The sequence below is a fragment of the Paraburkholderia unamae genome (assembly GCF_003096875.1).
GTDB lineage: Bacteria > Pseudomonadota > Gammaproteobacteria > Burkholderiales > Burkholderiaceae > Paraburkholderia > Paraburkholderia unamae.
On sequence record NZ_QEOB01000009.1, the window covers coordinates 283,366 to 341,036 of the forward strand.

Genomic DNA, 57,671 nt, shown 5'->3' on the forward strand with positions numbered 1-57,671 from the left:
GTGGCGGCGATACCAGAATAATCGCTTAACTTGTACTGGTACAAAACGGCCTCTATTGTAGCGGCTGACGCGGCGACGGGCCGCCGCGCCAGACCGCCCGGAGATGCCAGAACCCGCGACGCGCAGCGACTGACGCTTCGCGCCCCACATAAAACGCCGCAACGCAAGCCATCACAGGAACATGCGATGAAACATCACGATCAGGTCGCCGACGCATTCGGCTCGACCGCCGCCGCCTACCTCACGAGCCAGGTCCACGCGAGCGGCGCGGATCTGGAGAACCTCGCCGCGACATTCGCGGCCACCTGCGGCAATGCGACGGTGCTGGACATGGGCTGCGGCGCGGGCCACGCGAGCTTCGCCGTGGCGCCACACGTGCGCGAAGTCGTGGCCTATGACATCGCCCCGCAGATGCTCGCCACGGTGGATGCCGCCGCGAAGGAGCGCGGCTTGACCACCGTGCGCACGCAGCAGGGCGCGGCCGAAACGCTGCCGTTCGCCGACGCCAGCTTCAACTGGGTCGTGAGCCGCATGAGCGCGCACCACTGGCGCGACGTGCCGCGCGCGCTGGCCGAAGTCCACCGCGTGCTCAAGCCGGGCGGGCGCCTGAAGTTCATCGACATCGCGGGTATCGACGATCCGCTTTACGACACGCATATCCAGGCCGTCGAATTGCTGCGCGACGCCTCGCACATTCGCGACTACCGCGCCGACGAGTGGATCGCCATGCTCGACGCGGCCGGGTTCGATGCGAAGGTGAGCGAGCGTTGGCGCATTTCGCTCGACTTCGACTCGTGGGTGGCGCGCATGCGCACGCCGCCCGAGCGCGTGACGGCGATTCGCTCGATGTGGGAGCGCGCGCCCGACGAAGTGCGGCAGTATTTCGATGTGCAGAGTGATTTCTCGTTCAAGCTCGACGCGCTGATGATCGAGGCGACGCGGCGCGATTGAGGCGCGATCGAGGCGCGCGTCGATGCGTCGGTTCATCGACGCTCAATGAAAAACGGCGTCGTGCCCGCGAAGGCACGACGCCGTTTCTACGTTTGCGCAGGGGTTGCATTCATTTCTGCCGCCTCGGCTGAGGAATCAGACCGAGATAGTACGCACATTGAAGTTCTACGTATTCTGATGTGTCGCAACTCTCTCCGTTCCGCCCCGTGCTACTTATATCGCCTCTCGTTAAGAGCAAGCTGCTTGCTTCGCCATGCCAATACAGTGCATATTTCGCCTCAACAACCAGCCCATGTCCGTTCTGCATTGTGAGGGTGTCGGCGACTTTGTTGCCTTCTCCGGGCGCGACGGCGTCAAGAATAATCCTGCATCTGTTGCAATCGCCGATGCCGGGCCGTTACCGCCGGGCCGTTACTACATCGTGGATCGCGGGTCAGGTGGACTGTTCACGCATATCCGTGATTTTTTCATGGACCTGGTCAACGACACCGACCGGGAGAAATGGTTTGCGCTTTACCGGGATGATGGCCAGATTGACGACTGGACCTTTATCAACGGCGTTGGCCGAGGACATTTCCGACTGCATCCACATGGTCGGGCCAACATCAGCGAAGGTTGCATCACCCTTGTCGATCCACCTGCCTTCTATCGCCTTCGAGACCGCTTGCTGCATGCAACGCCGATCGGTCTACCCGGCGCAAAAGGGTTTGCGTATGGGACGGTCGACGTCCAATGAAGGCCCTCCTTGCCAATGTCGTCGGCGTGATTGGTCTGTTTCTAGTCCTTGTTTTCCCGGTCGGCTACATCTTGTTCACGGAACCCGTGGCCGGCGTCGTTTCGCAAATGGCATGGTCGATCGGGATAGACCGCAATGCTGAGCCCGGCGATTCGCTTGTGGACTGCGCCTTGCTTTTTTCTTTCGTATTGGCAGTGGTCGGGGTTTTTCTTGTGAACATGCTCAACAGACAACGCAGACGGAGACCTGAGAATGTCGAATGATGTCTTCCTGAAAATCGATGGCATTACTGGCGAATCACAGGACGCTGCGCATTTGGGAGAAATCCAGGTGGCAAACTGGACGTGGAAGATGTCGCAGCGATCCTCCATGATGTCCGGGGCGGGTGGTGGTGCCGCGAAGGCTACTGTCGAAGACCTTGTCTTCTTTCACGAAGTGGACCGTGCAAGTCCCAACTTGATGTCTTATTGCCTGACCGGGAAACACGTTTCCAAAGCGGTCCTCACTATGCGCAAGGCTGGCGGCGTTCCGCTGGATTTCCTTCGTATCACGATGTTCGATGTGATCGTGACCGGTGTGGAAATGTCCGCGAGCTACGAGCAGGTTCGGCTGTCATTTGCGAGCGTAAGGCAGGAGTACGTTGTTCAAGATGCGCTTGGCGGGAGTAGAGGCGTTGTTACTGGAACATTCGATATCAAGGCTAACGCGACTGCTTAAAGCCCGGCTGCGCAATAGCCTGTGTCCAATGCGACGCTCAATGAATAACGGCGTCGTGCCCGCGAAGGCACGACGCCGTTTCTACCTGAGCGCGAACGCCCGATCCGACATCAACCCGCTCAACCCGTGTTGCGCAGCCCCGCCGCAATCCCGTTGATCGTCAGGTGAATACCGCGCCGCACGCGCGGGCTCGGGTCGCCTGCGCGATAACGCTTGATCAGCTCCACCTGCAAGTGATTGAGCGGATCGAGGTACGGGAAGCGGTTCTTGATCGAACGCGCGAGTAGCGGGTTGTCCGCCAGGCGCTCGCCCGCGCCCGTGATCTCGGCGAGCACCTTCGTCGTGCGCTCCCACTCGGCCACGATGCGCTCGAACACCAGCTTGCGCAGCTTCTTGTCGCTCACGAGCTGCGCATAGCGCGACGCCACCGCGAGGTCGGTCTTGGCGAGCGTCATGTCCATGTTCGACAGCAGGTTCGCGAAGAACGGCCAGGTCTTGTACATCTTCTTGAACATCGCCACCCGGCGCGCGCGCTCGGCGTCGCTGCCCGCTGCGTCCAGATGCGCCGTGACAGCGCTGCCAAAGCCGTACCAGCCCGTGAGCAGCAAGCGGCACTGGCCCCACGAAAAGCCCCACGGAATCGCGCGCAGGTCGTCGATCTTGCGGTTCTTCGGGTCTTGCAGCTTGCGCGAGGCCGGGCGGCTGCCGATGTTCAGCTCCGCGATTTCCGTGATCGGCGTCGAGGCGAAGAAGTAGTCGGTGAAGCCCGGCGTCTCGTACACGAGCGAGCGGTATGCCGCCATCGCCGCGTCGGAGAGTTGTTGCATCGTCTCTTCGTACGCGGGCAGTTGATCCGGCGAATTGCCGTGCGGCAGCAGCGTGGCTTCCAGCGTGGCCGCGATCACCGTTTCCAGATTGCGGCGGCCGATTTCCGGGTTGCCGAACTTGCTCGCGATGACTTCGCCCTGTTCGGTCAGGCGGATCTGGCCTTCCACCGTGCCCGGCGGCTGCGAGAGGATCGCGTTGTAGGTCGGGCCGCCGCCGCGGCCCACCGTGCCGCCGCGCCCGTGGAACAGACGCAGCGTGATGCCGCGTTCCTTGTGGAGCGCGACGAGCGCGAGTTCCGCGCGGTACAGCTCCCAGTTCGAGGTGAGGAAGCCGCCGTCCTTGTTGCTGTCCGAGTAGCCGAGCATGATTTCCTGCTCGTTGCCCTGGTGCTCGACAATGCCGTCGATGCCCGGCAGCGCGAGCAGGTCGCGCATGATGCCCGAGGCGTGGCGCAAGTCGGGAATCGTCTCGAACAGCGGAATCACCATGAGCGCGGCCTTCGCGGGATCTTCCGCGTGGCCGAGGCGGCCGCTCATGAGACCGGTTTCCTTTTGCAGCAGCATCACTTCGAGCAGGTCGGAAACCGTTTCGGTGTGCGAGATGATGTAGTTGCGCACCGCGCGCGCGCCGAACTTCTCGCGCGTCACGCGCGCCATTTCCAGCACGCCCAGCTCGCTCTTCACGAGGTCCGAGTAGTCGAGATACGGCGAGCGCAGCGTGCGCGGCTCGGCGAGTTGCGCGAGCAGCACGATCTGCTTGTCTTCTTCGGAGAGCGCAGCATAGTCGGCTTCGACGCCGGCGCGCGCGAGCAGTTCGCTGATCACGGCCTCGTGGATGTCCGAGCTTTGGCGCAGGTCGATCGAGGCGAGGTGGAAGCCGAACACTTCCACGGCGCGCAAGAGCGGGGCGAGGCGCGGCGTGGCAAGCGAGGCGCCGTGATGCTCGGCGAGCGAATCCATCAGGATGCGCAGGTCGCGCGAGAACTCGCCTGCGTCGGCGTAGGGCTGCGCACGCACGGGCGCGGCGTTGCGTCCGGCGCTGCGCACCGCGACCACGCCTTCGCCCAGACGCACGCGCGCGCTGGCGGCAAGGCGCGTGTACACACCGATCAGTGCACGGCGATACGGCTCGTCCACGCGGTGCGGCGACTGGTCGGGCGAGGCCTCGGCCAGCGCCTTCAGTTCATCGCTTGCGCCCGCGAGCAGGTTCGACACCGACAGTTCGGCGCCCAGGCGGTGCACTTCGTCGAGGTAATGCTGGAGGATCACCTGCGCCTGGCGCTCGCTCGCTTCCTCGAGCGTCGCGGAGGTGACGTTCGGATTGCCGTCGCGGTCGCCGCCGATCCAGCTGCCCATCTGGAAGAACGCGGGCAGGCGCGCCGAGAGACCGTGCTCCTTCAGCTGCGTTTCGATTTCGCCGTAGAGCGCCGGGATCTCGGTGAGGAAGGTCGTGTGGTAGTACGACAGCGCGTTCTCGATCTCGTCGCCCACGGTCAGGCGCGAGTCGCGCAGCATGCGCGTTTGCCAGAGCGACGTCACGCGCGCGCGCAAGAGCGACTCGTTGTGCTCCAGTTCGCGATGCGTGAGCGGCTGGTCGCGCTCGGCGAGCAGGCGCGCGATGTCGTGCTGCGAATCGAGCGTGCTTTTGCGCTGCACTTCGGTGGGGTGTGCGGTGAGCACGGGCACGATCAGCGCGTCGTTGAAGAACTGCTGGAGCACGGGCGTTGCCGCTGCGCCGGCTTCGGCGAGGCGCTCGAGCGAATGCGCGATGGTGCCCGCCTGAGCGGCCGACCCCGCGAGGTCGTGAATGCGGCGGCGGCGGTTGCGATGGCGATCTTCAGCGATGTTCGCGAGGTGCGAGAAGTAGCTGAAGGCGCGCACGACCGTCACGGTCTCCTCGGGCGAGAGCGCGCGCAACTGCTTTTCCAGCGCGAGCGCGTCGGCGCTGTCGTCCTCGCGGCGAAAGCGCACGGCGGTCTGACGAATGGTCTCCACCACGTCGAACACGGCGTCGCCTTCCTGCTCGCGCAGCACTTCGCCCAGCAGACGGCCGAGATAGCGGATATCTTCGAAGAGCGGCTGGTCCTTGTCGTCGCGCGCGCGGCCGTTGCGCGCGGCGCCGGCCGGCTTCGCCGCGACGAGGGGCGCTTTCGTGGCTTTCGTGGTCTTGGCGGCCTGCGGCGCTTTCGCGGCCTTCAAGGGCGTAGCGGTTTTCACGGCCTGGGCGGCCTGGGTCGCCGGTTTGGTCTTCGTGGCGGTCGTGGTCTTCGTGGTCTTCGTTGTTTTCGCCGGTTTCGCGGACGGCGCGGATGCGGCCTTCGAAGTAGCGTTCTGCGATGCGTTGTTGCGGCGCTCTGCGCGCGCCGAGCCTGAAGACTTCACGATGTTTTCCTTGAGGCTTGCCAGGGTATGGGCAGGTTGATCGGGGGACTGCCAACTGCATGGCCGCGACGCATGCCGGGCCGTGTACTGCGGGTGCAACCTGGAGAGGGTGGGAGGTGCCACCCGGCGCGAGCCGTGCGGATGTCGCAGAAACGGCGCGGGCCGCATAAGGCGGTGCGCCGGGTGCAGGCCTTGCTGGAGAGAGCGGCCGCCGGGGCGGGCGGTGCGCATGGCGTGTCGCCATTGGCTACGCTAGCGGCGCGTTACCTACCATATTGGGTACAGTAAGCACCAATGCCTTGCCGGGTCTCTTCCTTGCCGCCGCTCGCGCCTCGCGGCCGGACCCATTAGGGGAATCCCATGGGGCGGGCCGTAAAAAGGGCGCGTGCTAACATTGCCTGTTATCCGATCCTGCTTTTCATCCCGTCATTCGATGTACTTGCCATGAACTCCGAGACGTTATCCGCGCCCATGCCCCGCACACTTGTGATCGCTTCGCGGGAGAGCCGCCTCGCGATGTGGCAGGCAGAGCATGTGCAAGCTGCGCTGCACAAATTATATCCATCCTGTGACGTGAAAATTGTCGGAATGACGACACGCGGCGATCAAATTCTCGATCGCACGCTCTCGAAAGTGGGCGGCAAGGGCCTTTTCGTGAAGGAACTGGAGCAGGCGCTGGCCGAAGGGCGCGCCGACCTGGCCGTGCACTCGCTCAAGGACGTGCCCATGGAGTTGCCCGAGGGCTTCGCGCTCACGGCCATCATGGAGCGCGAGGACCCGCGCGACGCGTTCGTCTCGAACGACTACGACTCGCTGGCGGCCCTGCCGCCGGGCAGCGTGGTGGGCACTTCCAGCCTGCGGCGCGAGTCGATGATCCGTGCGCGCTTTCCGCATCTCGACGTGAAGCCGCTGCGCGGCAATCTCGACACGCGGCTTACCAAGCTCGACCGCGGCGACTACGCGGCCATTATTCTCGCGGCGGCAGGCCTGAAGCGCCTGGGTCTCGGCGCGCGTATCCGCGCGCTCATCGAGCCCGACGACAGCCTGCCGGCGGCGGGCCAGGGGGCGCTCGGCATCGAGATCCGCGCCGATCGCGCCGATGTGGCGGCATGGCTCGCGCCGCTGCACGACGACGCCACGGCCAAGGCCGTCGAGGCCGAGCGCATGGTGTCGCGCGCGCTGGGCGGCAGTTGTTCGGTGCCGCTCGCGGCTTACGCGCAGTGGCGCGACGGCAAGCTCGCGCTGCGCGGCACGATCTCCACGCCCGATGCGAGCCGCGTGCTCGCCGCGCAGGAAGCCACGGCGGCGGCCACGGTCGAGGAAGCGGTGGCGCTCGGCCGCCGCGTGGCCGACGACCTGATTGCCCAGGGCGCGCTCGACATCGTGCGCGCACTGGCCGATGCGGCTCACGCAGCCGATGGTCCGAACACCGCGCCGGACCACCCAACCCGCACGGGCGCAGGCCCGGCGTCCGAATGATGGCGGCCCCGAGGCAACCGGACGAGTGGGGCGGCCCCGGCGACGCCTCCACGGGCGCAAGCCGAACCGAACCGGGCAGCGCCGGCACGCCGTTCACGGCCGTCATTACCCGCCCGGCCGGTCAGTCGAATGGGCTCGCCGCGCAACTGGCGCAGCACGGTATCCGTACCTTCGACTTTCCGCTCATTGCCATCGCGCCCGTGACCGACGAAGCGCCGTTGCGCGCCGCGCTCGGCGCGCTCGAACGCTATGCGCTCGTCGTGTTCGTTTCGCCCAACGCCGTCGACCGCGCGTTCGCCTGCTACGCCTCGGTGTCCTCGATCTGGCCGCCTGCGTTACCGGTGGCCGTGGTGGGCCCGGCCAGCGTGGCCGCGCTCGAGCGTCATGGCGTGGCCGCCCCCGATCATCGCGTGCTGAGCCCGTCGAACGCGGGGGAAGAAGACCCCGCGCGCTTCGATTCGGAGTCGCTCTACGCGGCGCTCGAAAAGACCTTCGGCGCAGAGGCCTTCACGGGCAAGCGTGTGCTGATCGTGCGCGGCGACGGCGGCCGCGAGTGGCTCGCCGAGCGCCTGCGCGAAGCGGGCGCGGAAGTCGAGACGGTCGCGGCTTACCGCCGCATCGTGCCCGAGCCGCCCATCGCCGCGTGGACGCAGGTTCACGCACTGCTGGAAGGCGCGCCGCACGCATGGCTCGTCACGAGCTCCGAGGGCGTGCGCAACCTCGACGAACTCGCGCGCGAGCACCTCACGGCGGGCGAGATCGTCGAGCTGCGCCATGCGCCGCTCGTCGCGCCGCACCCTCGGATCGCCGAGACGGCGCGCTCAATGGGTTTTGATAGGATTACGGTGTCCGGCGCGGGCGACGAACGCATCGTCGAGACGCTGCTTGGCCTCGCTTCTTCCGTTGTTCAACCGGCTCAGAACACTCCGGCCCAGGCGCCGGCCAACTCACGCATGACAGATTCGAACAACACCAGCAACACAGCCAACCCGGGCGCCGTCACCACGGGCGCGTCGGGTTCCGGCGGCGCGTCCGCGCGGCCGTCGCATGCGTCGTCGGGTGCGGGGTCTTCCGCACCGCTGACCCAGCCGCCGGGTACGGGCAACGGACGTCGCGGCGCCGGTTCGGCGCTGCTGTGGCTCGTCGTGGTGCTGGTCGCGGCGGGCTCGGGCGCGGGCGGCTATTACCTCAATCGCAAGCTCGACGGCCTCGGCATGCAGGCGATCCAGCGCCAGCAGGCGGGCGAGCAGCAGATCGCCGCGCTGCGCGCGCGCACCGACCAGGCCGTGACCGGCGCGCAGCAGATCGACAAGCAGATCGCCCAGCTCGAAGGCAAGATCGCCGACGCGCAAACCTCGCAGCAGGCGCTCGCGCAGCAATACTCCGATCTTTCGAAGAGCCGCGACGACTGGACGCTCGCCGAAGTCGGCCAGATGCTCTCGAGCGCGAGCGAACAGCTCCAGCTCACGGGCAACACGCAACTCGCGCTCTTTGCGCTGCAAAGCGCCGATACGCGTCTCGCCGCGTCCGACAACGCGCAGGCCATCGCGGTGCGCAAGGCGATCGCGGAGGACATCGACAAGCTCAAGGCCGCGCCGTCCACGGACCTCACGGGTCTTGCCATCAAGCTCGACACCGCGCTCGGCCAGATCGATTCGCTGCCGCTCTCGGGCGAAGCGCTCGTCGCGCACACGAAGCCCGAGGCCGCCGCGCCCGCCGATGTCGCGAAGGTCGCCGCCGCGACCAACGAGCCGCGCTGGAAGGTGTGGGTCGACACCTTCGTCAACGGCGTGGGCAAGCAGATCGCGAGCCTCGTGCAGGTGCGCCGCATCGACAACGCGGACGCCATGCTCGTTTCGCCCGATCAGGGCTACTTCATGCGCGAAAACCTGAAGCTGCGCCTGCTCTCGGCGCGCCTCTCGCTGCTCTCGCGCAACGAGGCGACGCTCAAGTCCGACCTCGCGGACGCCGACGCCACGCTCGCGCGCTACTTCGACGGCGCGTCGAAACAAACGCAGACGGTGCGCGAACTGCTCAAGGAAGTGGGCGCCGGTTCGGCCGCCGTCGCGCTGCCTACGCTCGACAAGAGCTTGCAGGCGATCCAGCAATACCGGAGCCGGGGGTAAGACATGGCGATCCGTGGACTCCTCTGGCTCGCGCTCCTCTTCGCGATTGCCGTTGCACTGGCGACCGTCGGGCGCTTCGACGCCGGGCAGGTGCTGCTCGTCTACCCGCCGTATCGCGTGGACGTCTCGCTCAACCTGTTCGTGGTCGGCATCGTGGTGGCCTTCCTGCTGCTCTACGTGATCCTGCGCTTCGCGCGCAACGTCGTGACGATGCCGCGCCGCGTGGCCGCCTATCGCGCGCGCATGCGCACGGAAAAGGCGAACTCGGCGCTGCGCGACGCGGTGGGCAATCTCTACGCGGGCCGCTTCTCGCGCGCCGAGAAGGCCGCGCGCGATTCGCTCGCCGACGATAAGAACACCAGCGCCGCGGGCCTCATCGCCGCGACGGCCGCGCATCGTCTGCACGAGTACGCGCGCCGCGACGAATGGCTCACCCAGGTCGACGACCCCGACCTTCAGGAAGCGCGCCTGATGGCTACGGCCGACATGCGCGCCGATGGCCGCGACGCCGATGGCGCGCTCGCCGCGCTCACCGAAATGCGCTCGCAGGGCGGCCGCCGCATTCACGCGCAGCAGATCGCGCTGCGCGCGCAGCAGCAGCTCAAGAACTGGAGCGAAGTGCTCAAGCTCGTGAAGACGCTGGAAAAGCGCGAGGCGCTGCATCCGGCCGTGGCCGTGCGCCTGCGTCAGCTCGCGGCGGAAAACCTGCTGCGCGACCGCCGCCACAACGCCGACGCGCTGCTCGAACTGTGGCACGCGCTCTCGCCGGTCGAGCGCCACTCGCCGCGTCTGGCCGACTGCGCGGCCGAACTGCTGATCGCGCTCGACCGCCAGGCCGACGCACGCAAGATCGTCGAGGAAGCGCTCGCGCAGAACTGGGACGCGCGCCTGTTGCGCCGCTATCCGGACACGGCGGGCAGCGACGCGTTGCCGCTCATCCAGAAGGCCGAAGCGTGGCGCAAGGAGCGCCCCGAGGACGGCGACCTGCTGTTCGCGCTGGGCCGCCTGTGCCTGAAGCAGCAGTTGTGGGGCAAGGCGCAGTCGTTCCTGGAAGCGGCGATCAAGTCCGCCGACGCGAGCCAGAACGAGCCGCTCAAGATCCGTTCGCACCGCGCGCTCGCGCGTCTGCACGAGCAACTCGGCGACGGCGAGAAAGCGGCCACGCATTACCGCGAAAGCGCGTTGTCGATGAACGTGGTTTGACGCGGGCGCTGCGTCGCACCTGAAGCCGCAACGAAAACGGCCGCCTGCAAACACAGGCGGCCGTTTCCTTTTGGGAGATCGCTACAGGCTACAAGCTCAGCGATTCACGAGCTTCGCCGGGGCCGAAAGCGCGAGCAGGCCGCCCAGGATCATGAATGCCGCGAGCATGTACATGCCCGAGTCGTTGGCGGCGGTGGCCTGCTTGAGCCAGCCCACCGCATACGGGCTCAGGAAGCCCGCCAGATTGCCGATCGAGTTGATGAGCGCAATGCCGGCCGCCGCGCCCGTGCCCGCGAGCCACGCGGTGGGCAGGCTCCAGAACAGCGGCAGCGTGGTGAGAATGCCCATGGTCGCGATGGTGAGCGCCGTCATGGCGAGCGTGGTGTCGTGCGCCCACGTGACCGACAGCACGAGGCCGATCGCGCCGATGGCGGCAGGAACGGCAATGTGCCAGCGGCGCTCGCGCGTGCGGTCGGCGCTTTTCGCCACGAGCACCATGCCGACCACGGCCGCCGCGAACGGAATGGCCGAAAGCAGGCCGATCGTGAGCGCGTCCTTCACGCCTGTCGCCTTGATGATGGTGGGCAGCCAGAAGCTCACGCCGTAGAGACCCATCACGAACGAGAAGTAGGTGAGGCTCATGAGCAGCACGCGCGGGCTCGTGAGCACGGTCATGATCGGCGGATCTTCCTTGGTGGCGTCCTCGGCGGCGATGTTGCGTTCGAGCAGCGCGCGTTCTTCTTCCGTGAGCCATTTGGCTTTGCCGATGCGGTCGTCGAGCACGAAGAACACCAGCACGCCGACGATCACCGAAGGCAGCCCTTCGAGCAGGAACAGCCACTGCCAGCCCTGCCAGCCGTTCGCACCGTCGAAGGCCTTGAGAATCCAGCCCGACACCGGCCCGCCGATCACGCCCGACAGCGCGATGGCCGTCATGAACCACGTGGTCATGCGCCCGCGCCGCTGCGCCGGATACCAGTAGGTGAGGTAGAGAATGATGCCGGGGAAGAAGCCCGCCTCGCACAGGCCGAGCAGGAAGCGCATCACGTAGAACATGGTGGGCGTGGTGACGAACATCGTCAGGATGGAGACGAGGCCCCACGTGACCATGATGCGCGCGATCCACACGCGCGCACCCACGCGATGCAGGATGATATTGCTTGGCACTTCGAACAGAAAGTACCCGACGAAGAAGATGCCTGCGCCAAAGCCGTAGACCGCATCGGAGAGATTGAGCGCGCTGCTCATCTGGAGCTTGGCGAAGCCCACGTTCACGCGATCCAGATACGCGACCACGTAGCAGAGCATGAGAAGCGGAATGAGCCGCCACGCGACCTTGCGATACGTGGCTTCTTCGAAGGCGGAGGGCGGAGCGCCCGCGCCCGCATGCGGCAGATGATTCGCTGGACTGGCCATGGTGTCTCCAATATCGTCGTGCTTGTTGTATTGCCGCCCCGTGATGGCGGATATTCGACGCGAAAGCACGACCATTCTATACGCGCCGCCGCAACGCGGCAGCGCGTGGAAGTCGGGGAAAACACCGATCAGTCAAGCACTTAGGGCGCGATTATGCGCCCGAATGCGAGGCGGGTTACTACGCTACACGCAGCGCCCGCCATCCACTTCGATGCAGGTGCCGGTGATGAACGCCGCGTCGTCGGAGGCGAGATAGAGACAGGCGTTGGCCACGTCCTGCGGCGTGGAAAAGCGCCCGAGCGGAATGGTCGAGATGAAGCGCTGGCGGTTCTCGGGCGTATCGGGCACGCCCATGAACTCCGCCGTGAGGCCCGTATCGCCGATCACGGGATTCACGCAGTTCACGCGGATCTGGTCGGGGCCCAGCTCGGCGGCGAGCGCCTTGCTGGCCACGATCATCGCGCCCTTGCTGCCGTTGTACCAGACGAGCCCGGGCCTGGGCCGGATGCCCGCGGTCGACGCGATGTTGACGAACGCGCCGCCGCCGCGCTCGCGAAAATGCGGCACGAACGCACGCACGCTCCAGTAGAGCCCCTTCACGTTGACGGCGTAGACGCGGTCGAACTCCGCTTCGCTCACTTCGAGCACGGGCTTGTTGCGATGGGTGGTGCCCGCGTTGTTGACGACGATCTGCACGCTGCCGAAGTCCTCGATGGCGGCTTCGCGCAGTGCATGCCAGTCGGCTTCGCGCGTGATGTCGCCTTGCACCGCGATGGCCTTGCCGCCCGCGAGCGCGATCTCGCTCGCCACGCGCTCGGCCGCTTCGCCGTTCAGGTCGTTGATGACGACGTTCGCGCCTTCGCGCGCATAGGTCTTCGCAATGCCTTCGCCGAAGCCCGAGCCGGCGCCCGTCACGACGGCCGTCTTGCCTTTGAGTCGCATGGTGTCTCCGTTTGTGTTGCTTGTTTGAGTGTCGACGTGTTCAGCCGTGGCGGATCGCGATGGTCTTCAGCACCGTGAAACCATAGAGCGCCTCGAAGCCTTTCTCGCGCCCGTGCCCCGAATGCCGCGTGCCGCCGAACGGCAATTCGACGCCGCCGCCCGCGCCATAGTTGTTGATGAACACCTGGCCCGCGCGCACGCGCCGCGCGAGGCGCATTTGCCGCGCACCGTCGCGCGTCCATATGCCTGCCACGAGGCCATAGGGCGTGCCGTTGGCGAGCGCGAGCGCGTCGTCCTCGCTGTCGAAGGCCATGGCCGCGAGCACCGGCCCGAACACCTCTTCCTGCGCGAGACGGCTTTGCGGCGGCACGTCGCGCAGCAGCGTCGGGACTTCGTAGAAGCCGCCCGCGGGTGCATCGGCTTCGAGCCTGCCGCTCGCCGCCGTGGCGATGTGGTTCGCGGCCGCCTCATCGAGAAAGCCGCGCACGCGCTGGCGCTGCTTCTCGTTGATGAGCGGGCCGCAGTCGAGATCGGCGCCGGCCGGGCCCACGCGCAGCTTGCCGAACGACGCGGCCAGCCGGTCGATGAGCGGCTCGTAGGCGCTGCGCTCGATCAGCACGCGGCTGCCCGCCGAGCAGGTCTGCCCCGCGTTCTGCACGATCGCGGCGACGAGCACGGGCAGCGCGGCGTCGAAATCGGCATCGGCGAAAACGATTTGCGGCGACTTGCCGCCCAGTTCGAGCGTGACGGGCACGTGATGTTCGGCGGCCATCTGCGCGACGAGCTTGCCCGTTTGCGGCGAGCCCGTGAACGAGATGTGGTCGATGCCGGGATGCGCCGAGAGCGCCTCGCCCGCCTCATGCCCGAGCCCCGTCACGATGTTGAGCGCGCCGGCGGGCAGCCCCGCTTCCCGCGCCAGTTCCGCCACGCGCAGCAGCGACACGCAGGCGTCCTCGGCGGGTTTCACCACGCACGCGTTGCCGGTGGCGAGCGCCGCGCCCACGCTGCGCCCGAAGATCTGCATCGGGTAGTTCCAGGGCACGATATGGCCCGTCACGCCGTGCGGTTCGCGCACCGTGAGCACCGTATAGCCGGCCTGGTAGGGCAGGGTTTCGCCGTGCAGCTTGTCGGCCGCGCCCGCGTAGAACTCGAAGTAGCGGGCGAGCGCGAGTGCATCGGCGCGCGCCTGCTTGAGCGGCTTGCCGGTGTCGCGCGCTTCGAGCTGCGCGAGGGCTTCCTTGTGCTGGCCAACGAGGCCCGAGAGCGCGTACAGCAAACGCCCGCGCTCGGCGGCGCTCAATGCGCCCCAGGCACCTTCGAAGGCTTGACGCGCGGCTTTGACGGCGGCGTCGATGTCGGCGGCATTGCCGCGTGCGAGCTGCACGAAGGGCTGGCCGGTGGAGGGATCGATCGCGGCGAGGGTTTCGCCGCTGGCGGGCGCTTGCCACTCGCCGCCGATGAAGTGCTTCGCTTCTTCCATGCATGCGCCTCGTAATTGGGGTGTGAAACGAGGGAGGGGAAACGCAAAACGGGAAACGCCGCCGCCGCGTGCCCGGGGTCCGGCGATGCGGCGATGCGGCGAGGGAGGGCCGCGACGGCCAGTTCATTATCGCGCCGATTGCCGTCGTGGCGCGCGGGAATTCAGCAGACACTTCAAGGGCTTGCGGGAAAGCCCTGGGCCGAACCGCCGGCGGCCCTGGCCGATTGGCTATAATGGCGTCCATCCTCCAACTTCCGCGACGTCCGGCTGTGCGCCGGTATATCGCGCGGGCCGTCGGTTTTTCCCTTCTCAACAGAGAGCGCTCATGAGCTTTGCAAATGTCCCCGCCGGCAAGGATCTGCCGCAAGACTTCAATGTGATCATCGAGATTCCCGCGCAAAGCGATCCGGTGAAATACGAAGCTGACAAGGACCTGGGCCTGCTCGTCGTCGACCGTTTCGTCGGCACGGGCATGCGCTATCCCGTGAACTACGGCTTCATCCCGCAAACGCTCTCCGGCGACGGCGACCCGGTCGACGTGCTCGTGATCACGCCGTTCCCGCTGCTGGCAGGCTCGGTCGTGCGCTCGCGCGCGCTCGGCATGCTCCAGATGACCGACGAGTCGGGCGTCGACGCGAAGCTGATCGCGGTCCCGCACGACAAGGTCTGCCCGATGACGGCCAACCTCAAGTCGCTGGACGACGTGCCCGAGTACCTGAAGGACCAGATCAAGCACTTCTTCGAGAACTACAAGTCGCTCGAAAAGGGCAAGTGGGTCAAGGTCGAAGGCTGGGTCGGCATCGAAGCCGCCCACAAGGAAATCACGGACGGCGTCGCGAACTTCAAGAAGTAGAGCTGCGTAGTCAGAAAACGAAAGTTTCCTGAGGAGGCGCCCCTAAGGGGGCGCTTTTTTTATGTCATTGAATTTTCGAGTTTTTTCAAATTCACCGGTTGAGTATGAATTGACAATTTTTCATGCTTGGGCAAGCCGGCGAAGCTGGCGCGTCAGACGTTCGAGTGTGTGCAACTCCGGTACCGCCCTTGGGGCGGCTGTCCACACCCTCGTGGTGTGGGCAGCGGAGTTGTGCACACGGGGAACCGACGATACGTTTGCAGAGAAAAAGGGGGAAGTAGGTGCGGCTAAAGTTAGGGACGTGGGGTCCCGGAAGGGGAGTTTCCTAATTTCTGTATTGGAGAGGTGATTTTGCGTTGCTTGAACTCTTTGATATTATGTTTGAAGCCTCGTAGACAGAATTTCTGCCATGAATCATGGCACTTGGCAACAAAGTTGGGACCTATGCTGCATCGATATCAACCGGACTGGCGCCATATAAGTAGATAGCCAATACGCGTTGGAGTGTCTACGGGGCTTTTATCGAAATGTTTCCGAAAAGTACGTTGGAATGGTTTCAATTCGCCAAATCGCGAGCAACGCTTGCGATGCTTCTTGACATTAAGCATCAAGACCTGACTTATCTGCTCTACGTCAGGAAAGACGCAGAGAAATATAATGTATTTTCGGTTCCTAAGAGAGGCGGCGGGAGTAGGGACATTTGCGTGCCTATTCCGGAATTAAAATCACTACAGAGGAAGCTTGCAGCCGCGTTGGAGAAATGTATCGCAGATATCGAGACGATAACTAAGAAAACAAATAAAGCGTCTCACGGCTTTCGTTTAGGAAGGAGCATTCTCACGAACGCTTCTGAGCATCGCAGCAGGCGATACGTTTTCAATGTTGACCTTAAGGATTTCTTTCCGAGCATCACCGGACAGAGAATTCGGGGTTTCCTCATGAACGACAGGAACTTTGCGTTCGATGGGAGTGTTGCCACAACCATTGCCCATATTGCTTGCAGAGATGGACGGCTTCCCCAAGGTAGCCCGTGTTCACCCGTCATTTCAAACATCATTGCCGGAATTTTGGACGTTCACCTGTCCAAGTTGGCGAAGATGCACGGATGCACGTATACGAGATACGCCGACGACCTTACATTTTCTACGAACAAGCAAGATTTTCCTGCTGCGATTGCTTATCGCGACGGCGACAACGAACACTGCTGGAAGGTTGGGGCGGAACTCAATCGATTGATTCTCCGAAGTGGCTTCGCGGTGAATGAGAAGAAGACCCGGATGCAGTATCGAGATTCGAGGCAGCAAGTCACCGGGCTCGTGGTGAACAAGAAGGTTAACGTTGGAACTGAGTATCGTTATCTGGTGCGAGCTTACGTCGCGGCTCTAGTGAAGAGCGGTAAATATACGGTGAAGCGCCAGGTCGTTGATGTGAATGGCAAGCTACAGACGGTCAGTGAAGAGGGGACGCCGGCCCAGCTTCATGGAATGCTGGGATTTATTCATTCTGTCGACAGTGTCTTCCGTACGAATGTAAAGAAGCATCCTCACAACTATCCAGGGCAGCAAGGTAACGACAAGAAGCCCACTGGCAATTTAGCCATTTATCGGCGCTTTCTGATTTACACCCGCTTCTATGCCAACGCGGTTCCGCTGATAGTCTGCGAAGGGAAAACGGATGGCGTATATATCAGCAATGCGGTACACCAGAGCAAAGGTCTCTTTCCTAGCTTGGTCAAGAAAGATGGCGAAGGAAACGACGTATTGTCGTTCCAGCTTCTAAAGTACGCACGCAGGCACAAAAAAAAGAAAACGGTCCACTTACCCAACTATTCGACCATTACCATTCTGGGCGGCGGTAGCGGTGGAGGGCCAAATTTGGGAAACCTAATTCGTGCGTACCACGGCGAGTTGGCCAAGTTCAAGGCTCCCCGAGGTAAGCAACCGGTCATTTTTATTGTCGACAATGATAGTGGCGGGAAGACGGTCTTTAAGGTGGTGAGAGATGCATTGAAGGTGAACATTACGGGAGAGGAGCCCTTCGTATACCTGTTTGCGAACCTGTATATCGTTCCAGTGCCGCTTGGCGGCGCCAAAGAGCGGAGTATTGAGGGTCTCTTCTCGGGTGCGGATATAGCGAAGGGTCTAGAGGGGAAGCCCTTCGACTTTTCGGCGGAGTCCAGCTCGGCAACGTCGGCTGGCAAAGCCGATTTCGCATATGAATTCGTCGCGAAGCAGGCTAAAGATATAGATTGGGCGGGGTTCCACCCTCTGCTCGCGAACGTAGTGGGCGCAATGGACGACTACGCCGCGCGCCTTGCAGCGGGCGTGCCTTGAGTTCTCCTCCAGCCACTAGGCTTGGCAGCATGCGATGTGGGCGCGACGTTGGGTCGCCCCGACAAGCGCAATGTGGCACGAGAAGCAGGTGAGCTTGTGCCATTGCCCCCCCTGAACAGGCTTGTCGACTTACTCCGGCAAATCAAACCATGCGGGCGGTACCAAATAATTTTTCCCGCGCCACTCTTCTGCAAGCTCAACGCCGTCGAGATTGTCCCAAACGTCGGGGCCAGCGTGGTCCAGCACGATGATTTGGATTTTGCCTTTGAAGTGAGTAACGAGTTGCCCCATGGCGTCGAAAAAGCCGCGGATTGACCGGACGTCTTCGTCCAAAATCTCGTCCGTGTCGCGCTCACGCCTCGCGAGCCGACGCGGGAAGTACACCTGACTGGGCTGGTCGAAGATGACAAGCGCAGGAACAGGGGACTGGGCACGGTTAAGGAAAAAAGCCTGCAGGGCAAGTATCGCAGCGACGTGATACGAAAGCCAGTTCGCGCCGCTGCCCAGTTGCCAAAGGAAATCTTCGCGCCCGGCGTAGTCCGTCACACCGACGGTAAGTTCCTTGATATCTAGTCGCGCAGGCGCGTCCTTGCGCTCAACATCTAACTTGGCAGCCAATTTCGTCAGGTTTCTTGAGACGCGACCCACTGCGCTTTGCAACTTGCGAGCATATTCTGCTTCGGATAGTGACTCTTGAATCTCAGCGATGCGGTTGCTTAGTTTATCGATTTCCTCATCTAACCCGTTCGGTTCCTTTCGTGCGGAAAACAGTTTAAGCGCTTCCTCAACTCTGCCAAGAAAGCGCGCAACGCGCGCAGTAGCTAGTTCGTGTTCACGGATTGTCTTTGAACGCTCTTCAATAGCGCGCTTACGGACGCGGACGGCTTTTAATTGGTCGTCAAGCAACTGCAGCTTTTCCGTAACGTCAACGAGGTCACGGTCGAGTACCGGAGGAGCTTTCGAGACTGTGTGGGTTTCGTCTTCAATGACCGAAAGTGCATCGCATAGCTGGTCAAGTTCATTATGCGAGGAGTCCATCGAGCCATCGCACACCGGACAGCGCGTGCTGTCATTCGGAAGCGTCCGGAGCCAGCGTGAAATTCCGAGTCGCTTGGCTTGGTCTGAAAGACTGTCTTTGTAGTCTGTAACTGTGTCACGGACGGCAGTAATCTGATTCAATCGATGGCGAGCAACGCTGAGTTCGCGGGTAATGGCAGACTCTTCAGCCTGCAACGCGGCGTACTCCGAGGCCGATGCTTGACTGCCAGCAAGTGAAAAACCATCACCAGTTTCGCCCACTGAGACGATGTTCTCCAGCGCGCGAATCAGAGACGGTTCAGTGGCATCTGGGAGGTCGCCGGTCAACAAACCAAGCTCACGTGCTTCGGTAATCCAAACCTGCAAATTCGCTAGCCACGTTTCAGATACTTTGTCGTACGCTGTTTGCTCGCGTTGCTTGCGACGTAGTTCTCGCAATAGGTTTTCTAACTCCCACTTGAGTGCAAGGCGTTTGCCGGTTGTTGCACCGAGCACATAGGGGAAGATGGTTCGGACCTTCTCGCGATGCTCAATTGTGTCCGCTCGGAAGAATAGAACGTCGGGATTGGCGACAATGTTCTGCGGCTGGAAACAAAATGCCAATGTGTCGCGGAAGCTGGGGCGGCCTTGGAATCCGTTGCCTGTTTCTTCCGCGTCGAATCCCAAGTTCGAAAGGCCCGCCAACCTGTCAAGCATATGCTTGACCGCTTTTCGAGTCGTATTCTTTGTCGGTTGCTCAAAGCGAGCTTCCATGCCCTCATCTTCTAGCACCATCATTTCGTCGGTGCTCTGCTGATTTCCGGGCTCCCGGCGCGCCAATAATTTCTCCCCCTCGCTCGTACTAATTCGAATGCCGAACCAAGCACAGGACTCTCGAATTTTTCCAGCGGGTATATTGCAGAGCCGTGAGCCCAAGCAGTAGTCGATAATGGGAATCACGGAGGATTTCCCTCGCTTGGACGCTCCGCTGATAATGTTTACTACGCCGAGTTCAAAGGGCACACGTCTGGGTTCATGACCCGCATTCTTTGGCCAAAGAATGACTTCAAGTATCTGCAGATGCACGGTTACAGCTCCAATCGAAGCGAATAGCTAAGTTCGCGGAGGGAAGTCTGCTGAGCCCACATACCCAGCTTCTCTGCTGCGGAGGCGAGGTCGAGCACCTCGGCTGGCAGGGCACGAGTGAATGCCGTGCTGCGTGGCCAAAGCTGGGCGGCTTCGGTCGAGAGGGTTAGTAGACCAGTTGAGAGACTCAACGCGAGCGAGCGACGCGAAAGGTCGCGCATTGCTTCGGCGCGCTCCTGAATTGAGAAGAGAAGGTCAATCTGCTTAACAAATTTGCTTTCGAACTTCCGAATTCCCGATGACTTGAATGTCTTCGTGACGACCTCGCGAAGGTCTTCGTTGAAAATGACAGGAAGAACAAGGAACGCTAGAACCGCAGGGCAGCCGTCTGCTTTGTTGCTCGAACTGTAGTAGCCGCAAACGGCCCGCCAAATAAGTGCGGCGCCGAGCCCTGGGTTTTGAATGGCATCAATCTCATCAAGCAGCATCTGCGACGTCCTTGGGCGATGCGAGAAGACTCGCGAAATCAGGATGCCATCCAACGTCCAGCGTATTCGCAAGCTTGTGGAAGCTCCCAGGCGTAAAGTGTGTCGAGACGGTTTTGCCCTGGAGAAGGACGGACGCCTCGAGGCAAGATGATAAAAGGAGCGTGCCGAAATCCTCTGGCGGTTTCCCGCGAGTCTGCACCTTGGCTGCCATTTTCTTCGAGTTCCACACGCGTTTCAGTGTTTTTTCGTATTCCACGAGGCTACTGCGATGAATGTAGCCGCGCTTCGCCCATTCGGTCCGGTCTGTGGCTGCCATCAGGAAAGTATTGATAGCGTCGAGAACTATCTCCTCGTCGGCACCGATAAGCTGTAGCTGTCGAAGATAAGTCTGGTCGAGGAAAACTTCGGCCTGTATCTGCTTGTCGGTTGGCGGTGTCGCGTAGGTTGGAAGTATGGTGTCGCTACGGTCAAACTTGCGCACAGCGGCGACATATTCCGCATGAAACTCGTCGCGACTCACCACTGCTGGAAGCCCTTTCTCAATTAGCTTCGTGACAGTAATTCGAACCCAACCTGCAAGCTGTCGCAAGATTTCTTCAACGTTCTCTGAGCCGACTGGCGCGCACGCAATTTCCTTCGCTAACTCAGCGTAGGGAGCGCCGATACCGCACTCCAGGGTAAAAGCACAAACGATGTCGACTAGAGCGCTTTCAGTCGCTCCGAGGACGATGTTCACCTGTTTGGCAAGCTTGTCAGGAATCGATGCGCGTTTCTCGAAGGCGGGTGCGTCCCCCCAAAATTCCTTCCGGATGGCGGCGATTGCCGCCTTCGCATCTTGCTTCGTTATGCAGTCGCCGAGTTTCTGGGCAATCTTGCCTTTATAGGGCTGTGCGACATAGAGGACGAACTTTGTGCCAGCGGGGATTTTCCCGGAGCGGCGTCCGTTAAGCCAGTTTGCGAAGGTCTTCCATAAATCGGTCGAGCGGTCGCTTATCGGATTATGGGCGAGGCCGCTTTTGACCTGTTCCGCATAACCTTCGCCGTCTTTGGTCCCAGAGACGTCGTCAATACACTCCAAGGCAACGGTGTCGCCAGGCTGCGAGCGAAGCAGGTGGTGCAGAAACCGCGCCTCCTGTATGCCATAACCGTAGAACTGGCCTGGAGCGCTGGTTGAGCCAGCTCTAGATTTCTTAGTCACGGCATCCCCGGATTGTCAGCGCGAGTTGCGGGAGATGAGTGCGCGCTGGGCAGGTCTTCTCGTCGGCGTCAATTATGGAGCATTGACCAAATCTTAGGCAAACCGTGCGGGGACGGATTGTTCCTCGCTTTACATCCGGGCGAAGAACCCCGCCCCCCGCCTTGCGGCTAATATTCTAGAGCATGGGCGCGATACGGGCGTTCCCTATACGCGCAATGACACCGCCGCTGCACTATGTCCTAGCTAAATACCTCGACCCGTTTGAGCTTGCGCAACTTTTGGGAGAAAGTGTACGGACAGTCAAATTACGGGCAAAGCATCGTCCTTCGTTACTTCCGCCTCGCGCTCAGCTTTACGACCAGGAGCTTCTTCGTTGGCGTCAGGACGTAGTCCTGCTTTGGCTCGCGAGTTCGAATTCGCCCAACTCAAAGTAGGTCCGTCGGCTTGATACCAAATGCCACCGCGAGCTTCTCTAGCGTAGCCAATTGCAGCGCGGCTGCCGAACTAGTCGACGCTTCGATGCGGGAAACATGGTTCCGGTCCATCCCTACGCGGTCGCCCAATTCCTTTTGGCTTATATGTTGCGCGGTACGACGGTCGCGCACATTCTGCCCCACCAGTTTGCTGGAAATGGGGCTGCCGGGCGGTCTGTGCGCAATGGGGTGGTCCTCAGGGGTTTCGAGGAGGACGCGAACGTCCACGTCCAACGCACGGGCCAGAGCATCAGCGCGCTCAATCGTCATCCGCGAAGACGTGCGTTCGTACCGGCTGATGGCCGTCCTGTCTGAGCCTAAGCGGTTGCCGAGCTGTTCTTGAGAACAGCCAAGCTCCTCCCGGTAGCGCTTCAAATTCTTGATGAATCGCTCTTGCAGCGACATCTGCGTTATCTAAAAAGAAAACTAAATTCTCCCGTAGACAACGTAGATGTCTACAGCACTAGCGTTGTCTACATGTAAGTTGTCGTCGTTTACATATACAACGCAAACGTCTACACTTGAGGGCATCACAAGGCGGTCCATCCGCCCAGAATTCGCTTTTCGTTTTCCGTTTGGCGGTAGTCGCAGTACCAATCTTTTGAGGAACGTATGGACGCAGTTCAGTTGCGGTACATTCCCGCGACCACGCGGGCGGTCATGTCGCACGCCGGAGCACCAGCTACGATGGAAATAGGCGGTCGCTTGTATGAACTCACGCCAGAAGAGATGCCGGGCGAGGTTGAATGGCGCGTTGCGCTGCTCCGATGGCTTGGGCGAAAAGTGTTCTTCTACCTTGCATCTATCGCACCAGAAGACCGCATCCAAAAGCTGCTCCGCGTTGAGCACGACCTAATTCGCCGCACATGGCTTCACGCCATTGAAGCTCATGCGGTAGCGGAAGGTGCGCTCTTATCGATTTCCGACTTGACGGACCAAGAGGTCGCAGCACTGAGGCGTGGGGACGTCTATTTTGAAGCGCTGGCGAAACGCGAAGGCGAGCGGTTGATAAAGCGCTTTGAAAGACTCGTGATGCGGCACTGCAAGCCGCACGAGTCAGCTTCGCCTTCCGCCGCGCCTTAATGCGCGTGATGGGCAATCCTCTGCTCGAATGAAATGGACGGATTGGCTCGCTGTCTGAGGTGTGAATGTTCGAACAAGCCGCTTTTCTGCTAGGGCTGCCTGCAGCACTCGCGCTGCTCGGGTTCCTTATCGGACGGCTGATTCGAGGCAGACGCCCACGCGTTCAAGCCGAGCATCCGCGGCTTTCGTACAGCGCTGCATATCTTCGCGATGCGCACAACAAAGGAATCTCAATGCTCACGCGCTCTCGTTGTGTTTTTGAGGCCATATATTTTTGTCTGTGCGAGGTCGCGGAAACGCACGGCCACGCGGTCGACGGGCGAGTCCATCCGAACGATGAGCTCGTGTGTGCTGGGCTTGACGCGTTAGGCGCATCAGATGAAGACCGAAAGGAGGTTGCCTTGCTTGCAAGATGGGCGGCAGAAGCAAACCCGACATTGCCTCAAATAACCATCGAGGAGGCATGCAAGCTCGCGGTGCGCGTTTATTGCAAGTCTGTGGCTTTGCTCTCTTCGTCGCCGACTCAATAGCATGCGCCTGCACGCCTCCATTTTGCTCACAGAATAGAAAACAGCAGTCGTCCGCAAATTGCGGAAGACCCAGAACCGTGCGAGTGCGCATATTGGCACGCTTGGGTCGCGTTTCTGGAAGGGTAACAATGTTGCGTGTGCATGAGGCTTTTGAGGCGGTGTGATGAGACGCGTGCGACGTGTGAAACAGGTGTTGCTGGCGAAGCGGGGCAGCGGATTGATTACGGTGCACGCACTGGCAAAGCTGCTTTGGGTTTCGCCCGGCTATGCGCGCCGCCTTACGCGTCGTCACGTGCTTCGGCCGGTACGTCTCATCCGTGGGCAGCGGCACGTAGCACGCGCCCGAGCCGAGGCATATAAGCGGAAGATGCGAGGCAGGATGGCTAGGGCAATGCTTGCGTATGTGGAGTCGTCAGCTCTGCTCGCGGAACGGGAGGAGAGGCGGACATAGTTCGACTGCAGAGTGCGCTTAAGGCTGGCGAAACCTCCGGAGTTGCTTTCCGTTTTGACGGTCCGGCGTTCCTTCGGTGCATGCATGCAAAGCACACTCGCTGAGGAAAACTGAGCAGTCGCGCGGTGCGGTACACCTCAACCAGCGGAACCGACGGAGGGCGGCCGCGTTTCTCAATGAGGAGCCTCTTTGACTGGGGTTCCCATTATTCGAATTCAGCGATAGAGAGGAACAGATACAGATGCGTGATGAACTGCAGAAAAGCCTGCGCGAGCGCTATCCGCTCATTTTTGGCGCCGCTCCGGCGCACCGTGACCCGTTCAAGGTGCTGAGTCCATTCCAGGTCTGGGGATTTGAATGCGGCGATGGCTGGTTCGACTTACTTGATGCGCTAGCCCTGAATCTGCAGTACGCGACCAAATCCACAGGCGCACCGCAGGTGGTCGCGGCGCAGGTCAAGGAAAAATTCGGGTGCCTGCGCTTCTATACAGACCTAGCAGATGCCCGACAGCGTGCCATGATTGAACTGGCCGAAACAATGAGCGGCCGGATTTGCGAGGAATGTGGAAACAGGGGAGCACTGATGAGCACAAATGGCTGGCTGATGACATGCTGCCCTGCCCACGCCGCGGGAGGCGAAGAATAGGCGTGTCGCGTCCAGGCTTGCTTCGTGAATGGGCGTTCTAGTGTGTCTTCGGTAACGCGAAGGATATGAGCCGCAGCGTTGGAGTACACCCGTTTGGGGAAAATCGACAACCGTTTTATTGGCTAGGTCGCCCTACACCAGGCGTGTGGCCTCTGCCAACGCACGGTGCCGAAGTGATTGCGGCGTGGCTCGCGCTGCGCAGACCGCCGTGCACCGTACCTCTGTTCGCGTTCTAATCACGAGTCCAACGTCTGGCCCGTTTCAGCCTTACCCTCTTGTCTTGGCGCGTCCAGCTGCGAAATTCCGTCGTCCCAGTGCGACAATGTTCACGTTGTCATAGGAGGTGCCGAGCGAAGCCCGGTATTTGTCTATTCGAATATTTTCTCCTGCAAGTATTTTCCGCATTGAATCGCCATACCTGTGAAATAGGCTGCCTGTACGGCGAGCAGGCCGAGGACTACTGTGCTGCCGAGGGTTGCGACAGAAAAGAAAGCGTGATTTGCGCTGTTCTCGACATAGGGCGCAATTTCACGGACTTTTCTGCACCAATACGCCGATTCGATTCCGCCGACCGCGAAAAAGATGCCTTGTGCCCAAGGTCGCATGTCTTTGTATTTTGGCATCCGTGGGCGGTTTCTCCAGCGAATTCCGACGGTGCGCAGCTGCTTCGCCAAATCCATTGATAGCCCCTTCGATTCACGTGAATTCCGAAGATGTAGCCCAGCCGTCTGCCTTGACGGCCGGGTATTCGTACCGGGTTCAGTCCTTCAACTGATTCCCGCATTCACTGCAGAAGCGGGCGGAGTTGGGGTTTGCAGCGGAACACTTCCCGCAGACGGTCGTCAGTGCCTTCTGACGCATATAGGCAATTTGAACAACGCACGGGAGTGTCACGCGGTATGCCGGGCTGGCCAAGCCTGCAACGGTCCAAAGCGTGGAAATCACCCAGCCTACTGGGCCGATAGCAACGCTGAGATAGCGCATCATCGGTCCCATCACAACAAACGGGATGCGTACTTGTGGTTGGCCTGGCTCTCGCACACGTTGTCTTTTTCAAGCTGACTGACCCTGCCCGAGACTGGTTGTTCCCTAGCTCTTCAACAACACTCAAACCGCCTACCACCAGCGGCGCAGCGCCGCATTCCGCTTCTGCGCCCGCTGTGCCTCTCACGCCGGCGCCTGCTGCGGCGTCTGGGGCCAAGTCATCTTCGAAGTCTCCAACTGCTCAGGCGTCAGGCACAACGGGCTGACGCAACGCGCCGTATAGGGGCAGCCAAAGCAATGATTTTGGCCCAGCGCTTCGTGCATCTACAGTCCCACGAGAGTCGGCTGGCCGGTGAAATCCGAGCTTGTACGGCGTCCGAGTCGCCGTCACCCAATTGTCCAACACTGGATTGCCATTGAGATTATTTCGACCGGTCGTTCCGACTAAGCCGGCCGCGTGCGTGAGCGATGTAAGCCAGAGGCTGCTTCTTCTGAACGTCGCTCAATCCGCCTATGGATGAGAATGCAGCGTAGACCGCCCCAGCGAAACTGACTGCACCACCCGAAAATGCCATTACGGTATCAGGTGGTGTTGAAGCCCATTGCATTCCGGTACCTGATAAAGGGGCCAATGCTCCAAACACAAGCCTCTTCCAGCTGAACCGCATCGCATCGCGAAGCTCGTCAACCTGAAGCTGACAGTCATTGATGAAAGCTAGCGTGGCGTCTGCTCTGTCCTCCGGGTCTGGTAGATTCGCAATCACAGCAGACTGCGATTCAATTTTTATTCTGAGCGCTGGCAGAAGGCTACCGTGTTTCTCTTTGAAATCAACCAATTCGGACAACGTCACGCGTTCATCAGGTATGGGTAGGAGGCAGGTGAGGATTTGATGGCGTGCCTGCTGATGTTGTGGTGCCTTGCCCCGTCGACTCGCAGTTCCGTGACCAAACCATTGAGCGTATTCCCAGAGATTGGTGACAGGCTCGGCGTCTACGTCATCTAGGTTGCCGAGGCACACAGCCAAATATGTCATGAACAAATTGGCAACGGGGGTGTCGACGCTGTACCACGATGCTCCGTTCCTCGCGGCAAGACCGCGCTCCACAAGAAACTCCGCTATACCGGCCAGCTTCTCTATGTGGATGTCTACACGCGTTCGCACCAAAGGAACTTGAGACAGCCTCTGACGTTTGAGTCTGTCTTCAAGCAGTTGGATGAACGCGGATTCAAAGTCGCCAAGACGATACAAGTGAGCGGCCGGCGAGACAGCCGTTACCAAATCTGCACTCAAGAGCTCGCGCATGAAAGGGGCAAGTTCCCGCCGCCTGTAGTTGTACTCAAGGGGTACTATTGATGATAGCTTGTCCCAATAGAGCAGCGTACGAATAGTCCATGCCGTGTTCGGGACGGAAATGAACGGGAAGTAAAGTGCGTTGTTCCGCATGGTCTTGTTCTATTTATTAAGTTTGTTCGCGATGGCGCGTTGATACCCTCTCGTGAAGTGCTCTTCGTCAGCGGTGCCGCTCGGCAGTCCTTTCCGCATTGTTTGACCATGTTCTTTCGACTTGTTTTTATGCTCATCCATCGAATCTAGCTCTGCAGAAATCTGTGCCATTGTTTCGATTGCCGACTTTTCCTTCGATTCGTCCATCTGGTCGCCATACTGAAGTTCGACAATAGCGATATACACCTCCCACAACCGCTTGTAACTACGCTCACTAGTCAAACCGGGGTGCATGGCAGTCTCTGCAATTAGCAGCGCAAGTCTCTGGACTGGTGTCAGATTGCCAGCATCGGTTCGGAGCTTCGCTTTACCGTGCCATACGCCAACGATGGCGGCAATGGTCGTTAAACTATTGTTCTCATTTGCAACCAACGCGGCCAGAAGCAGCCCAACATGTGTCGCAATTTCCGCATATTTTTTCCGAATGTTCCACAATCCTTCCAAGATTGCGGAACACGCTCGACTCGCAATTATCGCGTCTACCGCTTGTCCGACTCTAGTCGCACGTCCGACTGAGTCGGGCAGCGATGCGATAAGGTAGCGCGGAGTTATGACAATCCCCACATTCCACATACATAGAAGACCGAGCTTCTCGCCAATCTGCTTTGGGGTGAGTAGCTCTAGTTCATCTGCGCGCCGAAGCAAGTCGAAGGTACAAAATCCACTTAGCGCGGAATCGGTCTTCGACACGTAAAGGCGGAGCGCCGCATCGTCGGAGTAAATGAAATAGCGTCCGTCCTCCACCAGCAGGCTCATGTCCTCTGAAAGCAAATGCTGTTTTGGACCTTGTTCGTCAGCTGACATTGAGCTGACGGGCTGCTGGATGTTCTGGAAGCGGTTTTTCAGTTCTTGAACGAGCCGCGCGTACCGCGGCTGCGACCAGGGGTTCGCTAAGGTGGACGCTCGCTCGCGGATTTCTATCAGCAATGCTTGACTGACCGCGATTTTAGGGAAGATGGCGAAGAGCGTATCGAAGAGTTCTAGGTCCTGCAGGACGAACAATGCGGTCAGGTCTAGCAGCGGGATGCCCGTAACCAGTTCATGAAATGAGCGCTCAACCCATTGACCCATAATCATCTGGAGATGATATTGATGGGCGTCCCGTTTCGACCTCTTTCCCATTTCCCAAAGCTCGCCATCGTCTCTCACATTCTGGTGGACAAGCCGTGGCCGCCACGAGAACGGTACGGGCAATTCGCCGCGGCTGAGTTGTCGCACCATCTTTTCTCGTGCAGGATTCGGTGCCTCAGGGTCGCCGAGAACCTGCTTGAGCATCGCCATGAGGTCTTCGCCGCTGGCATTCTCCGGCAGCGACCCGCGACGGAGGATTTTAGAATCCGGCCACCGTTCAACGAACCGAGTCAACCGTTCGTTGAATTCAATGGCCCTTGCAGGCTCGCCCCTATCCTCCACCCCTATCGTCGCCGTGAGGAACATCGACAGAAACTGTCCTTCCGCGTACTCGTCGTTTCTGTCGACGAGTTGGCCCATCGTCCACGCGATGTCAATGGCTCTTTTGCTTCTTGGCTCCTTTGCCTGTAACAGGTTAAAGAGGAGACGCATACAATCGAGACGACGATTCCTGTCGGTCTCTTCACCCAAAAGCCGCTCTACGAGCTCTAACGCTTCGTCAATGAATCCAGACCTAGTAACGATATTGACATATGTATTCGTTGCCAATTCGTCGGAGACGCCGCTGTCAAGGAGGCGGCGAAGCTCGTGCAGCGCATCCGACGAGAGCCCCAACTTGTCAAGAGCGAGAGCTCGAATGGCTAGGAAGCGCCCAATATGGTCAAACTTCGATATGGCTCGGTCCGCGACAGCAAGTAAATTACTCCAGTTCCTGAGAGTTACATGCGCCTGGGCGAGCTGAAACTCACCTTCAAGTGAGATTTGCTGGAATTCCCTGATTCGTTCGGCAACTTGAACGCACTCAGCTGCCTGCACTAAGTCACCTGCGTCGAGAACGTGAAATAGCTGCAACGCGATTGTCAGCGGGCGATTGAGCCGATGGTAATCCGCTTGCAGCTCTCGCAATGGAGGTTCCCGACTGAGGGCGTTGTCGCCGACTGCTCGAAAATATTTTAGGACGGCAAGGTGCTCTTTCCATTCGTCACGTTGTTCTAGACGCGCCAGCAAAGGTTGCACCCGCTCGTTAAGCAAGAGCCGGTCTGCCGACAAGACGCTGAGACACAGCGAGACGGGATAGAGCAGGTGGTCTTGAGGCAACTCGTCGAGACCGGCTTCCATTGTCTCGAGGCACTGACGATGGGCTTTTGCTTGATGCAGAATCCCGATTCGTCTGAAAGCTTGTTCGGACGATGCTGGTTGGCGCTCGTTTGCGGCCAGTGCAGTCGGATAGTCGGCAACATTCACCGCAATCAATTCCAATGCCCGCTGAACGACCTCAAGGTGAGGTCGAGCTGTAGCAGCCTCCTTGGCAAGCTGTAGCTGCTCCTTTGCTCGACCGAGCATCAGCGCGGTTGCCCCCCAAATGTCAGCGATGTACTCCACATTGCTGGGCCAACCCGCTTCTTTTAGCAACCGCACCGATTCGGCAATGTCATTCCATGAACGCTGGAGGAGGGATGATTCAATGGTTGCTGGGCCACTCCAGGCCGCTATTACGTAATCTCCGGCGTTGCGAACGTCGGCAGGCATCGCAAGGCTGAATAAGGCGCGAGCGCGAAGGATGAGGAAGAGCTGTTGATGTCGAGGGGAGACATCGCTTTGAGCGAGCCCCTCGTCGCTTAGGCTCACGACGTCCTCATGACGGTCCTGCATTGACGCGATGATTCCTAGCGTTGGTAACGCTACTGTTCTGTCTAGGCGAGCTAGAATCCCGAAGGCGTTCTCGAATTTTGCTTCTGCAGCTAAGACGCGCGCAAGCATCGCTTGAGTTTCCGGGTCCTGTGATTTCAAGCGAGATTTGATTGCCTCGCTATCTACCTCTGTACCGGCGACACCTTGAACAGCTAGCTGTGCCTCCGACCATGCAATGACATAGCGGGGCAGGTCATTAGTTAGTTCGCACGCCTTTTGGTGGCAGGTCACAGCCCTCTGCTTATTGCCTACCCAAGTCGCAAGGCGTCCTCGACAGTACCAGTACTCAGCCTGTTCATGAGGTGTTGCATCATCAAGACCGAATTCAAGCGAGTCGAGAATCGATTGTGCCTTGTCGATGGTCCCAATTCGAAGTAAGCGGTCGGTCTCATTGAGTTTTCCCGCAATCGATTCCTTAGGAGCCTCGGGCCACGGCGAACTTATGGGGGCGGCAACTGCTTGAAGAAGCGAGCTATCATACGCGCCTAAGTTCTTGGCAAGATTTTCCAGCATGACAGCCCTTTCGTCGGGGGCAGTTGACGGCAATTTCTCCTCTAACATGGCCTCAAAGTTTGCTGCGGTCTGGACTAGACGAAGCTTCTTTTCGAGCTCCGGCAAAAGGTCTAACTCGTCTGACAGCAGGTTCGCGACTGGAACCCTGACTGTGAGCGTGTCTGTATCCGCTGAGTCTTTGCCTTCTTGCCTGTAGCGTTTGAGCTCTTCGTGAATCCAGACGTAGAAGCACGGGCAGTTCTTTGTGTTTTTATCAACGCTTAGGTCACAAAGCACGAGCAAGATAGGCTCACTGGTTCGGGAGTAATAGTTGACCGTACGACGACTGAGCCCAATGGAGTAGAAATCCTTCTTGGCGCTTAGTGTGGGAGATTCCGTTCCTGTAGTGGTCTAATCTCCCCGGACACCAATTTAGGCGAGAATACTCGTCATAAAGAGGTGTCTGATGAGCAAGCAACGTCGTACGTTTTCCCCTGAGTTCAAGCGCAGTGCTGCGTCTCTGGTTCTCGACCAGAGCTATAGCCACGTCGATGCCAGCCGGTCGGTCGGCGTTGCGGAGTCGGTTCTGCGTCGCTGGGTTCAACAACTGCGTCAGGAACGCCACGGCATCGCACCTCACGGTCCCGCAATGACGCCAGAGCAGCAGCGCATCCAGGAGCTGGAAGCGCGGATTGAACGCCTCGAGAGGGAGAAGACCATTTTAAAAAAAGCTACTGCGCTGCTGATGTCGGAAGGGATAGAACGTACGAAATAATCGACCAGGTCGGCGACGGCGTGTCGGTGGCAATGTTGTGTGAATTGTTCGATATACCTCGGTCGTGCTTTTACGCATACAGACATCGTCGAGAGCGAGTTGACGTGGCACGAATGGCACTGCGCAGTCGCGTGCACGAGTTGTTCGTCGAGAGCCGAAGCTCGGCAGGCAGCCGCAGCATCATGGGCATGCTGCGCGAGCAAGGCGCGACGATTGGACGTTTCAAGGTCAGTCGTCTGATGGACGAACTCGGTTTGATTTGCAAGCAACCTGGCAACCACGCATACAAGCGCGCCACGGTGGAGCGCGTCGACATTCCGAACGTCTTGAATCGGGGGTTCGATGTGGCGGCACCGAATCAAGTCTGGTGCGGCGACATTACGTATTTATGGGCGCAGGGTCGCTGGCATTATTTGGCCGTGGTGTTGGACCTGTTCACGCGCCGCGTTGTCGGCTGGTCATTCTCGACGAGCCCCGACGCCGACCTGGTGGTGAAGGCATTAGACATGGCGTTCGAGCAACGCGGTCGGCCTACGGGCTTGATGTTCCACAGCGACCAGGGCGGTCAATATGCTAGCCGGAAATTCCGTCAGCGGTTGTGGCGCTATCGAATCAGGCAGAGCATGAGTCGGCGTGGAAATTGTTGGGATAACAGCCCGATGGAACGCCTGTTTCGAAGCTTGAAAACGGAATGGGTGCCGAGCACTGGATATACGAGTGCTGGAGAAGCCCATCGGGACATCAGCTATTACCTGATGCAGCGATACAACTGGACTCGACCGCATCAATTCAATGACGGTCTAGCGCCCGCAGTCGCAGAAGAAAAACTTAACTCGGTGTCCGGCGTGAGTTGACCACTACATTCCCTTTTGTTGAACTCTAAAAATGCCACTGTAGCGGCCGCTCTTCACAATCTGGATTTGATAGTCAAACCCTGCGTCATCCGTTCCTTCAAGAGAATTGACTCGCCAACTATCGGGTCGATTTGCGGCGAAACACTTAGTTGCACGCTGACCGATGCGCTGAGCTTCGCTCTCCATCGGAAGTTCTAGGTTGGAAGACATGATTAACCTTTGTTTGGCGCTTGCCGGCGGAAGTCGAGAAAGCTTGCGCGTGAGGATGCGTTCGGAAGCAGCTTGTGTTGACCATATTTCCCGTGCGCGTTGACGTGCAATGCACAGTGTTCAGGCGTCCGGTCTGCGGCTGGCGGGAGTTGACCGCCTGCATATAGTTGGCCGAAGCATTGAGGCTATTGGCGAACTGCTGATTGGCAATCTGTTGGGCCTGAAGTTGCCGGTCTTGGTCCTGAATCATACGTGCCTCACGATACTGTCGGTCGGCAACCGTCGCGTAGTCCTTCTGCAAATGCCAGTAGCTCTCACCAGCGATTGCTTCCAGTTCCGAGAGGGCGTAGCGGCCGCACTGTACCTCAAGCGCTAACCTGCTGACATCCTCAGCAGGATGCGCGCGCAAGATTCTCCTAAGCTCGGAATCGAGCGGAGTAACGAACGAGGGAAGCCCATAGCGGGAACGTTCGGCGCGCAGCTTGCGCTCGCGCCGCCACGGCAAATCTGGCGCCGGCGGGTCGACGTACGGCGCCACCATGCTGTTGCGGTCACGCTTAGTGTGGTCGAGGCGATAGACGCACATGTCATAGGCATACCAGTCCCCACGGGCCTCTTCGTCCGTAAGCCATACGGGCGTCGGCACAAACCGCATTTGTACCTCGTCCCAGACTGCCCACCTGTGCTCCCAAACTGGCTCCATGACCTGACAAGAATGCTGTATGAATGTACAGTATATCCAGGAATGCTGGCAGGTTGGCAAGTGGCCGTTGGCTCTATGGAGGAGTTCTATGTGCACAAACTACGCGGCGGCGCGCCGCGACCGGATTTTCAAGCAGTTCGGCGTCGAACCGTCCGATAGCCCGTGGCGAGACGAGGCGTACAAGGACTATCCGGCACCAATTGTCAGGCGCGTGGCCGACGCCGAGCGAGCTGACGTCGCAACGTTCGGGATGGTGCCGCGCAAGCACATTCCGCCCGGCGTCCGTGTCTTCGACACAATGAACGCGCGCGCGGAGACGGTGGGCGAGAAGCGTAGCTTCAGCGGTGCGTGGAAGCGGCTGCAGTTGTGCCTTATACCTTGCGAAGCGTTCTACGAGCCCAATTACGAAAGCGGGAAAGCTGTGCGATGGCGCATCAACATGGCCTCCGGCGAACCTTTCGCGATTGCCGGGCTATGGCGCGAGTGGGGTGAAGGTGCCGAAGGCAAGGCGCTGTCGTTCACGATGCTGACCGTCAATTCAACTGAGCATCCGCTCATGAATCGGTTCCACAAGCCAGGTGACGAGAAGCGTTCTGTCGTCATCGTCCGGCCGACGGACTATGAGAACTGGCTCGGCAGCAACTCGACGGATGAAGCGCGTTCGTTCCTGAATCTTTTCCCCGCGGAGCTGATGCATGCCGAGGCGTTCCCAGCGCCGCCACGTGGGTCTAAAGCCAGCGCAACTGCGCCGAAAATAGAAGGCGAGAAATGAAGAGGCTGGATGATGAAGCGAGAGCGGAACTGCTCACATTCCTCGTGGTTGGACAGCTGTTCGCGTTCGTATTCGTCCTTGATGGCGAGAAGCTTATAGAAGGTAATGGCGACAGCGCGCACGACGTCGTTGTTTTGGGTTTTCATCGCCTTTCCAATCAGATTGCGATAGCGTTCGACGTATCGGCGGCCACCGCAGACTACTGATTGCCTAATGGTCTTTGTTGCTGTTGACGAGGATGGAAAGCCTTCACCAGTGCCATCGTTCACACCGGTCACCGGAGAGGAGCGACGTTTGGCTAAGTACGCGATGAACGTGAAGAGTGCTCTTGATGCAATCGTGGAACTTAAGCCAGAAGACGTGGCGACGGGCGGCGTTTGAGCCTGACATGAGACGGGGACATAGTGAAACCGTCTCCCGTTTTGATGATTGCGCTTGAGTCGGCTACTGTCGCAAGGAGCAATGGCGGTTTGCTCCCCGCACGCAGAGATTTAGGCTTCGGCCTTGCGCAGTCGGCCGCCGAAATGTTTGAGCAAAAGCCCGGCGCAGAGCGCCAGCAAGGCGACAAGGGCGATATAGACCCCGGGCATCGCTGCATGCTTCGTTGCCTTAATGAGGAAGGTGATGGCAACCGGCGTAAGACCAGTGAAGATGACGGTACTGAGATTCAGCGAGAGCGCAATGCCGCTGAATCGCACCTCGGTTGGGAAGAGGTCTGCGAGGATGCAGGCGTAGGCTCCTGCAACAAGCCCGCCAACGAGGCCCATTGCGATGACGGCGGTCAATAGGTCGATGGTGCCCGCGACCAGCGCAAGATAGAGCGGGTAGCTGCCGCCAATCATCAGCAAGGTACCAATTCGATGCACGATACGCCGCGGAAGGTGGTCGCACAGCCATCCGGAGAACAGAATCGAAATTGAGAGGCAGGCGACGCCGACATTCTGGCAAGCACTGACGAGACGAGCGTCGTGGTGCAACGTGTTGGTGGCAAAGTTCGGAAAGAAGACGAAGAGCATGATGTTCGATGCGTTCACCACGCTCGAGATGCCCACGCCAATCAATACAGCCTTTCCGTGATGAGCAATGAGGTCGCGGAACGGCTTGCGCGACACGTGCGTCCGCATGCGGGCAAATTCCTGAGTTTCCTCCAGAGAGCGTCGCAGGAAGTAGCTGACCAAGCCGAGCAGGCCGCCGAGACAGAACGCAATTCGCCAGCCATAGGAATGCACGTCTGCAGCACTCAGCGATGACTGGATGACAAAGTTCGTCATCGTTGCGATGAAGATGCCACTATTCAAGAAGAAGAGGACGAGGCCGCTGACAAAACCGGCCTTCTGCGGGACCTCTTCGACTACATATGTAATGGCGCACGGCAGCTCTCCGGCGAGGAAGAAGCCCTGCATGAGTCGCAGCAGGATAAGCAGCAATGGCGCCACTACCCCGATTGTTGCGTACCCTGGCAGCAATCCGATACCGATGGTCGAGGCCGACATCGCCAAAACTGAGACGAGGAAAACGTATTTTCGTCCGTGTCGGTCGCCGAAACTGCTAAGAACTATGGCGCCGAGCGGGCGCGATACGTAGCCGACGGCGAAGACGCCAAACGAGCTGATGAGAGCGACGACTGGGTCGAACGACGGGAAAAACTGTGAGGCGATTTGCTTTGCGAACACGCCGTACACGATGAAGTCATACATCTCCAGCGAACTGCCGAGGCTCGCCAGAAGGACGGTCTTCCACTTTCGCATAGAGAATGTGGCCTGTTGTGGAGCGGTGCTCGTTGAAAGCATTGCTCTGTCTCCTTTGATTTGATTCTGCAGCTAGCTCTGTTTTCGGCGCTTGCGGCGAAGGGTGAGAGGGGCTCACTGTCGCTGCACGGGCGTGGCCCCAGGTGTTCCGGTTTTCAGTGCCGACTCTCGCCCGCCAAAGTTCTCAATCAAAGCGTGCTGGTCTTGCTTGGCGGACGCATCTACAGCTTCCGGGTCGACGATGTTTCGAAGTTGCGCTTCGAACTCTGCGGCCAATTCCCGATATTCCGGCAATGAAGCAACGTTGTGCGCTTCGGTAGGGTCGGCCTCGAGGTTAAAGAGCTCAGGCTCAAGGCCTACGTAGTAGTGGTATTTGTACTTCTTGTTCGCGAGCATGTATGCCGCCGACTCGCAGCCAACGGCGTGGTATTCGCTAAAGACAGTGCGGGTTGGGTCGTCGGGCGTATTCGCCAGATGCGCCATCGATGTGCCCGGCGACTCGACGTCTTCGGGCAAACCGACCTGGTCGAGAATGGTGTTCTGGATGTCTACCAACGAGACCGGGGTTTCACAAACTCGGCCGGCGGGAATTTCGGGCCCGGCAAGAATCATCGGAACACCCGTGGATTCGCGATACATCAGGCACTTGTTCCACATCCCACGCGAGCCGAGGTTCTCTCCGTGGTCGCTGGCGTAAATGACCGTTGTCGAATCGTCGAGGCCATGCTCCCGCAATGCGTCGAGCACTCGCCCGATATTGTCATCAACGAATGAAACAAGCCCCAAGTACGAGGCGATAGCGAGCCGGCGCTGCTCGTCGCTGCCGATAGCCAGGTCGTGGTCCATATACCGCGCTTGCCGCTCAACCCAAGGGTGGCGCTTATATCCGCGGTCGGGATGCAGCGTCGGTAACTCGATGCTGTCGGTCGGGTAGAGGTCGAAGTACCGCTGAGGGACGACAAGCGGAAAATGGGGCGCCACGAAGCCGACAAAGAGAACCCAAGGCTCTTCTTGTTCAGCGTGTTCGGCAAGCCAGCGGACGGCGTGGTCGGCGACGCCTTCATCGAACTCATTGTATGACGAGTGGCCCGGTCCAATCTGGTCATACAGCTGCGAGCGGCCCATGGTCTCGGGCAGAGGGTCGCGAACGGAGCCCCAGACCTGGCCGATGCCGCCCATGATGTGAGCCGGAGAAATTTGTTTGCGAAAGCCCGCAGGGCTTGACGCGCTTCGGTAGTGAAGCTTGCCAATAGCGTCGACAGCGAATCCGGCATCGTCAACCCGATGCGCCCAACCTTTGGGCTCACCGTCATAGGCTATCGCGTTATCCCAGCAGCGGATTTGGTGAACGTGACGACCAGTGGCCAGGCTCGCGCGTGCCGGCACGCAGATAGGAGAAGGCGTATAAGCGTTCTCGAATCTAGTGCCTCGCGCCGCTAGTTGGTCGAGATTGGGCGTTTGGACAACTTGGTTGCCCGCACAACCCATCAATGCATGTTGATGTTCATCAGACAGAATGAACAGCACATTCGATTGCTTCATTGGGGTCACTGAGTTCGTTTTTTAGAGCGGGGATAGCCGCCAACGATTCCCATCCTGCTTCCAAGTGACCCGCACTACAAGTTACGATTTTTCTCTTTTTCATTACCTGACGGTTATTTATCGGGTTACTACTGTCATCATTGCGCCGGCTTCCTCGAAGCAACGCTGCATCAAACCGACGACCGGGCTCGCGTGGTTGCGCAGGCGAGTCATCAGGATTTGCGAGGGTAGATGGAGCAGCGACAAAGGCAACACCGCTAGGTCGCTGGCATCGACGCTGCGCTGTGCGTATGACTGGGGAAGTAGCGCTATCAGGTTGCCACCTTCCAGCAGAACGGAATATGCCAATAGTGACGCGGATTGCACACACCCTGGCGGCAACTCCAGTTTGTGCCGGGACAGGGTCTGTTCGAGCGCCTTGTCGAGCGCGGAGCCTGCCGGCGGCAGTATCCAGGGTACGTCATGGACGTCTTTCCATGTGATGGTGCGACGGTAGGCCAATGGATGGTCTTTCCCGGCGACTACCACTATTGGGTCATTGCACACGGGGACTTGTTCAAAGTCCCTTTGATGCGGCGGTGAGGTCCGGGAAATCACGATGTCGAGTTCACCCTCCAGCAGCATGGGAAACATGCGGTCTGTCGTGCTCTCTAGCAGCGAAACCGAAGCGTTCGGCGCGTGCCGCTGAAACGTCGCGATGGCCCGCGGCACGAAGACGGGAGTTGTGGTTCCGACGGCCCCGACTGCTATTTTCCCCGCGACGCCTGAGGCCAATGCATCCAGCTCGATTCTTGCCTGCTCCAGATGACGAAGGATTTCCCGGCCATGAGTGACCAGCGTTTCACCGGCCGCCGTGAACCGCAGTTTTCTGCCGGCCCGCTGCACGAGCGGCATCTGTAGCGCCGCCTCCATCTCGGCGATTTGCTTCGAGATTGCGGGCTGTGTGACGTGAAACGCTTCTGCAACTTTGCGAACCTGCCCCACCTGCGCCAAGCGCACCAGAATCCGCAACTGCTGGAGTTTGAGGCCAGCACGAAAGAATCTTTCGATGGCTGCTGGTTGCGTCGTATCACTCACGAGACTACTCATGTCATTACCGTACGGTTATGAATTGGGAAAAAATCGTCAATTTTCTGTTATTGGAAAAAATCATAGTCTTTCCTCCACAGCGAAACAAGCGCGTCTGATGACGGTCATCCCGCCGCAGGCAAAGCGCATCGCACAGAACTACAAAACGGAGACAGAAGTCATGAAGAAGGTCGCAGTTGCCGCCATCCTGTGCGGTGCATCTCATCTGGCGTTGGCGCAGAGTAGTGTCGAGCTCTACGGTATCGTTGATACAGGTTTCGAGTATGTGAGCAATGTCGGCGTTGCGGACAAGGGCCTGTTCCGCGCGACCCAGCTGACCGGACAGCAGCCTTCTCGTTGGGGATTTAAAGGTGCGGAGGACTTGGGCGGCGGATTGAAGGCAATCTTTCGCCTCGAAAATGGATTCTCGATTACGAATGGGCAGTTAAACCAAGGCGGGCGACTGTTTGGTCGCTCGGCTTATGTTGGCTTGAGCAGCAACCAGTGGGGAACCCTCACATTCGGTCGTCAGCAGGAGATGCTCTGGACCGCGTTGCTGCAGGCGGACAACATCGGGTCAGCGTCGTATTCGATGGTCGATTTCGACCCGTTCCTGGCGAGCGCTCGCGAAGACAATTCTGTCGCTTACACCAACACCGTTGGCGGATTTACCCTTGGCGCGACGTACAGCCTCGGGAGAGACACACTCGCACCGGGTAACTGCGCGGGCCAACAACCGGGCGACGGAGTTGCGTGTCGTGCCTGGTCGGCCATGCTCCAGTACAACAGTGCCTCATGGGGCGCATCCGTCGCTTATGACGAGCAACGCGGCGGCGGAACCTCTTCGGTAGCGCTCATACCTAGCCAGCCAACTATCGCCTTCAAGTCGTCGTCGGACAAAGACTCTCGCTTTTTGACTGATGCCTTCGCCAAGTTCGGCGACCTGAGGCTCGGAGCGGGATGGATTTACCGCCGTCTTAGAGCCGACGCAGTGTCACTGCAAACAAATCTGTTTTTTGCCGGCGCAACGTATCCGGTCACTCCTTCAGTCGTGCTCGATGGCCAATACGTAGGTCTGCGCAGTACCGTCGCGGGCGTGCGCGGGGACCTTGCCATTGCTCGAGTGACTTACCTGCTTTCAAAGCGAAGCTCCGTCTATGTCGCGGGCGCGCATATGTTCAACGGCCACGCAGCGACCTTCTCTGTATCCAGCACTTCACCGGTGCCGGCCGCTCCGGTCGCGGGGCGTGGTCAGACAGGCGTGATGGTTGGCCTGCGCCAACTTTTCTAACGGTTTGGATTGGAAGCGGAGACCCCGCTTCCATCCCTCATTGAGGATTGAATGTCGTGATTGTGGAGATTCGAACTTACACCTGCCGAGTAGGGGCGGTGCCATCATTTCTCGAAGCGTACGAGAAAGAAGGCCTGCCGCTTCAACGCGGATACCTTGGCGAGCCAATAGGCTGGTTCGTGAGCGAGGTTGGACGCTTGAACGAGGTCGTGCACCTGTGGAGATTTGAAGACATGGCAGACCGCGAGACGCGTCGCGCAGCCATGCAACAGGACGACCGGTGGCGCACGTTTCTTCGCAGCGTCGCTGCATCGAATTATTTGATTTCGCAGGCGAGCTCCATCTATCGCCCGACCAGCTTCTCGAAGATGCAGTGACGTTGTCGCATCAATGGGTGCCGCTGGGGGAGTGCAGCAGCGTTCTGTGCGTTGCGCTTTCAATGCGAACCAACTTGACGGAATCATCACATTGAAATCAGCTTGATAATGTGGCGGCTGACTTTGCAAAGGGTCTACACTCAATCTATGCCCTCCGCCTGGGAGCCAATATGTCGACAGACGGGAAGATGACGCCTTCAGTTACCGACGCAGTGCAACTCGCGCACGTGCGTGTGGACGTGCTGTTCAGGCGTGTCGGGGCCAGTCAGCCTCCCGACGTCCAACGCGAGCTCTCCGCAGGATTCGAAGAAATACTCGTCGACGTTTTGAGCCAGCATCCTGCATGCGCCTGGTACTGCCGACTTCCTGTCCATCGCCGAGACGGCGACGCAGCTATTCGTCTCTCGTCCGCACGTGTCGAAGCTGCTGGAACAAGGGAAACCGGAACTCCATCATGAAGCGGGGAAAGACCGGGTTGTCACAAAGGCGTCGGTCCTGGCGTATCGCGTCGGCCGCGAGGCAGCAATAGAGGCGTATAACGCTTCGACGTCCAACGAAGAATGAGCCGACGGCCGCGCGCTACGAAGCTGGCTCTGAGCTCGCCACGGACACCTGAATCGTCAGATGCATGACCGAACACTGAAGAGCGCCCAGAGGCGGTCGCACCTTCTATCGCCTGCGATTTGCAAAACTATGCTGTCCATTGGACGCGAGATGCTGTGCTTGCTCGCTGTAACAATGCGGCAATGCAGAGTCGCTCGTGCGGCGCTGCGCGCAGATTCGAGTCGGCTTTGCGATGTGACTCGATGAGTGACGACATTGGGGCAATCTGAAGTTGCCTGTCGTAAAGTTCGAGCAGGCGGGCAGTAGGTCGAACAACGTCAGCACGCAAGCTAAACGGGGCATCTAGCCTTGTCTCAAGTGCAACCGAAACGAACTTCTCATCGGCATCCGAGAAGACGGCCGTTTCACACAATCCATAGCCTGCTTCGAATAGATAGAAGGCGGCGAACATCGTTCGCACGATGGCCCGGAGGTGGAACGCCTTGCCGTGCTCTGTTCGTAGCGCGCAAAAGCAGAGGTGGTTCCCGAGCGACTCTTCGACGAACGCGCTCGTTGGCAGCAGCACCGTGGTGCTGGGTCGAGTCGTGAAATGGTTACGTCTCGTACTGAATTCGACTGATAGCAGGGGAAAAGAGTGAGCCCCTCATTGAAGCGCCAGCTGTTGTCACTACGCTGACCTGCTGTTCGCCAGCACGGGTGTTGACCACAGGCGCTCTGTCGGCACCGATTCGTCAGCGCGAAAGATGTCCTTCCAGCCGCGAAGAGGAGTGAACGCTGCGAGCCGATTCGGGATTGCGACTCGGAATCGGTCCTCCAGTGTGCCGAGGAACTCAGGGTTCTGCAGACGAAGGAAGGGGTTTACCGCCAGTTCGAGCTCGATAGACGTCGGCAATGTCGGCAGCCCGTCATATCTCAATGCTCTCGCCCGCTGATACCACAGATTTGTCTCAGTATTGGACGGCTCACAATGCCGCGCGAACTGAATGTTCGCGAGAGTGTATTCGTGCGCACAGTGGACTTTCGTATCTCGCGGCAGCACGGCAAGGCCGTCGAGCGATGCAAGCATTTGCTCAGCTGTGCCTTCTAACAATCTACCGCATCCGCTCGCGAACAGCGCGTCTCCACAAAATAGATGTGTCACGCCGGTACCGCGAGCGTCCTCGAAATAAGCAATGTGGTCCTGCGTATGACCTGGTATGGCAATGATGCTCGCCTCGAACGCAGGCTCGCTATATGTAAGACGAAATCCATGCCCGGCACGAGCGGAAACTCCGGGAATGAATGCCTTTGCGAGGCCGTATACGGGTATTGCATAGTCGCCCGACCAGGAGAGAAGCGCTTCGATGCCACCTGTATGGTCGGAATGGTGATGGGTTACCAGCACGCCGGTAAGCCGCAGACCATTTTCGTCGCAGTAACGGATGACCGGCGCCGTGTCGCCCGGGTCTACGACAATTGCCGAGCAGCCATCGGTGATGAGCCACGCGTAGTTATCACTGTAGATTGGGATAGGAACGTATTCAAGTTCTGTCACGTGCGACCTCGCCGAGAGTTGGTGAATCGCCAGTCTAGGCTGCTAACCGGCTACACACCATTTTGTACGTAGCACATCGCTACGCCTTGCCTCACAGCGCAACTCGACTTGCATAGATGTGCATAGCAATCTTCGACCCACTGCGGCAACGGTCCTCGCTTCTATTAGGAACCGGTCGCCCGGTTTCCGTACGTCCGCTAAGCCGTATTTGGCACCGTCTCGCATTCAAACACGGGTCCATGGCGCTCGCCTTCCTGCGGGCCTTTGTGTAGTCAAACTGCGCTAACGGTCAACGATGGTTGCACTCCCGTTCAAGCTAGCGACGGATGTGGACGCCTATCATCCCATCACCATTGAGAGCGGCTGACAACTGCCCGCTGAAGCCACTAATTAAATCATCAGGAGACGAAGCGACGCGCATTGCATACATCGCGTTCTTTACGCATGGATGCCATGCGCCCTTGCCGACGAATGCTGCCCTCGCAGACGGTCGGCTAGAGCTTCGAATGGACATCAGAAGGGGCAACCGGCTTTCGACGTTGGGCATGGTTTGTGGACCTCAAGCGCTGTCAATCAGATGCACCGCAATGCCTGCACTACCTTAGGGACAGCGCTGGCTCAGCCGGACGCTCGTCCGGAGGACTCATTACGCCACGCGCATAGACTCAATGCCGTGCGGTGGATTGGTTGGGTAAAAATGACTCGCTACATTTGTCTCCAGATGGTTGGAATCGCCTCAACCCCAAACGGTTTCGGGAACACTCTGGAGAACACCTATGTCCACAACGACCGCTTCGCCGCTGAATTTCCAGCGCGAGGCAAATCTGCCCCGCAACTGCACGTTCGACCCGCACGACTGGAAAATTCTGAGTCAATATTGGCACCCCGTTGCTCTCGCCGCGGAAGTTGGGGAGAAGCCCACGCGCGTCAAACTGCTAGATGAGGCGCTTGTCGTCTATCGGGCAAACGGTGCGCTCATCGCAGCTCGAGATGTCTGTCCGCACCGAGGCGCGCCTCTCAGTCAGGGGTGGGTGGAGGATGGGCAACTTGTATGCCCGTACCACGGTCTTGCATACGACACTAGCGGAAAATGCACGCGCATCCCATCTCAGGAGGGGCCGATTCCGGACCGACTGTGTTTGACCACGTTCGCGGTGCGCGAGGACTACGGACTCGTGTGGGTGTCTCTGGGAGGCGGGCAGAAGTCACTTCCTGAGTATCCCTCATGGGACGCCGAAGGCTTCCAACAGATTCTCTGTCCAACTATCGACATCAAGGCATCCGCGGGCCGACAAGTTGAAGGATTCATCGATGTCGCACACTTTGCGTGGATTCACCACGACAGCTTCGGCGACCGTTCGAACGCCTTCGTGCCCAAGTACACAGTAGAACGCCAGGGAACGGGATTCCGTGCCGAATACATCAGCACCGTGAGCAACTTCCCGAAAGCGCTACAGCACCGAGCTCCGGAGGGCTACCTGTGGCGCCGCGTGTTTGAGGTGGACGTTCCGTTTTTTGCGCGGTTGACTGTTCACTTTCCAGAGGGCGGGCGCATTCAGATTCTTAATGCTGCAAGTCCCGTATCGGCAAGGCTAACTCGCCTGTTCTGCCCCATCGCACGCAACTTCGATACGCATCTGCCGTTAGAGGATGTGTACGAGTTCAACAGGCAAGTTTTTGAAGAAGACCGTGCGATTGTTGAGCAGCAGTGTCCCGAAGACCTGCCGATTGACCGCTCCGCCGAAGTGCCTATCTTGGCAGACCGTTCCTCTGGTGCATATCGGCGCGCTCTTGCCGAAATTGGGCTGGGTCAGTCTTACACCAGCTAAAACGATGGGAGTCGAAGATGAAGACTTGGGAATGTGTAATTTGTGGCTTTCGATACGACGAGGCATTAGGTCTTCCTGAAGCTGGCATTGCTCCGGGGACATCTTGGGAAGCCGTACCTGAAGACTGGTTGTGCCCCGACTGCGGCACCGGCAAGCTGGATTTTGAAATGCAGGTGGTGGTTCTGTGAGCGACTCAACTGGCGCACCCATCATCATTGTCGGTTCCGGAATAGCTGGCTACACAATTGCCCGAGAACTGCGCAAACGCAACGCGGCTGTCTCCATCGCAATGGTAACTGCCGACGATGGATGTTTCTATTCGAAGCCAGCGCTCTCAAACGCACTCGCTGCGAGGAAAAGCATTGAAGAACTCGCAACGTGCGATGCCTCCACAATGGGCAGTCAGTTGGGGATGACGATTATTACCCACCGGAAAGTCGAAGCAATATTTCCGGAGAGTCATGAAATCCTCGTCGACGGTCATCGGTTACGTTACTCCAGTTTGGTACTTGCATTAGGCGCAGATGCACGGCGGATTCAACTAACGGGCGATGCTACCGAAGACGTGCTTTCGGTCAACGACCTCCGCGACTACGAGAGCTTCAGACGGAGAATTGATGGCGCAAAGTCAATCGCAGTTCTTGGTGCGGGGTTAATCGGCTGTGAATTTGCGAACGACCTTTCGATAGCGGGTTATGACGTGACGCTCATCGACCCGGCAGCAGCACCTCTGTCCAGATTGTTGCCGGAATCGGCCGGGGATGCCTTGGCGTTGGCGTTGATGAAGCACCGAATCCAAGTGCTGATGAACACATCCGTGCAAGCCGTCAATCGGTACGGTGAGGGATTCCGCTTGTGCTTCGCAGACGGTGCTTCGGTGGACGTCGACCTCGTCATGTCAGCTGTCGGCTTGATACCCAGAACAGCGCTCGCATTCTCCGCAGGCTTGGAAGTCGAAGTCGGAATTCGAACAGATGCTTGCTGCCGAACAAGCTCTGGCGACATCTATGCTCTTGGCGACTGCGCGGCGGTAAATGGGAAAGTGCAGCCATATGTGCTGCCAATCATGCACTCTGCGAGGGCGCTTGCGCAAACACTTTGCGGTGAAGTGACAAGTGTTACGTTCCCCGTCATGCCGGTAACGATTAAAACTCCAGCGCTGCCGACGGTCGTGGTGTCACCTGAGGGTGCTGGCGTTTGGCGCTACGAGTCGGACGTGCCGAACGCGGAGGGCGGATTCATGGCACTTTGCGAGGACCCCGGGACCAGCAGAGCGCTTGGATTTGCGCTCCTAGGCGGCGACCCGGCAGGGAAGGCGACACTCCTTAAGGCTTTGTCACAAGGGAAATTCTGAGGGTCGCGATAGAGCATGCCGCCTTGTGACATATGCGATGTGCTACTCGTACTCCCTGCCTCCCATTTCAGAAAATATCTTTAGCTCACGTCAGGTCGAAGAGTTGCCTCGTTTCTGCTCAGGTTTCGTCTGCTGCCCGGACCTTGTCGCCAGAGCAGTTTGAGCGACCTTCTTAACGAGCCGTCGGAGCCACCTAAGTGCCGCGCTCCGATGGCTCCCTTCATGCCATAGTTGATAGTATGTCAGCGCCGCAGCCGAGCAGGGGAGAGGCTCAACGCGCAGGGGCAACAGTTGAGCATAGTGCGCCGCAAGCGCACGAGTTGTCGTGAAGAGCAATTCGGACCGAGCAACTACATAGGGCGCCATTCCAAAGTAAGGGAGGGTCGCAGTAACCGTTCGCGTGAGGTCGTTCCGCGCGAGTTCGGTGTCAATCGTTCCCCAAGGACCAGTGTTGTATGTGGTCACAGACAGATGCTCTGCATTCTCGTAAGCGTCGCGCGTAAGCTTTCCTTTCGGAATCGGGTGGTCCGCACGCAGAAGACAGACCAAGTCATCCTCGCAAAGCGTTTGAATATGGAGATGTTGGGGAGGCTTCCTCCAATTTCCGACGACTAGGTCAAGTAGACCCGCCTCTAGGCCGCTCTCGTAGCCGCCGTCTACCATCTGCAAATGCTTCACCTCAAGCTTTGCGTGCGGAGCGGCTCGGCGAAAAGCGTCGATAATCTCTGGAACGAAAAATACATCCAGGTAGTCGGGTGAACCAATACGAAAAGTGCGCGTGCTCGATGCCGGTTCGAATGCATCATTCGGGTGAAGAATCGCGCTGATACTAGCCAGCGCCTGCGATGCCGGCTCGATGAGCGTCAATGCATGACTTGTCAATACCATCCTGCTCCCGCTGCGAACCAATAGGGGGTCTCCCGTCAACTCTCGTAGGCGGCGCAGGGCTGCACTTACCGCGGGTTGAGACTGGCCAAGCAGCTTCGCCGCACGAGAAACACTCGATTCCGTGAGAAGTGTATGCAACACGGAAATCATGTGCGAATCAATGCTGTCTTTGGACATCGATAGAAGGTCTAGGGTTTGCAGTGTGACGAACGAGATGCTGGGCATCGATGCGTCGTCACTCGAAAGCGACGACGTGCGTACGACTTCGAAATATACGACTGGATATATCGAAGGTCAACTCCGGCGCGTACTTGTCGAGTTCAACTTGAGTTTGATGACGACGCGTCTCGAACGCATGCTGTGGAACTTCATCGCTCGCCAAGGTTATCTTCGTTCGACAAGTCCAACTGTTTCGGAATGCTCGGTGGTGTCCTTAGGGAACGTTCAAAGCGTTTTCCGCTTGCAGTGTCTTCCATGCGGCCCTGACCTTTGCCTTGACCCATGAAATACGGAGTGGGTCTCTTGTAGCGAAGGTCGACATTTGAAAGTAGTTGATAGGCGGCAACTCAACGTCAAGCGGCGACATATGCAGCGGAAGAAAAGATGCATAGTGTTCCGCAAATCGTCTAGAGGTAGTAAAGAGAAGGCCAGACCTCTCCAGCAAATGCGGTATCACGTCAGCGAAGGGCATCGCCACTGTATTTCGGCGACTCATCTGCCGAGCGCGTAGAGCGCTCTCGATGGCATACTGAGGTCTTCCGCGATGAGACAGCAAGGCAACGTGTTCCGCTTTCTCGTACTGAGCACGTGATATATGCGGCTGCCGCGATAGCGGATGCCTCTTGCTCATGAGGCAAACCAATTCGTCCGTGCCGATAAGTTCATGGCCAATCGGAACTTCCCCTAATGTACTCACAATTGCTGTATCGACGCTACCTGACCAGAGTTCCTGCGACACATCCTCTGCTTCAATCGACTTGAACTCTACGGAGGTGTGTTCTGAGCTCCTCAGAATTTCAGCGGTTATGGCGGGGACGAGGATGCTGGAGATTTCGTCGATACAAGCGACCACACATTTTCGTGGCACGATAGCATCCGATTTTCCATGTGCGCGACCACTGAGGAGTTCGACGCATTCGGTGACGGCTGAAAGAGAGCCAATTAGTTCCAGCGCACGTTCGGTAGGGACCAGTCGAGACTTGCCTCGAACGAGAAGTGGGTCGCCGAGCATGGTGCGAAGCCGCGCGAGGGTTCCGCTGACCGCTGACTGCGACATATTGAGGCGCACCCCTGCGCGGGTAATGCTTTGCTCCTGCAAAACGACGCTGAGAATATTGAACATGTTTAGATTAACCCGCTCTAGATGTTCATACTCGGCAATTGAATCAACAACAGGCATATTCACTCTCATTGTTCTCACGCAAGTGCGCAGGTGGCAGGTCAGTGCACCTGCGCGTGTGTATCTGTCTCTTAGGAACCGAACGCTGGCTAAGCGCGAGGGGATGCCTCACGCCCCGCGCTTTTTATGGGAGCGCTCATCTCCAGGAGTTCGTGGGCTTACTCGCCGTCAGCGTGTTTTTAACCGAGGTAACACCCGGTACGCCCATGGCAACGTTTCCTGCAAGTTCAATCTGTTCTTGATTCTTCACTGTCCCTTGGAGGGTGATTTGTCCATTCCGGGCGCGCACGGCGATGTCGAGTGCCGTAAGTCCTTTTGTTTTCCGGAGGGCCGATTTCACCTGACGTCGCAGTGCACCGTCGCTGATTCGTGGCGCTGACGCATTGTTCGCCGACTGTGTCGCGCTACCTGGTTCAGGAGGTTGGGCTGATGTACTGCACGCCCAGGCAAGGGAGGCAGTGAGCAGGGCGACGCTAGCTACAGTGGACACCTTCATGTTTTCATCCTCGTCTAGTTTCATCAATGTTGTTCGAGGTGGTGGGTGCGCTTGCCGAACAGAACCTATATCTGTCCCGACCACCCGTTCTTGGAGGCATAGCGAGACCGGGGCGAGGAGGCACGCTTTGCTCTGCTGCGCAGGAGTTGCGTCTCTCTTCCATCCCATTGAGCCGAAGACCGTGTTTCGGCGATTTGGCAGTCACGTCTGTCGTGTGTTCCATTTCACGGCGAGACCTTCCCTTGTACGCCTTCGACGAACCAGTTCATGCTGCCGAGTGCGTCGGCGGTGAGAGCTTTTCCTTGCTCAACGCGAACCTTTCCCGAATCGTCCTTGATTGGGCCAGTGAAAGGGTCGAGTCGGCCCCCCTTTAGTGCCTCATGAGCATTTCGCGTTGCTTGCTGCACGCGGTCGGGTACCACCGCTTGATTAATATGTGTGAGGTCGACCAAGCCTTCTTTGACCCCCCAGTACACGGGCTTGCTAGTCCACGTTCCTTGCTGAATCTCATCGATGACTTTGACGTAGTACATGCCCCAGTTATATTCGATTGAACCAAGCTGCGCATGAGGCCCCCACTTACTCATATCGGCATCAAAACCGAAGGCATAGACTTTGTGGTCTTCCGCAACCGACATCATTGCCGTCGAATCTGTACTTTGTGATAGAACATCAGCGCCAAGTCCAATCAACGTTTCTGCGGCCTGCCTTTCCTTTCCCGGGTCGAACCAGCTGTTAATCCAGACGACTTTCACGATAGTATTCGGCGCCACGGAGCGTGCGCCGAGTGCGAAAGCATTAATGTTTCTTACAACCTCCGGAATCGGCATGGAACCAACAAAGCCAAGCACGTGCGACTTGGACATGTACCCGGCGACAATGCCAGCCAAATACTCTGCCTCGTAAACTCGCCCGTTATAGGTGCCGAGGTTTGGCGAAGTTTTGTAGCCAGCACTGTTCAGAAATACAGTATCAGGGTAGTTGCGGGCGACCTGGAGCATTGAATTCATGTATCCAAAGCCGGTGCCGATGATTACTTTGTCACCCTGGGCCGCACGGTTTCTAAATACTCGAGATGCCTCAGCGCTCTCCGGTACATTCTCGACTCTGGTCACCTTTATCCGATTTCCATACAGCTTCTCGGCGGCCGAAATCCCGATTTCGTGTGACCGCGTCCAGCCACCATCTCCTGGATTTCCAAAGTACACAACGGAAATATTTAGCGGCGGGGTGACGGCCAAAGATTGGTGTGATGCCGTCAGGAACTGTAGCGACAGTAATGAAAGTGCGACGCGAAATATGGCACGCCGGCTTATCTTGAGCATGGTGGTCTCCAAGTATCAATGGCTTTGGGCGAAGCAGAGGGGGAATCTTGTAGTGTCAGAAGTGAAATGTCGCTTGAACGAACGGTGTACTTTGAATCGCTCCGCCCAACGACGTGGGGGCTCCGAACTTGTGATACCAGTATTGCCAACCGATGCCCGCTTCTATCCAGTTCTTCTTTCCGAACGCGAGTTGACCAACATCGACCATCAGTCTAGGGTTAAGCAGTACCTCGGTCTTTGTCGATGTAGCGTAGTCGTTTCCCTTTGGTCCAATCACGTTCAGGTAGCCTTGAAAGCTGAGCGGAATCGGACCAATGGCAAACGGGATGTTCCACGAACTTCCAATCGTATAGGTCCAGTGGAAACTAGTGGGACCGTAGTAGCCGTCATTGTTGAACTCTTTATATGCCCCAACGGAAATCTGCCAGAACCCAACGGGTACCTTGATGTGGAAGCTCGGCCCGAACTGGATTGCAAGTTCGCCTGACGCATAGTAGTTATTCTTCGCGTCCCAGTTGAAACCTGAGTTGAAGCCAATGTCGGAGAAGGGCCCAAAAGTGAATTTGTCGGTTCCAAAAATCTTGTTGAAGCTCAGGTCGTTCCGATACACAAACCAGCCTTCATAGGCACCTTGCGGCTGATGGTTTGTCGAGTTGGCAGGGTCTTGACGGTTTGACATCATGAGCAGGGCGTCAAAGAAGTTGGTCCCGTACTTGAATCCGTCGGTGTGGCTGAACTCGATGTTGTTCATCCCAACGTCGCTCCCACCGGGTTGGCTCGGACTCGTCACTCCTGGCATTCTGAAGTACGGGCCGTACCAGTAAGAAATCGTGTCGTCTGCCCACTCAAAGGCTTGAGCGTTTGAAGCGAACGTAAGGCATGCTGCCACTGCCAACAGCCGAATCTTCATATAGTTCTCCTAATTATATGTTTCGGGAAATACAGATATTTCGAGCCAACCGCATACCCGTTTCGTTCCCCTACATTGCCAACGCTGGTCCCGCTTACAAGAACGACGTCCTTCACCTATGCGGAATAGCCAAGCTAGGCCACACGTGCAGTTTGCTTTTCCTCACGGGCGATGCACTTCAAGGACTTGACAGGATGGCTTTCTAGTGCGCAAAACTGGTACACCAGACAGTATTCCAAAAAAGCCAAACGGCCAAGTGTTTCAAAATCAGTGAAAGCCCCAACCTCGGGGGTTAGTGTCTTGGTGCGAAGGCGGGCCGCTGTATGAGTAGCACTGCAAGTGCCTGAATTTCCGGGTGTGCGGGCATCTGGGAACCGCCGCGCAGAAAGGGTGGAGTTCGCGTGCCAAATATGAAACGTTGCGTTTCATGGATGGCCTTCCGGTGAAAAAATTGGAGGGATAGATTCAAACTGTCGCGCCATCTGAGTTGCTCGGTGGCGCCTCTCGTTAAAGCCACCAGCAGCCCCAGGAACTAAAGATGATTACCTATACCCCACCCGGCCCGGCAAAGTTCATCCCAGTCATCGACCTCGAGGGGAGCTTTTCGGACGACGTTGAAGTAAGAAGAAAGGTTGCGTGGGAGGTTCACAAGGCATGCCGCGATACTGGATTTTTCTACATCTCTAACCATCGCGTACCTGAGTCCGTGACGGAAGGTCAACTCGCCTTGGCTCGTCAGTTTTTTTCACTTCCTCAAGATGAGAAGCTGAAAATCAACTTCAATGACAACCCTTCTATGCGTGGTTACGAACCGATGTCGAGCCAGGCTCTCGACGACGGGTCGCTACCTGATTTGAAAGAGGGTTTCATGGCAGGCATTGACGGTCTGCAAGCGTACGTGACAAAAGGTGAATACAACAGCAAAAATCAGTGGCCTGAAACGCTGCCGACAATGGCGCCAACGACGGATGCCTATCTTCACAGCATGCTCGCGTTGGGGCGTCACCTGCTGGGCGTGCTTGCACTGTCGCTCGAATTGCCGGAGGAGTACTTCGCTGACGGCCTCGATATGCCGATGATTACCACGCGCTTGCTCCACTACCCGCCTCAATCAAAGGTTGGCGAGGGCAATCAGCTCGGTGCAGGGGCGCATACCGACTGGGGGATGCTGACGATGTTGCTCCAGGATGACGTCGGAGGACTGGAGGTCCGCAATGCGGACGGCGAGTGGGTGCGAGCGCCGCACATCCCCGGAACCTTCGTAATAAATCTGGGCGACATGGTACCTGTGCTAACAAATGGTGTGTACCACTCGAACATGCATCGTGTCCTAAACTTGGCACCAGATAAGCATCGCTACTCGGTGCCCACCTTCTTCGACCCTAACTACTTCTACAGAATTACGCCGTTGTTGTCGTGTGGCGCAAAGCAGAATGGTTCGGTTCGAGAGTACACGGTTGGGGAGCACATCGCCGAAATGTATGCGAAGACCTATGGAAATGCGGTTGCGGCGTGACGCCTGACTCGCGAGGCGTGTGTATGTCCGGGAAGGCACGAAGGGGTAGCCTCCCCGGCGCAACCAACTTTGGCGAATGGGTCGATGCGAGGAGTGCGCATTACCAACCGGCAGTATCACCGACCAATAGCGGAACGTCGCAGCAACAGCCTGTGGAGCTCACTCCGAGGGAGCTTTGGGGAGCACGGTTGCAGACGAGGCGACATAGTTGTTGAAGGTCGGTATGTCCACGATGCTCTGCGTGACTAGGTCGATGAAGCTCTTGAGCTTCTTGCTGCCGTAGCGCTGCCTGTGATAGGCGCAAAAAATACGTTGCATCTCGGGCTTCCAGTCCTGCAAAACTGGAATCAAACTCCCATGCCTGATTTCTGGTTGGACAAAAAAGTCTGGGAGCAGAGCAATTCCTAACCCGTCAACGCAGAACGTCTTCATTACCCAGTAGTCGTTGGTTTCGATGATTGACCGACTTATGTACGGTTGAGACGTTTGCTGAGAATGGAGCATCACCTGTCCTGCTGACTCAGACTCACGAAGTGCAATTCGCTCGTGTCGGACCAACTCCTTTGGGTCGGAGGGCAGGCCTTGCCGTCGTGCGTAAATTGGACTTGCATACAGACCGTAGCTCAGCCTGCCGACCGGTTTGGCGATTACGTTCGGAAGGTCCGGCGCCTCTGAGCAAATGTAACAGTCGGCGTCTTCAACTCGCGGCGAGTGAGGTAGTCCGGCAGCATACAGTTCGCAGACGACGTTGCTGTACCTCGTCAAAAATTGGCGGGTCACGTAGCAGACGAACGTCGTCGTAAAATGGTTCTCGGCGAGAATGCAGAGCCGTCCCTTTACGCCGTTGTTGAGCTCTTGAACCTCCGCGCGGGCTCGCTCCAAGCGGCCACTCATTTCGAGCAAGAGCGCCTCGCAACGGATATAGAAAGCTTTGCCTGCCTCGGTCGGCACGACCCGCCTGGACGACCGTTCTACCAGTTCGACTCCGAGGTCTTGCTCAAGCCGTAACAGGTGGCGGCTTAGGGTTGACTTCGAGATGCCGGTCATCGCTTCGGCTTTCGTTAGGCTACCGGTCCGAACAATTACTGCAAACGCTTCAATAAGCTTAATATCGAGTGCCATCTGAGGTCAGAGCGGCAAGCTAGCGGACGTAGTCCGCGCTATGGGGTACTGGGCGCGCCGGGTCGGACAGTGAGGCCGATTGAGGCTGCTCGGGGGCGCGGTTTTCGCCCAGCGTACCAGAAGTGGAATTGGTTCGCGAGGGCCCGGGAACCAGCATCACATTTTCCAATCGGTAGCGTTTGTGTGACTACTGGCGTAAATTGGTAGGAAGAGTGCTTGGCGGCGCTACGGTACGTCGAAGGCGTGCCGCAGCGCCGCCAATCTGGCGGGTAAATACAGCGTACTGCGAGTTAGGCTTCGTAGTCTCGCGCTGTCTCCAAAGTGAGGCGGGCAGCTTCTTCGTCGCTGCTCAACCCGTTCAGAGCAACGTTCAAGATGATGGCGGCAACCGCAGTCAGGAGAATGCTACTGCTTAATATCGGACTGAGCGAGCTTGGGAGCTTGGCGAAAAGCTTGTCTGACACAACGGGAATCATCCCCACTCCTACGCTGATGGCAACAATGTAGAGATTGTGAGTCCGATTGAAGTTCACTTTAGTGAGCGTTTTGATTCCGTTAGACGCCACCATGCCGAACATTACGATGCCTGCACCGCCCAATACGCACGGTGGAATGGAAGCCACAACCACCGAGAGCTTCGGGACCAAGCCGAGCAAGATGAGAATCACTCCACCGACAGCGCACACCCAACGGCTCTTTACGCCTGTCACCGCAACAAGACCGACGTTCTGGGCAAAGGAGGTGTACGGGAACGTGTTGAACAGCCCTCCGATGATGTTGCCAACGCCATCCGCTCTGAAGCCGCGAGTCAAGTCTTTTTCCGTGATGGGTTTTCCCGTAATTTCGCCAATGGCCAGAAACATTCCCGCCGATTCGACAAAGGTAACGAGCATAACAACGCACATTGACGCGGTTGCCCAAAGGTCAAACTTCGGGGCACCAAAGTGCAGTGGAGTCACCCATCCAATCCATGCAGCGTCATGCACGCCGGCGAGCGAGACTTGGCCGAGCGGGACTGCTATGATGAATCCGAAAATGAGTCCCAGAAGAATCGCCAGGTTAGCAAGGAATCCGCGAGCGTACTTAACCATCAACAGAACGAAGATGAGTACTGAAGCGGCGATGCCCAGGTAGACAGGGTTGCCAAAGTCGGGATTCCCAAATCCACCACCCGACCATGCTGCTGCGACACCCATGAGCGAAAGGCCGACCATGAGGATTTCCGTGCCCGTGACAATGGGAGGGAAGAACCGGAGGAGTTTCCCTACAAGCGGCGCGACGATAATGCCAAAGACTCCCGCGGAAATGGTTGCACCGTAAATTCCAAGAAGGCCCAGTTCCGGATTTGACCCAATGGCAATCATGGGTCCAAGAGCAGTGAATGTGACGCCCATCATGATTGGGAGGCGAATCCCAATGCCCTTGAATCCAATCGTTTGTACCAGCGTTGCAAGGCCACCGGCCATAAGGTCCGCATTTATGAGGAACGCAACCTGGTCCTTGGGCAGTTTCAGGACAGCACCGATGATTAGTGGTGTCGCAATAGCCCCAGCGTACATTATCAGAACGTGCTGGATGGCCAGTAAGACCAACTCACCCAACGGTAACTTCTCGTCGCTTTCTGCATCAAACATGATTCACTCTCTTGTGGGCAAATATTGAGGTGCACCAGCATCCGCGCCTAAGTTATGTCGGCCACTCGACGCGCGTATTTGGGGGAGGGTTCCTGGAGGTTAAAGGAACCATCAGATTCAAAGCGGCGATTCACAGTTACGTGAATCGCCGCGAATAGGACCCGCTTGCCAGTCTCGGGCCAGTCCGATTGCAGTCGAGGCTACGCCCGATGAGCGTTGACGAAGTCTTCCGCAGACTGCGCTTTCTTCTTCGCTTCATGGACAGCGACGCGCTCCGCGTAGAGCTCTCGCACGAACTTCGCGACGAGGCAACTGTCGGCGAACATGTTGTACTTCCAACCCGTCCCGTACGCTGCGAGGTTGATATTGTCGATGGTCATGATTTCCATCTTCGAATCGTCGACCTCCAGGTACTGGTCGATGACTTTTCGGACGAGTTCCTTCGTGCACGCGAGCTTGTGTGCATGCCATTCCTCGGTATGCCACTCACCAGGTTTGGGGTTTGAGAACGGATATTGAATCGCGCGGCCGGGCCTGTCGAAGCCAAGACCATCCCAGGGGCCGGTCTCGAACGCCCACCAATTACGCGGACCGTTCGGCGCCGCCGGACGAACCTGCGTCCAAACGACCATGTTCTGCTTCAGCCACTCGTCTGCGAAACTATCGTCGTTGTACGGGTCGAGTTTCCTGATGGCCTCTTTGTCGCCGCGCAACTGAGCGACCGCTTGCTCTACCTCATTCTCAATCTTGAATATGCAGTGGCTGTAGTCCATGCAGAAGTTGAATGGAATGCCACGGCTGCGAACTGCTTCCGCCACCTTGGTGACACGTCGGAAATCTTCGGACCACATGTCAACATGGGATTCAAAGGAAATCGTCAGGTCAAACTGCTTGGCTTGGTCGTAGGTGTAAAGGTAGAAGTCGATGACCTCCTGGTCAGTGATGTAGTGCCCGTCACCGTGTTTGGCCCAAATCATCAGATTGTGAAACTTTGACCCGACCTCATGGGCGCGCTTGAGATTCGACCGTAGAATCTGGTCATCCTTTCCAAGCACATACGTCCAGCTGCCGGAGAGGACAGGGAGGTGATACTTCTCGCTGGCTTTTTGGTACTGGTGCAGTTGGTCATCGTCGACGGGAATGCGGTCGACGAAATCCCAAAGGCCCGACTCCGAAAGCAGGCGTAACTGCTCTGCAATCGGAAGCTCTTCATCCGAGACGGGATTTTCGATTGACGAAGGTTGAACGCCCCGCCCAGCGCATGCCAGCTTAAACATCTTTTTTGTCATCACTTACTCCTGGAAAATGCAACGTCAAATTCATGATTTAGAGCGGTCGTAGGTCGGAGTACTGCCGTTCGCTCTCAATGACTGGCTCATGAAGCGCCTTCTTGAACGCGGCGGCGCCATCCCTTGCCGCTTCACTCAACTCACGCATCCACTTCCGGTACTGGACTGACACCTTGTCGGTCACCACGGGTACTTCGTCCGTGGTCATCTCGGCGGGCCATTGCGATTCGATGACCGGCTTGTCCTCAGCGAATACGACGTCGTTGAATGCGATGTGGAGATAGTCCGAATCGCTTCCTTGCTCACGGGCGAAAATCAGGAAATTCTTGGTGTGCGACTCGTCGACGGGGCACGACACGTTGAACAGCACATGCTGGGAGCTAGTGGAGTACTTTTCCACGGCCAGATTGATGGCAAATGGCATGCTGCAGTGATAGGTGAACGTGCCAATCGGAGCTTGGTCCGGAACGTCCATGCCCGCAGGTGTCTCGTAGACGAAGCGGAATTGCCCGTTGACGCGGTCCATTGGAACGATGGGTGGCTCGGCGTTGTTTGGGTCAAAGAGCGTGCCCGGGTGGATGAATGCAAAATGGGAGAAATCAGTGAAGTTCTCCCAACGGCGCTCGGCGGATGCGTCCCACCAGTAGGGTTCCTGTACTACGATTCTCATCTTCGGGTCTTCGGCGGCGCTGAAGTACGGAATCTGGGTGCAGTCGAAGGACGAGTCGAGCCGGACCCAAATCAACCCGTACTTCTCCTCACAATCGAAGCTGTCGACGCGGGCCTTATTGGGAATCGGATTGTCGGGGCAAGCTGGAATCTGCGTGCAGGCTCCAGCCGTGTCGTATTTCCAGCCGTGGTAAGGACATTGGAGCTGGCCGTCAACGACCTGCCCACAGGAGAGCTTCGCGGACCGATGGGCGCACCGGTCTCGCATTGCCACATACTTTCCATTGAGCTTAGCCACCACAAGCTGCTCCCTGAGCAACGTAACGCCGAGCGGGCCGAAGCTTGTCGGCTGGGCCTTCTCAAGTTCAGTTACTGTGCACACCGGGTGCCAGAAGTGCCGGAGATACTGGTTGTCCTTAATCAGCGGTACGGGTTGCATTCCTGTCTCCTTTGTTGATTCGTTAAACTAACTACTAACAAGTAGTCGGCAAGACCTTGTTCGGTTGGCAGTCTCGAGGGCGACTCGCGTGGTTTATTAAATGTCAAATCTGGTATACCAGAAATTACGAAGTCAATAAACGCATGTCAAGCGAGTCGTTCAGCTTTTGAAAACGGAAGGGGGAGAATCTATGCTCGAACGTCGGCTAGACGTGCACGTTTGCAGGTGGAAGCCGCGCGCTTCGAAGTAAGACAGGTCCTATCCTGCCATCTCGTCAATGATATTAGTGCGCAGAGCCTCGCGAAACGCTTCTTTGCCGCTCGGTGCAGCGAGGGACAGCTCACGATGCCACTTACGGTACTGGATAGACACCTTGTCCGTAGCGACGGATATTTCAGTGGCAGATACTTCGGCAGGCCATTGAGACTCGATAATCGGTTGGTCTTCCTCCAATACGCGTTTCTGGAATGCGAGATGGACGTGGTCCGGCTGGCCGTCACGTTCACGGATGATGACCATGAAGTTGCGGCAAGTTTTTTCGTCAATGGGTGACGCGGTGGTCCAGAGGATGAATCGAGAGCCGTCGCGCCAAAGCTTGATTTCCAGGTTGATGGAGTAGGGCATGGTGCAACGGTAGATGAAGTCACCCATCGGCGCTTCTTCGGGGATGCCTTCCATCTCGCGGGGAGGAGAGAGTTCGAACTGCAATTCGCCGTCTACGCGATTGACCAGGACCAACGGATGGCTTGCAAAGAAGGGGTCGTAAAGCGTGCCCGGATGCACGAATGCAAAATGTGAGAAGTCGGTGAAGTTTTCCCAACGGCGCTCTGCGACCGTGTTCCAGATATAGGAGTCTGCCACGATAACCTGCATGTCTGGGTTGTCCCAATCTCCGAGGAACGGAATCTCGGTGCAATCGTATGAGTTATCGAGGCGCACCCAAACAATTTGATACTTGACCTCGCAGTCGTACATGGCGAGCTTCGCTCGCGGCGGCACTGGCTTGTCAGGGCATGCCGGGACGACCTTGCAAACACCTTCATTGTCGTACTGCCATCCGTGATACGGGCACTGCAATGTGTCTCTGCCGTCACACTTCGCGATGCGCCCAATGGATAGCTGCGCAGAGCGGTGAGCGCACC

General features: G+C 58.3%; 46 protein-coding genes and 1 pseudogene (1 of these 47 running past the window's edge). 21 read left to right on the forward strand and 26 right to left on the reverse strand.

The window, feature by feature from the left end:
• The first annotated feature begins 186 nt into the window (after nucleotides 1-186).
• The 4 genes from C7402_RS20490 to C7402_RS20505 all read left to right on the forward strand — a co-directional run bounded on the left by C7402_RS20490 (nucleotide 187) and on the right by C7402_RS20505 (nucleotide 2,404).
• A complete protein-coding gene (locus tag C7402_RS20490; protein WP_116611843.1) occupies nucleotides 187-951 on the forward strand; it encodes a class I SAM-dependent methyltransferase in 765 nt (254 codons plus the stop codon).
• A 253-nt stretch (nucleotides 952-1,204) separates the two neighbouring features.
• The gene (locus C7402_RS20495) at nucleotides 1,205-1,687 is read left to right on the forward strand and encodes a DUF2778 domain-containing protein (RefSeq protein WP_165841928.1); all 483 of its coding nucleotides are present in this window, start codon (nucleotides 1,205-1,207) and stop codon (nucleotides 1,685-1,687) included.
• Nucleotides 1,684-1,950 carry a hypothetical protein gene (locus tag C7402_RS20500; protein WP_116611844.1) on the forward strand — a complete coding sequence of 89 codons (267 nt, stop codon included), beginning with the start codon at nucleotides 1,684-1,686 and terminating at the stop codon, nucleotides 1,948-1,950. The genes C7402_RS20495 and C7402_RS20500 overlap by 4 nt, the downstream gene beginning before the upstream one ends.
• Nucleotides 1,940-2,404 (forward strand): Hcp family type VI secretion system effector, encoded by a 465-nt coding sequence (locus C7402_RS20505; protein ID WP_116611845.1) that lies wholly within the window; start codon nucleotides 1,940-1,942, stop codon nucleotides 2,402-2,404. Before C7402_RS20500 ends, C7402_RS20505 begins: the two co-directional genes overlap by 11 nt.
• Before the next feature lie 119 nt (nucleotides 2,405-2,523).
• On the opposite strand, the gene ppc is transcribed toward C7402_RS20505, so the two are convergent.
• On the reverse strand, nucleotides 2,524-5,613 hold the full coding sequence (gene ppc, locus C7402_RS20510) for a phosphoenolpyruvate carboxylase (protein ID WP_116611846.1): 3,090 nt from the start codon (nucleotides 5,611-5,613) through the stop codon (nucleotides 2,524-2,526).
• A gap of 444 nt (nucleotides 5,614-6,057) precedes the next feature.
• On the opposite strand from ppc, the gene hemC reads away from it, so the two are divergent.
• The 3 genes from hemC to C7402_RS20525 are packed head-to-tail and all read left to right on the forward strand — an operon-like array spanning nucleotide 6,058 to nucleotide 10,421.
• The gene (gene hemC / locus C7402_RS20515; protein ID WP_116611847.1) at nucleotides 6,058-7,092 is read left to right on the forward strand and encodes a hydroxymethylbilane synthase; all 1,035 of its coding nucleotides are present in this window, start codon (nucleotides 6,058-6,060) and stop codon (nucleotides 7,090-7,092) included.
• A complete protein-coding gene (gene hemDX, locus C7402_RS20520) occupies nucleotides 7,092-9,218 on the forward strand; it encodes a fused uroporphyrinogen-III synthase HemD/membrane protein HemX (protein ID WP_116611848.1) in 2,127 nt (708 codons plus the stop codon). The genes hemC and hemDX overlap by 1 nt, the downstream gene beginning before the upstream one ends.
• A gap of 3 nt (nucleotides 9,219-9,221) precedes the next feature.
• On the forward strand, nucleotides 9,222-10,421 hold the full coding sequence (locus C7402_RS20525) for a heme biosynthesis protein HemY (RefSeq protein ID WP_112172638.1): 1,200 nt from the start codon (nucleotides 9,222-9,224) through the stop codon (nucleotides 10,419-10,421).
• Between the two features lie 96 nt (nucleotides 10,422-10,517).
• Here the strand turns inward: C7402_RS20525 and C7402_RS20530 are convergent, their stop codons facing one another.
• The 3 genes from C7402_RS20530 to C7402_RS20540 all read right to left on the reverse strand — a co-directional run bounded on the left by C7402_RS20530 (nucleotide 10,518) and on the right by C7402_RS20540 (nucleotide 14,259).
• Nucleotides 10,518-11,837: an MFS transporter gene (locus tag C7402_RS20530; RefSeq protein WP_116611849.1), complete on the reverse strand. Its 1,320-nt coding sequence runs from the start codon at nucleotides 11,835-11,837 to the stop codon at nucleotides 10,518-10,520.
• A gap of 183 nt (nucleotides 11,838-12,020) precedes the next feature.
• Complete coding sequence (locus C7402_RS20535; protein ID WP_116611850.1) at nucleotides 12,021-12,779, reverse strand: SDR family oxidoreductase; 759 nt, start codon at nucleotides 12,777-12,779, stop codon at nucleotides 12,021-12,023.
• 40 nt (nucleotides 12,780-12,819) lie between these two features.
• Entirely contained in the window at nucleotides 12,820-14,259 is a 1,440-nt protein-coding gene (locus tag C7402_RS20540; RefSeq protein WP_116611851.1) for an aldehyde dehydrogenase family protein, read from the reverse strand.
• Nucleotides 14,260-14,584: 325 nt separating this feature from the next.
• On the opposite strand from C7402_RS20540, the gene ppa reads away from it, so the two are divergent.
• Entirely contained in the window at nucleotides 14,585-15,112 is a 528-nt protein-coding gene (gene ppa / locus C7402_RS20545) for an inorganic diphosphatase (protein WP_116611852.1), read from the forward strand.
• A gap of 545 nt (nucleotides 15,113-15,657) precedes the next feature.
• On the forward strand, nucleotides 15,658-17,445 hold the full coding sequence (locus C7402_RS20550; RefSeq protein WP_165841929.1) for a retron Ec67 family RNA-directed DNA polymerase/endonuclease: 1,788 nt from the start codon (nucleotides 15,658-15,660) through the stop codon (nucleotides 17,443-17,445).
• 129 nt (nucleotides 17,446-17,574) lie between these two features.
• On the opposite strand, the gene C7402_RS20555 is transcribed toward C7402_RS20550, so the two are convergent.
• From C7402_RS20555 to C7402_RS20570, 4 genes are all read right to left on the reverse strand, one after another.
• Nucleotides 17,575-19,548, reverse strand: coding sequence for a DUF3732 domain-containing protein (locus tag C7402_RS20555; protein WP_133254512.1), 1,974 nt, complete (start codon nucleotides 19,546-19,548; stop codon nucleotides 17,575-17,577).
• Nucleotides 19,549-19,550: 2 nt separating this feature from the next.
• Nucleotides 19,551-20,036, reverse strand: coding sequence for a three component ABC system middle component (locus C7402_RS20560; RefSeq protein ID WP_116611855.1), 486 nt, complete (start codon nucleotides 20,034-20,036; stop codon nucleotides 19,551-19,553).
• Nucleotides 20,026-21,234, reverse strand: coding sequence for an ABC-three component system protein (locus C7402_RS20565; protein ID WP_133254513.1), 1,209 nt, complete (start codon nucleotides 21,232-21,234; stop codon nucleotides 20,026-20,028). The genes C7402_RS20560 and C7402_RS20565 overlap by 11 nt, the downstream gene beginning before the upstream one ends.
• Nucleotides 21,235-21,659: 425 nt before the next feature.
• A complete protein-coding gene (locus tag C7402_RS20570) occupies nucleotides 21,660-22,112 on the reverse strand; it encodes a helix-turn-helix domain-containing protein (protein ID WP_116611857.1) in 453 nt (150 codons plus the stop codon).
• A 207-nt stretch (nucleotides 22,113-22,319) separates the two neighbouring features.
• On the opposite strand from C7402_RS20570, the gene C7402_RS20575 reads away from it, so the two are divergent.
• Entirely contained in the window at nucleotides 22,320-22,790 is a 471-nt protein-coding gene (locus C7402_RS20575; protein ID WP_116611858.1) for a hypothetical protein, read from the forward strand.
• Between the two features lie 1,222 nt (nucleotides 22,791-24,012).
• Nucleotides 24,013-24,417, forward strand: coding sequence for a hypothetical protein (locus tag C7402_RS20580; protein WP_116611859.1), 405 nt, complete (start codon nucleotides 24,013-24,015; stop codon nucleotides 24,415-24,417).
• 368 nt (nucleotides 24,418-24,785) lie between these two features.
• On the opposite strand, the gene C7402_RS20585 is transcribed toward C7402_RS20580, so the two are convergent.
• The 3 genes from C7402_RS20585 to C7402_RS20600 form a co-directional block, all read right to left on the reverse strand.
• The gene (locus C7402_RS20585; protein WP_116611860.1) at nucleotides 24,786-25,097 is read right to left on the reverse strand and encodes a hypothetical protein; all 312 of its coding nucleotides are present in this window, start codon (nucleotides 25,095-25,097) and stop codon (nucleotides 24,786-24,788) included.
• Between the two features lie 726 nt (nucleotides 25,098-25,823).
• The gene (locus C7402_RS20595) at nucleotides 25,824-26,846 is read right to left on the reverse strand and encodes a DUF6236 family protein (RefSeq protein ID WP_116611862.1); all 1,023 of its coding nucleotides are present in this window, start codon (nucleotides 26,844-26,846) and stop codon (nucleotides 25,824-25,826) included.
• 9 nt (nucleotides 26,847-26,855) lie between these two features.
• Entirely contained in the window at nucleotides 26,856-30,347 is a 3,492-nt protein-coding gene (locus C7402_RS20600; protein ID WP_208948961.1) for a tetratricopeptide repeat protein, read from the reverse strand.
• Nucleotides 30,348-30,687: 340 nt separating this feature from the next.
• Between C7402_RS20600 and C7402_RS20605 the strand changes: the two genes are divergently transcribed.
• Nucleotides 30,688-31,850 (forward strand): IS3 family transposase gene (locus C7402_RS20605; protein WP_116611864.1). Its coding sequence is split into 2 segments (ribosomal slippage): nucleotides 30,688-30,952 and nucleotides 30,952-31,850, totalling 1,164 coding nucleotides; the frame shifts between segments, so codons are not numbered across the junction.
• Nucleotides 31,851-31,995: 145 nt separating this feature from the next.
• Here the strand turns inward: C7402_RS20605 and C7402_RS20610 are convergent.
• Nucleotides 31,996-32,715: a hypothetical protein gene (locus C7402_RS20610; protein WP_133254514.1), complete on the reverse strand. Its 720-nt coding sequence runs from the start codon at nucleotides 32,713-32,715 to the stop codon at nucleotides 31,996-31,998.
• 136 nt (nucleotides 32,716-32,851) lie between these two features.
• On the opposite strand from C7402_RS20610, the gene C7402_RS20615 reads away from it, so the two are divergent.
• The 3 genes and pseudogenes from C7402_RS20615 to C7402_RS20625 form a co-directional block, all read left to right on the forward strand.
• On the forward strand, nucleotides 32,852-33,535 hold the full coding sequence (locus C7402_RS20615) for an SOS response-associated peptidase (RefSeq protein WP_116611866.1): 684 nt from the start codon (nucleotides 32,852-32,854) through the stop codon (nucleotides 33,533-33,535).
• On the forward strand, nucleotides 33,532-33,741 hold the full coding sequence (locus C7402_RS20620) for a hypothetical protein (protein ID WP_116611867.1): 210 nt from the start codon (nucleotides 33,532-33,534) through the stop codon (nucleotides 33,739-33,741). Before C7402_RS20615 ends, C7402_RS20620 begins: the two co-directional genes overlap by 4 nt.
• A pseudogene (locus C7402_RS20625) lies at nucleotides 33,731-33,916 on the forward strand (acyl-CoA thioesterase); the annotation flags it as partial. The gene C7402_RS20620 and the pseudogene C7402_RS20625, both read left to right, overlap by 11 nt.
• Nucleotides 33,917-34,026: 110 nt before the next feature.
• On the opposite strand, the gene C7402_RS20630 reads toward C7402_RS20625, so the two are convergent.
• The 3 genes from C7402_RS20630 to C7402_RS20640 form a co-directional block, all read right to left on the reverse strand.
• Entirely contained in the window at nucleotides 34,027-35,325 is a 1,299-nt protein-coding gene (locus C7402_RS20630; protein ID WP_116611868.1) for an MFS transporter, read from the reverse strand.
• A 72-nt stretch (nucleotides 35,326-35,397) separates the two neighbouring features.
• Complete coding sequence (locus C7402_RS20635; RefSeq protein ID WP_116611869.1) at nucleotides 35,398-36,825, reverse strand: sulfatase family protein; 1,428 nt, start codon at nucleotides 36,823-36,825, stop codon at nucleotides 35,398-35,400.
• Between the two features lie 117 nt (nucleotides 36,826-36,942).
• Nucleotides 36,943-37,902 (reverse strand): LysR family transcriptional regulator, encoded by a 960-nt coding sequence (locus tag C7402_RS20640; RefSeq protein WP_165841931.1) that lies wholly within the window; start codon nucleotides 37,900-37,902, stop codon nucleotides 36,943-36,945.
• 10 nt (nucleotides 37,903-37,912) lie between these two features.
• Between C7402_RS20640 and C7402_RS20645 the strand changes: the two genes are divergently transcribed.
• Together C7402_RS20645 and C7402_RS20650 are read left to right on the forward strand one after the other, a co-directional pair.
• Nucleotides 37,913-39,184 carry a porin gene (locus tag C7402_RS20645; RefSeq protein WP_165841932.1) on the forward strand — a complete coding sequence of 424 codons (1,272 nt, stop codon included), beginning with the start codon at nucleotides 37,913-37,915 and terminating at the stop codon, nucleotides 39,182-39,184.
• Between the two features lie 56 nt (nucleotides 39,185-39,240).
• Complete coding sequence (locus tag C7402_RS20650; RefSeq protein ID WP_165841933.1) at nucleotides 39,241-39,561, forward strand: NIPSNAP family protein; 321 nt, start codon at nucleotides 39,241-39,243, stop codon at nucleotides 39,559-39,561.
• Nucleotides 39,562-40,792: 1,231 nt separating this feature from the next.
• Here the strand turns inward: C7402_RS20650 and gloB are convergent.
• Nucleotides 40,793-41,659 (reverse strand): hydroxyacylglutathione hydrolase, encoded by an 867-nt coding sequence (gene gloB / locus C7402_RS20660; protein ID WP_116611873.1) that lies wholly within the window; start codon nucleotides 41,657-41,659, stop codon nucleotides 40,793-40,795.
• Nucleotides 41,660-42,435: 776 nt separating this feature from the next.
• Between gloB and C7402_RS20665 the strand changes: the two genes are divergently transcribed.
• From C7402_RS20665 to C7402_RS20675, 3 genes are read left to right on the forward strand one after another with little or no spacing between them, the layout of a single operon-like run.
• Nucleotides 42,436-43,488: an aromatic ring-hydroxylating oxygenase subunit alpha gene (locus C7402_RS20665; protein WP_116611874.1), complete on the forward strand. Its 1,053-nt coding sequence runs from the start codon at nucleotides 42,436-42,438 to the stop codon at nucleotides 43,486-43,488.
• A gap of 17 nt (nucleotides 43,489-43,505) precedes the next feature.
• Entirely contained in the window at nucleotides 43,506-43,676 is a 171-nt protein-coding gene (locus C7402_RS20670; RefSeq protein ID WP_116611875.1) for a rubredoxin, read from the forward strand.
• Nucleotides 43,673-44,842, forward strand: coding sequence for an FAD-dependent oxidoreductase (locus tag C7402_RS20675; protein WP_116611876.1), 1,170 nt, complete (start codon nucleotides 43,673-43,675; stop codon nucleotides 44,840-44,842). Before C7402_RS20670 ends, C7402_RS20675 begins: the two co-directional genes overlap by 4 nt.
• Nucleotides 44,843-44,932: 90 nt before the next feature.
• On the opposite strand, the gene C7402_RS20680 is transcribed toward C7402_RS20675, so the two are convergent.
• From C7402_RS20680 to C7402_RS20700, 5 genes are all read right to left on the reverse strand, one after another.
• Nucleotides 44,933-45,955 (reverse strand): LysR family transcriptional regulator, encoded by a 1,023-nt coding sequence (locus tag C7402_RS20680; RefSeq protein ID WP_116611877.1) that lies wholly within the window; start codon nucleotides 45,953-45,955, stop codon nucleotides 44,933-44,935.
• Between the two features lie 208 nt (nucleotides 45,956-46,163).
• Nucleotides 46,164-47,129 carry a LysR family transcriptional regulator gene (locus C7402_RS20685; protein WP_165841934.1) on the reverse strand — a complete coding sequence of 322 codons (966 nt, stop codon included), beginning with the start codon at nucleotides 47,127-47,129 and terminating at the stop codon, nucleotides 46,164-46,166.
• A gap of 136 nt (nucleotides 47,130-47,265) precedes the next feature.
• Entirely contained in the window at nucleotides 47,266-47,649 is a 384-nt protein-coding gene (locus C7402_RS20690; RefSeq protein WP_244314890.1) for a BON domain-containing protein, read from the reverse strand.
• Nucleotides 47,650-47,849: 200 nt separating this feature from the next.
• Complete coding sequence (locus C7402_RS20695) at nucleotides 47,850-48,950, reverse strand: BMP family ABC transporter substrate-binding protein (protein ID WP_116611879.1); 1,101 nt, start codon at nucleotides 48,948-48,950, stop codon at nucleotides 47,850-47,852.
• Nucleotides 48,951-49,005: 55 nt separating this feature from the next.
• On the reverse strand, nucleotides 49,006-49,860 hold the full coding sequence (locus C7402_RS20700; protein WP_116611880.1) for a hypothetical protein: 855 nt from the start codon (nucleotides 49,858-49,860) through the stop codon (nucleotides 49,006-49,008).
• A 538-nt stretch (nucleotides 49,861-50,398) separates the two neighbouring features.
• Between C7402_RS20700 and C7402_RS20705 the strand changes: the two genes are divergently transcribed.
• Nucleotides 50,399-51,376 (forward strand): isopenicillin N synthase family dioxygenase, encoded by a 978-nt coding sequence (locus tag C7402_RS20705; protein WP_116611881.1) that lies wholly within the window; start codon nucleotides 50,399-50,401, stop codon nucleotides 51,374-51,376.
• 159 nt (nucleotides 51,377-51,535) lie between these two features.
• Here the strand turns inward: C7402_RS20705 and C7402_RS20710 are convergent, their stop codons facing one another.
• The 5 genes from C7402_RS20710 to C7402_RS20730 all read right to left on the reverse strand — a co-directional run.
• On the reverse strand, nucleotides 51,536-52,498 hold the full coding sequence (locus C7402_RS20710; RefSeq protein ID WP_116611882.1) for a LysR family transcriptional regulator: 963 nt from the start codon (nucleotides 52,496-52,498) through the stop codon (nucleotides 51,536-51,538).
• A 290-nt stretch (nucleotides 52,499-52,788) separates the two neighbouring features.
• Nucleotides 52,789-54,132, reverse strand: a complete 1,344-nt coding sequence (locus tag C7402_RS20715) for a nucleobase:cation symporter-2 family protein (RefSeq protein WP_116611883.1) — start codon at nucleotides 54,130-54,132, stop codon at nucleotides 52,789-52,791.
• A 200-nt stretch (nucleotides 54,133-54,332) separates the two neighbouring features.
• Nucleotides 54,333-55,421, reverse strand: a complete 1,089-nt coding sequence (locus C7402_RS20720) for a hypothetical protein (RefSeq protein WP_116611884.1) — start codon at nucleotides 55,419-55,421, stop codon at nucleotides 54,333-54,335.
• A 37-nt stretch (nucleotides 55,422-55,458) separates the two neighbouring features.
• Nucleotides 55,459-56,529 carry an aromatic ring-hydroxylating oxygenase subunit alpha gene (locus C7402_RS20725; RefSeq protein WP_116611885.1) on the reverse strand — a complete coding sequence of 357 codons (1,071 nt, stop codon included), beginning with the start codon at nucleotides 56,527-56,529 and terminating at the stop codon, nucleotides 55,459-55,461.
• A gap of 258 nt (nucleotides 56,530-56,787) precedes the next feature.
• Nucleotides 56,788-57,671, reverse strand: partial view of an aromatic ring-hydroxylating oxygenase subunit alpha gene (locus C7402_RS20730; RefSeq protein ID WP_116611886.1) — the 3' portion only. 193 nt of this gene lie beyond the right edge of the window; the window shows 884 of its 1,077 coding nt (coding positions 194-1,077); its start codon lies beyond the right edge, outside the window; the stop codon is at nucleotides 56,788-56,790.

Coding starts and splice junctions, on each gene's coding strand:
- C7402_RS20490 (WP_116611843.1), top strand. CDS start 187: ATGAAACATCACGATCAGGTCGCCGACGCATTCGGCTCGACCGCCGCC.
- C7402_RS20495 (WP_165841928.1), top strand. CDS start 1,205: ATGCCAATACAGTGCATATTTCGCCTCAACAACCAGCCCATGTCCGTT.
- C7402_RS20500 (WP_116611844.1), top strand. CDS start 1,684: ATGAAGGCCCTCCTTGCCAATGTCGTCGGCGTGATTGGTCTGTTTCTA.
- C7402_RS20505 (WP_116611845.1), top strand. CDS start 1,940: ATGTCGAATGATGTCTTCCTGAAAATCGATGGCATTACTGGCGAATCA.
- hemC (WP_116611847.1), top strand. CDS start 6,058: ATGAACTCCGAGACGTTATCCGCGCCCATGCCCCGCACACTTGTGATC.
- hemDX (WP_116611848.1), top strand. CDS start 7,092: ATGGCGGCCCCGAGGCAACCGGACGAGTGGGGCGGCCCCGGCGACGCC.
- C7402_RS20525 (WP_112172638.1), top strand. CDS start 9,222: ATGGCGATCCGTGGACTCCTCTGGCTCGCGCTCCTCTTCGCGATTGCC.
- C7402_RS20530 (WP_116611849.1), bottom strand. CDS start 11,837: ATGGCCAGTCCAGCGAATCATCTGCCGCATGCGGGCGCGGGCGCTCCG.
- C7402_RS20535 (WP_116611850.1), bottom strand. CDS start 12,779: ATGCGACTCAAAGGCAAGACGGCCGTCGTGACGGGCGCCGGCTCGGGC.
- C7402_RS20540 (WP_116611851.1), bottom strand. CDS start 14,259: ATGGAAGAAGCGAAGCACTTCATCGGCGGCGAGTGGCAAGCGCCCGCC.
- ppa (WP_116611852.1), top strand. CDS start 14,585: ATGAGCTTTGCAAATGTCCCCGCCGGCAAGGATCTGCCGCAAGACTTC.
- C7402_RS20560 (WP_116611855.1), bottom strand. CDS start 20,036: ATGCTGCTTGATGAGATTGATGCCATTCAAAACCCAGGGCTCGGCGCC.
- C7402_RS20570 (WP_116611857.1), bottom strand. CDS start 22,112: ATGTCGCTGCAAGAGCGATTCATCAAGAATTTGAAGCGCTACCGGGAG.
- C7402_RS20575 (WP_116611858.1), top strand. CDS start 22,320: ATGGACGCAGTTCAGTTGCGGTACATTCCCGCGACCACGCGGGCGGTC.
- C7402_RS20580 (WP_116611859.1), top strand. CDS start 24,013: ATGCGTGATGAACTGCAGAAAAGCCTGCGCGAGCGCTATCCGCTCATT.
- C7402_RS20585 (WP_116611860.1), bottom strand. CDS start 25,097: ATGGATTTGGCGAAGCAGCTGCGCACCGTCGGAATTCGCTGGAGAAAC.
- C7402_RS20595 (WP_116611862.1), bottom strand. CDS start 26,846: ATGCGGAACAACGCACTTTACTTCCCGTTCATTTCCGTCCCGAACACG.
- C7402_RS20610 (WP_133254514.1), bottom strand. CDS start 32,715: ATGCGGTTTGTGCCGACGCCCGTATGGCTTACGGACGAAGAGGCCCGT.
- C7402_RS20615 (WP_116611866.1), top strand. CDS start 32,852: ATGTGCACAAACTACGCGGCGGCGCGCCGCGACCGGATTTTCAAGCAG.
- C7402_RS20620 (WP_116611867.1), top strand. CDS start 33,532: ATGAAGAGGCTGGATGATGAAGCGAGAGCGGAACTGCTCACATTCCTC.
- C7402_RS20630 (WP_116611868.1), bottom strand. CDS start 35,325: ATGCTTTCAACGAGCACCGCTCCACAACAGGCCACATTCTCTATGCGA.
- C7402_RS20635 (WP_116611869.1), bottom strand. CDS start 36,825: ATGAAGCAATCGAATGTGCTGTTCATTCTGTCTGATGAACATCAACAT.
- C7402_RS20645 (WP_165841932.1), top strand. CDS start 37,913: ATGTCATTACCGTACGGTTATGAATTGGGAAAAAATCGTCAATTTTCT.
- C7402_RS20665 (WP_116611874.1), top strand. CDS start 42,436: ATGTCCACAACGACCGCTTCGCCGCTGAATTTCCAGCGCGAGGCAAAT.
- C7402_RS20670 (WP_116611875.1), top strand. CDS start 43,506: ATGAAGACTTGGGAATGTGTAATTTGTGGCTTTCGATACGACGAGGCA.
- C7402_RS20680 (WP_116611877.1), bottom strand. CDS start 45,955: ATGCCCAGCATCTCGTTCGTCACACTGCAAACCCTAGACCTTCTATCG.
- C7402_RS20685 (WP_165841934.1), bottom strand. CDS start 47,129: ATGCCTGTTGTTGATTCAATTGCCGAGTATGAACATCTAGAGCGGGTT.
- C7402_RS20690 (WP_244314890.1), bottom strand. CDS start 47,649: ATGAAACTAGACGAGGATGAAAACATGAAGGTGTCCACTGTAGCTAGC.
- C7402_RS20695 (WP_116611879.1), bottom strand. CDS start 48,950: ATGCTCAAGATAAGCCGGCGTGCCATATTTCGCGTCGCACTTTCATTA.
- C7402_RS20700 (WP_116611880.1), bottom strand. CDS start 49,860: ATGAAGATTCGGCTGTTGGCAGTGGCAGCATGCCTTACGTTCGCTTCA.
- C7402_RS20705 (WP_116611881.1), top strand. CDS start 50,399: ATGATTACCTATACCCCACCCGGCCCGGCAAAGTTCATCCCAGTCATC.
- C7402_RS20710 (WP_116611882.1), bottom strand. CDS start 52,498: ATGGCACTCGATATTAAGCTTATTGAAGCGTTTGCAGTAATTGTTCGG.
- C7402_RS20715 (WP_116611883.1), bottom strand. CDS start 54,132: ATGTTTGATGCAGAAAGCGACGAGAAGTTACCGTTGGGTGAGTTGGTC.
- C7402_RS20720 (WP_116611884.1), bottom strand. CDS start 55,421: ATGACAAAAAAGATGTTTAAGCTGGCATGCGCTGGGCGGGGCGTTCAA.
- C7402_RS20725 (WP_116611885.1), bottom strand. CDS start 56,529: ATGCAACCCGTACCGCTGATTAAGGACAACCAGTATCTCCGGCACTTC.